At 70.0% G+C, this 52,069-nt stretch carries 51 protein-coding genes, 1 rRNA gene and 1 riboswitch (1 of these 53 only partly in view); of the genes, 34 read left to right on the top strand and 18 right to left on the bottom strand.

Annotation, left to right across the window (positions count from 1 at the left end; translation table 11 throughout):
- The 11 genes from rrf to ACGFML_RS32850 all read left to right on the top strand — a co-directional run.
- Nucleotides 1-93: ribosomal RNA gene (gene rrf / locus ACGFML_RS32900) — 5S ribosomal RNA — on the top strand; the annotation flags it as partial.
- 147 nt (nucleotides 94-240) lie between these two features.
- Nucleotides 241-849: a CDP-alcohol phosphatidyltransferase family protein gene (locus ACGFML_RS32895; protein WP_393549296.1), complete on the top strand. Its 609-nt coding sequence runs from the start codon at nucleotides 241-243 to the stop codon at nucleotides 847-849.
- A gap of 120 nt (nucleotides 850-969) precedes the next feature.
- Nucleotides 970-3,465, top strand: a complete 2,496-nt coding sequence (locus tag ACGFML_RS32890) for a sugar phosphate nucleotidyltransferase (RefSeq protein ID WP_393549295.1) — start codon at nucleotides 970-972, stop codon at nucleotides 3,463-3,465.
- Nucleotides 3,466-3,550: 85 nt separating this feature from the next.
- Nucleotides 3,551-4,474 (top strand): DUF881 domain-containing protein, encoded by a 924-nt coding sequence (locus tag ACGFML_RS32885; RefSeq protein WP_393549294.1) that lies wholly within the window; start codon nucleotides 3,551-3,553, stop codon nucleotides 4,472-4,474.
- The gene (locus ACGFML_RS32880) at nucleotides 4,471-4,803 is read left to right on the top strand and encodes a small basic family protein (protein WP_003984969.1); all 333 of its coding nucleotides are present in this window, start codon (nucleotides 4,471-4,473) and stop codon (nucleotides 4,801-4,803) included. Before ACGFML_RS32885 ends, ACGFML_RS32880 begins: the two co-directional genes overlap by 4 nt.
- A 5-nt stretch (nucleotides 4,804-4,808) precedes the next feature.
- Nucleotides 4,809-5,753 (top strand): DUF881 domain-containing protein, encoded by a 945-nt coding sequence (locus tag ACGFML_RS32875; protein WP_393549293.1) that lies wholly within the window; start codon nucleotides 4,809-4,811, stop codon nucleotides 5,751-5,753.
- 118 nt (nucleotides 5,754-5,871) lie between these two features.
- Complete coding sequence (locus ACGFML_RS32870; protein WP_393549303.1) at nucleotides 5,872-6,720, top strand: FHA domain-containing protein; 849 nt, start codon at nucleotides 5,872-5,874, stop codon at nucleotides 6,718-6,720.
- 17 nt (nucleotides 6,721-6,737) lie between these two features.
- Nucleotides 6,738-7,487, top strand: a complete 750-nt coding sequence (locus ACGFML_RS32865) for a MerR family transcriptional regulator (protein WP_393549292.1) — start codon at nucleotides 6,738-6,740, stop codon at nucleotides 7,485-7,487.
- 53 nt (nucleotides 7,488-7,540) lie between these two features.
- Entirely contained in the window at nucleotides 7,541-8,011 is a 471-nt protein-coding gene (locus tag ACGFML_RS32860; RefSeq protein ID WP_393549291.1) for a bifunctional nuclease family protein, read from the top strand.
- A gap of 188 nt (nucleotides 8,012-8,199) precedes the next feature.
- Nucleotides 8,200-8,805, top strand: a complete 606-nt coding sequence (locus tag ACGFML_RS32855; protein ID WP_393549290.1) for a MerR family transcriptional regulator — start codon at nucleotides 8,200-8,202, stop codon at nucleotides 8,803-8,805.
- 66 nt (nucleotides 8,806-8,871) lie between these two features.
- On the top strand, nucleotides 8,872-10,329 hold the full coding sequence (locus ACGFML_RS32850; protein WP_393549289.1) for a DNA polymerase IV: 1,458 nt from the start codon (nucleotides 8,872-8,874) through the stop codon (nucleotides 10,327-10,329).
- Here ACGFML_RS32850 and ACGFML_RS32845 read toward each other — a convergent pair.
- Nucleotides 10,239-10,622: a PRC-barrel domain-containing protein gene (locus ACGFML_RS32845; RefSeq protein ID WP_393549288.1), complete on the bottom strand. Its 384-nt coding sequence runs from the start codon at nucleotides 10,620-10,622 to the stop codon at nucleotides 10,239-10,241. The genes ACGFML_RS32850 and ACGFML_RS32845 overlap by 91 nt on opposite strands.
- A 114-nt stretch (nucleotides 10,623-10,736) precedes the next feature.
- Nucleotides 10,737-10,834, top strand: a riboswitch (glycine riboswitch).
- A 187-nt stretch (nucleotides 10,835-11,021) separates the two neighbouring features.
- On the opposite strand from ACGFML_RS32845, the gene gcvP reads away from it, so the two are divergent.
- On the top strand, nucleotides 11,022-13,907 hold the full coding sequence (gene gcvP, locus ACGFML_RS32840) for an aminomethyl-transferring glycine dehydrogenase (RefSeq protein ID WP_393549287.1): 2,886 nt from the start codon (nucleotides 11,022-11,024) through the stop codon (nucleotides 13,905-13,907).
- A gap of 93 nt (nucleotides 13,908-14,000) precedes the next feature.
- Here gcvP and ACGFML_RS32835 read toward each other — a convergent pair whose 3' ends face one another.
- The gene (locus ACGFML_RS32835) at nucleotides 14,001-14,204 is read right to left on the bottom strand and encodes a DUF5999 family protein (RefSeq protein ID WP_393549302.1); all 204 of its coding nucleotides are present in this window, start codon (nucleotides 14,202-14,204) and stop codon (nucleotides 14,001-14,003) included.
- Between the two features lie 300 nt (nucleotides 14,205-14,504).
- Nucleotides 14,505-15,098, bottom strand: coding sequence for a hypothetical protein (locus ACGFML_RS32830; RefSeq protein ID WP_393549286.1), 594 nt, complete (start codon nucleotides 15,096-15,098; stop codon nucleotides 14,505-14,507).
- Between the two features lie 592 nt (nucleotides 15,099-15,690).
- Here ACGFML_RS32830 and ACGFML_RS32825 point away from each other — a divergent pair.
- Entirely contained in the window at nucleotides 15,691-17,238 is a 1,548-nt protein-coding gene (locus ACGFML_RS32825) for a glutamate-cysteine ligase family protein (protein WP_393549285.1), read from the top strand.
- 241 nt (nucleotides 17,239-17,479) lie between these two features.
- The gene (locus tag ACGFML_RS32820; protein ID WP_393549284.1) at nucleotides 17,480-18,154 is read left to right on the top strand and encodes a hypothetical protein; all 675 of its coding nucleotides are present in this window, start codon (nucleotides 17,480-17,482) and stop codon (nucleotides 18,152-18,154) included.
- On the opposite strand, the gene ACGFML_RS32815 is transcribed toward ACGFML_RS32820, so the two are convergent.
- A complete protein-coding gene (locus ACGFML_RS32815) occupies nucleotides 18,099-19,913 on the bottom strand; it encodes a substrate-binding domain-containing protein (RefSeq protein WP_393549283.1) in 1,815 nt (604 codons plus the stop codon). The two genes, ACGFML_RS32820 and ACGFML_RS32815, sit on opposite strands and share 56 nt — an antisense overlap.
- A gap of 188 nt (nucleotides 19,914-20,101) precedes the next feature.
- Between ACGFML_RS32815 and ACGFML_RS32810 the strand changes: the two genes are divergently transcribed.
- Nucleotides 20,102-20,932 carry a CPBP family intramembrane glutamic endopeptidase gene (locus ACGFML_RS32810; protein ID WP_393549282.1) on the top strand — a complete coding sequence of 277 codons (831 nt, stop codon included), beginning with the start codon at nucleotides 20,102-20,104 and terminating at the stop codon, nucleotides 20,930-20,932.
- Nucleotides 20,933-20,986: 54 nt separating this feature from the next.
- On the opposite strand, the gene ACGFML_RS32805 is transcribed toward ACGFML_RS32810, so the two are convergent.
- Nucleotides 20,987-21,808, bottom strand: coding sequence for a PhzF family phenazine biosynthesis protein (locus tag ACGFML_RS32805; protein WP_393549281.1), 822 nt, complete (start codon nucleotides 21,806-21,808; stop codon nucleotides 20,987-20,989).
- A gap of 601 nt (nucleotides 21,809-22,409) precedes the next feature.
- Between ACGFML_RS32805 and ACGFML_RS32800 the strand changes: the two genes are divergently transcribed.
- Together ACGFML_RS32800 and ACGFML_RS32795 are read left to right on the top strand one after the other, a co-directional pair.
- On the top strand, nucleotides 22,410-23,354 hold the full coding sequence (locus ACGFML_RS32800; RefSeq protein WP_393549280.1) for a hypothetical protein: 945 nt from the start codon (nucleotides 22,410-22,412) through the stop codon (nucleotides 23,352-23,354).
- 369 nt (nucleotides 23,355-23,723) lie between these two features.
- Nucleotides 23,724-24,380 carry a PadR family transcriptional regulator gene (locus ACGFML_RS32795; protein WP_393549279.1) on the top strand — a complete coding sequence of 219 codons (657 nt, stop codon included), beginning with the start codon at nucleotides 23,724-23,726 and terminating at the stop codon, nucleotides 24,378-24,380.
- Nucleotides 24,381-24,446: 66 nt separating this feature from the next.
- On the opposite strand, the gene ACGFML_RS32790 is transcribed toward ACGFML_RS32795, so the two are convergent.
- Together ACGFML_RS32790 and ACGFML_RS32785 are read right to left on the bottom strand one after the other, a co-directional pair.
- Entirely contained in the window at nucleotides 24,447-24,875 is a 429-nt protein-coding gene (locus ACGFML_RS32790) for an SRPBCC family protein (protein ID WP_393549278.1), read from the bottom strand.
- 83 nt (nucleotides 24,876-24,958) lie between these two features.
- On the bottom strand, nucleotides 24,959-25,483 hold the full coding sequence (locus tag ACGFML_RS32785; protein ID WP_393549277.1) for an HAD domain-containing protein: 525 nt from the start codon (nucleotides 25,481-25,483) through the stop codon (nucleotides 24,959-24,961).
- 280 nt (nucleotides 25,484-25,763) lie between these two features.
- On the opposite strand from ACGFML_RS32785, the gene ACGFML_RS32780 reads away from it, so the two are divergent.
- On the top strand, nucleotides 25,764-26,294 hold the full coding sequence (locus ACGFML_RS32780) for a Clp protease N-terminal domain-containing protein (RefSeq protein ID WP_393549276.1): 531 nt from the start codon (nucleotides 25,764-25,766) through the stop codon (nucleotides 26,292-26,294).
- A gap of 49 nt (nucleotides 26,295-26,343) precedes the next feature.
- Nucleotides 26,344-27,405 (top strand): DMT family transporter, encoded by a 1,062-nt coding sequence (locus ACGFML_RS32775; RefSeq protein WP_393549275.1) that lies wholly within the window; start codon nucleotides 26,344-26,346, stop codon nucleotides 27,403-27,405.
- A gap of 81 nt (nucleotides 27,406-27,486) precedes the next feature.
- Here ACGFML_RS32775 and ACGFML_RS32770 read toward each other — a convergent pair whose 3' ends face one another.
- Nucleotides 27,487-28,137: an FMN-binding negative transcriptional regulator gene (locus ACGFML_RS32770; protein WP_393549274.1), complete on the bottom strand. Its 651-nt coding sequence runs from the start codon at nucleotides 28,135-28,137 to the stop codon at nucleotides 27,487-27,489.
- Nucleotides 28,138-28,146: 9 nt separating this feature from the next.
- Nucleotides 28,147-28,830, bottom strand: a complete 684-nt coding sequence (locus tag ACGFML_RS32765) for a pyridoxamine 5'-phosphate oxidase family protein (RefSeq protein WP_393549273.1) — start codon at nucleotides 28,828-28,830, stop codon at nucleotides 28,147-28,149.
- A 35-nt stretch (nucleotides 28,831-28,865) separates the two neighbouring features.
- Here ACGFML_RS32765 and ACGFML_RS32760 point away from each other — a divergent pair, with 35 nt between their 5' ends.
- Nucleotides 28,866-30,197: an aminotransferase class I/II-fold pyridoxal phosphate-dependent enzyme gene (locus tag ACGFML_RS32760; RefSeq protein WP_393549272.1), complete on the top strand. Its 1,332-nt coding sequence runs from the start codon at nucleotides 28,866-28,868 to the stop codon at nucleotides 30,195-30,197.
- 248 nt (nucleotides 30,198-30,445) lie between these two features.
- Here ACGFML_RS32760 and ACGFML_RS32755 read toward each other — a convergent pair whose 3' ends face one another.
- Both ACGFML_RS32755 and ACGFML_RS32750 read right to left on the bottom strand, forming a co-directional pair.
- Nucleotides 30,446-30,856 carry a RidA family protein gene (locus ACGFML_RS32755; RefSeq protein ID WP_393549301.1) on the bottom strand — a complete coding sequence of 137 codons (411 nt, stop codon included), beginning with the start codon at nucleotides 30,854-30,856 and terminating at the stop codon, nucleotides 30,446-30,448.
- Between the two features lie 363 nt (nucleotides 30,857-31,219).
- A complete protein-coding gene (locus ACGFML_RS32750) occupies nucleotides 31,220-32,218 on the bottom strand; it encodes a DMT family transporter (RefSeq protein WP_393549271.1) in 999 nt (332 codons plus the stop codon).
- A gap of 74 nt (nucleotides 32,219-32,292) precedes the next feature.
- Here ACGFML_RS32750 and ACGFML_RS32745 point away from each other — a divergent pair, with 74 nt between their 5' ends.
- A complete protein-coding gene (locus tag ACGFML_RS32745) occupies nucleotides 32,293-33,201 on the top strand; it encodes a LysR family transcriptional regulator (RefSeq protein ID WP_393549270.1) in 909 nt (302 codons plus the stop codon).
- A gap of 56 nt (nucleotides 33,202-33,257) precedes the next feature.
- Here the strand turns inward: ACGFML_RS32745 and ACGFML_RS32740 are convergent, their stop codons facing one another.
- The 3 genes from ACGFML_RS32740 to ACGFML_RS32730 all read right to left on the bottom strand — a co-directional run bounded on the left by ACGFML_RS32740 (nucleotide 33,258) and on the right by ACGFML_RS32730 (nucleotide 36,774).
- Nucleotides 33,258-34,625 carry a carboxyl transferase domain-containing protein gene (locus ACGFML_RS32740; RefSeq protein ID WP_393549269.1) on the bottom strand — a complete coding sequence of 456 codons (1,368 nt, stop codon included), beginning with the start codon at nucleotides 34,623-34,625 and terminating at the stop codon, nucleotides 33,258-33,260.
- Nucleotides 34,618-36,078 carry an acyl-CoA synthetase gene (locus ACGFML_RS32735; protein ID WP_393549268.1) on the bottom strand — a complete coding sequence of 487 codons (1,461 nt, stop codon included), beginning with the start codon at nucleotides 36,076-36,078 and terminating at the stop codon, nucleotides 34,618-34,620. Before ACGFML_RS32735 ends, ACGFML_RS32740 begins: the two co-directional genes overlap by 8 nt.
- A 231-nt stretch (nucleotides 36,079-36,309) precedes the next feature.
- Nucleotides 36,310-36,774: a pyridoxamine 5'-phosphate oxidase family protein gene (locus ACGFML_RS32730; RefSeq protein ID WP_393549267.1), complete on the bottom strand. Its 465-nt coding sequence runs from the start codon at nucleotides 36,772-36,774 to the stop codon at nucleotides 36,310-36,312.
- Between the two features lie 133 nt (nucleotides 36,775-36,907).
- Here ACGFML_RS32730 and ACGFML_RS32725 point away from each other — a divergent pair, with 133 nt between their 5' ends.
- The 3 genes from ACGFML_RS32725 (at nucleotide 36,908) to ACGFML_RS32715 (ending at nucleotide 39,235) form a co-directional block, all read left to right on the top strand.
- Nucleotides 36,908-37,552: a cysteine hydrolase gene (locus ACGFML_RS32725; RefSeq protein WP_393549266.1), complete on the top strand. Its 645-nt coding sequence runs from the start codon at nucleotides 36,908-36,910 to the stop codon at nucleotides 37,550-37,552.
- Between the two features lie 422 nt (nucleotides 37,553-37,974).
- A complete protein-coding gene (locus ACGFML_RS32720; protein ID WP_393549265.1) occupies nucleotides 37,975-38,820 on the top strand; it encodes a calcium-binding protein in 846 nt (281 codons plus the stop codon).
- 115 nt (nucleotides 38,821-38,935) lie between these two features.
- The gene (locus tag ACGFML_RS32715) at nucleotides 38,936-39,235 is read left to right on the top strand and encodes a hypothetical protein (protein ID WP_393549264.1); all 300 of its coding nucleotides are present in this window, start codon (nucleotides 38,936-38,938) and stop codon (nucleotides 39,233-39,235) included.
- 177 nt (nucleotides 39,236-39,412) lie between these two features.
- Here ACGFML_RS32715 and ACGFML_RS32710 read toward each other — a convergent pair whose 3' ends face one another.
- The gene (locus tag ACGFML_RS32710) at nucleotides 39,413-39,853 is read right to left on the bottom strand and encodes a hypothetical protein (protein WP_393549263.1); all 441 of its coding nucleotides are present in this window, start codon (nucleotides 39,851-39,853) and stop codon (nucleotides 39,413-39,415) included.
- 351 nt (nucleotides 39,854-40,204) lie between these two features.
- On the opposite strand from ACGFML_RS32710, the gene ACGFML_RS32705 reads away from it, so the two are divergent.
- From ACGFML_RS32705 to ACGFML_RS32680, 6 genes are all read left to right on the top strand, one after another.
- On the top strand, nucleotides 40,205-40,570 hold the full coding sequence (locus ACGFML_RS32705) for a DUF4440 domain-containing protein (protein WP_393549262.1): 366 nt from the start codon (nucleotides 40,205-40,207) through the stop codon (nucleotides 40,568-40,570).
- Between the two features lie 302 nt (nucleotides 40,571-40,872).
- Entirely contained in the window at nucleotides 40,873-41,238 is a 366-nt protein-coding gene (locus tag ACGFML_RS32700; protein WP_393549261.1) for a hypothetical protein, read from the top strand.
- A 643-nt stretch (nucleotides 41,239-41,881) separates the two neighbouring features.
- Nucleotides 41,882-44,512 (top strand): rifamycin-inactivating phosphotransferase, encoded by a 2,631-nt coding sequence (gene rph / locus ACGFML_RS32695; RefSeq protein ID WP_393549260.1) that lies wholly within the window; start codon nucleotides 41,882-41,884, stop codon nucleotides 44,510-44,512.
- Between the two features lie 405 nt (nucleotides 44,513-44,917).
- Entirely contained in the window at nucleotides 44,918-45,232 is a 315-nt protein-coding gene (locus tag ACGFML_RS32690; RefSeq protein ID WP_393549259.1) for an ESX-1 secretion-associated protein, read from the top strand.
- A gap of 1 nt (nucleotide 45,233) precedes the next feature.
- On the top strand, nucleotides 45,234-46,340 hold the full coding sequence (locus ACGFML_RS32685; RefSeq protein WP_393549258.1) for a WXG100 family type VII secretion target: 1,107 nt from the start codon (nucleotides 45,234-45,236) through the stop codon (nucleotides 46,338-46,340).
- Between the two features lie 2 nt (nucleotides 46,341-46,342).
- Nucleotides 46,343-46,954 (top strand): hypothetical protein, encoded by a 612-nt coding sequence (locus ACGFML_RS32680; protein WP_393549257.1) that lies wholly within the window; start codon nucleotides 46,343-46,345, stop codon nucleotides 46,952-46,954.
- A 63-nt stretch (nucleotides 46,955-47,017) separates the two neighbouring features.
- Here ACGFML_RS32680 and ACGFML_RS32675 read toward each other — a convergent pair whose 3' ends face one another.
- Together ACGFML_RS32675 and ACGFML_RS32670 are read right to left on the bottom strand one after the other, a co-directional pair.
- Nucleotides 47,018-47,668 (bottom strand): hypothetical protein, encoded by a 651-nt coding sequence (locus tag ACGFML_RS32675; protein WP_393549256.1) that lies wholly within the window; start codon nucleotides 47,666-47,668, stop codon nucleotides 47,018-47,020.
- 52 nt (nucleotides 47,669-47,720) lie between these two features.
- Nucleotides 47,721-48,050: a hypothetical protein gene (locus tag ACGFML_RS32670; RefSeq protein WP_393549255.1), complete on the bottom strand. Its 330-nt coding sequence runs from the start codon at nucleotides 48,048-48,050 to the stop codon at nucleotides 47,721-47,723.
- Between the two features lie 21 nt (nucleotides 48,051-48,071).
- On the opposite strand from ACGFML_RS32670, the gene ACGFML_RS32665 reads away from it, so the two are divergent.
- The 4 genes from ACGFML_RS32665 to ACGFML_RS32650 all read left to right on the top strand — a co-directional run bounded on the left by ACGFML_RS32665 (nucleotide 48,072) and on the right by ACGFML_RS32650 (nucleotide 51,110).
- Entirely contained in the window at nucleotides 48,072-48,728 is a 657-nt protein-coding gene (locus tag ACGFML_RS32665; protein WP_393549254.1) for a hypothetical protein, read from the top strand.
- Nucleotides 48,674-49,171 carry a hypothetical protein gene (locus ACGFML_RS32660; protein WP_393549253.1) on the top strand — a complete coding sequence of 166 codons (498 nt, stop codon included), beginning with the start codon at nucleotides 48,674-48,676 and terminating at the stop codon, nucleotides 49,169-49,171. The genes ACGFML_RS32665 and ACGFML_RS32660 overlap by 55 nt, the downstream gene beginning before the upstream one ends.
- 609 nt (nucleotides 49,172-49,780) lie before the next feature.
- Entirely contained in the window at nucleotides 49,781-50,635 is an 855-nt protein-coding gene (locus ACGFML_RS32655) for a hypothetical protein (RefSeq protein WP_393549252.1), read from the top strand.
- A gap of 217 nt (nucleotides 50,636-50,852) precedes the next feature.
- Entirely contained in the window at nucleotides 50,853-51,110 is a 258-nt protein-coding gene (locus tag ACGFML_RS32650; protein ID WP_393549251.1) for a hypothetical protein, read from the top strand.
- A 484-nt stretch (nucleotides 51,111-51,594) separates the two neighbouring features.
- Here ACGFML_RS32650 and ACGFML_RS32645 read toward each other — a convergent pair whose 3' ends face one another.
- Nucleotides 51,595-52,069, bottom strand: the 3' end of a protein-coding gene (locus ACGFML_RS32645; RefSeq protein WP_393549250.1) for a hypothetical protein. 524 nt of this gene lie beyond the right edge of the window; the window shows 475 of its 999 coding nt (coding positions 525-999); its start codon lies beyond the right edge, outside the window; its stop codon occupies nucleotides 51,595-51,597.

The following is a 52,069-nucleotide window of genomic DNA, read 5'->3' as shown; positions in this document are numbered from 1 at the left end:
ACGCCCGGTTACATTTCGAACCCGGAAGCTAAGCCTTTCAGCGCCGATGGTACTGCAGGGGGGACCCTGTGGGAGAGTAGGACGCCGCCGAACAAGTTTTAGAGAAAGCCCCGTTGGGAACCTGGTTCCCGGCGGGGCTTTTTCGCGTTCCCCGGGAGTGGGGACCCGCGGCGTGGCGTGGCCGGCGGGGCAGGTAAGGTCGGGGGCATTGTCGGCACATTTCCCACAGGAGGCTTCCGCGTGGAGGTCCAGGAGACGCAGGTCCAGACGGATCGCGTCCTCACCATCCCGAACATTCTGAGCATGGGGCGCCTGGTCGGCGTGCCGGTGTTCCTGTGGTTGATCCTTTGGCCGGAATTCGGTGGGCCCAAGGCCGATGAGTGGGCGCTGCTGATTCTGGCGCTGAGCGGGGTCAGCGATTACCTCGACGGCAAGCTCGCCCGACGCTGGAACCAGATCAGCAGCCTGGGCCGGATCCTGGACCCGGCCGCCGACCGGCTCTACATCCTCTCCACCCTCGTCGGTCTGACCTGGCGCGAGATCCTGCCGGTCTGGCTCACCGCCGCGCTGCTGGCACGCGAGCTGATGCTGCTGATTGCGGTCGGGGTCCTGGGGCGTCACGGGTACGGCCCTCCCCAGGTGAACTTTCTGGGGAAAGCGGCTACGTTCAACTTGATGTATGCCTTCCCGTTGCTCCTGCTGAGCGACGGAAGCAGCTGGCTTCACACACTGGCCGCGATTTTCGGATGGGCGTTCGCAGGATGGGGTACGGCGCTCTATTGGTGGGCAGGGATCCTCTACGTGGTCCAAGTCCGCCGGCTCATCAGGGCGGACGCCACCGCCGACTGAGCTCGCCGAAGCGGCAGATTGTGCCAAGGCCCGGCGCCCGGACGTGACACAAGAACAGTGGGCGATCTGGACAGGTGAAGTCGGCAAGACCGTCGTCTCTTAGAGGAGGACGCTTCCGACATGAAGGCCGTTGTGATGGCGGGCGGTGAAGGCACGCGCCTTCGCCCCATGACGTCAAGTATGCCGAAGCCGCTGCTGCCGGTGGCCAATAGGCCGATCATGGAGCATGTGCTGCGGCTGCTGAAGCGGCATGGCCTCAGCGAGACCGTCGTGACCGTGCAATTTCTTGCCTCGCTCGTCAAGAATTATTTCGGCGACGGCGAAGAGCTCGGTATGGAGCTCACGTATGCCAACGAGGAAAAGCCACTGGGCACGGCGGGCAGCGTCAAGAACGCGGAAGAGGCTCTCAAGGACGATGCCTTCCTCGTCATTTCGGGTGATGCCCTCACCGACTTCGACCTCACCGATCTGATCCGTTTCCACAAGGAAAAGGGTGCGTTGGTCACGGTCTGTCTCACGCGTGTGCCCAATCCGCTGGAATTCGGCATCACCATCGTCGACGAGGCGGGCCGAGTGGAGCGGTTCCTGGAAAAGCCCACCTGGGGCCAGGTGTTCTCGGACACGGTGAACACCGGCATCTACGTCATGGAGCCCGAGGTCTTCGACTACTTCGAGCCCGACGTCTCGGTCGACTGGTCCGGTGATGTCTTCCCGCGGCTCATGAAGGAGGGCAAGCCGATTTATGGCTATGTTGCCGAGGGCTACTGGGAGGACGTCGGCACCCATGAGAGCTACGTAAAGGCCCAGGCCGATGTGCTCGAGGGCAAGGTCGATGTCGAGATCGACGGCTTCGAGATCTCGCCGGGGGTGTGGGTGGCGGAGGGCGCCGAGGTACATCCGGACGCGGTGCTCCGCGGTCCGCTGTACATCGGTGACTACGCCAAGGTCGAGGCGGATGCGGAGATCCGCGAGCACACCATCGTCGGCTCCAATGTCGTGGTGAAGACCGGGGCCTTCCTGCACAAGGCCGTGGTGCACGACAACGTCTATATCGGTCAGCACAGCAATCTGCGCGGGTGCGTGATCGGGAAGAACACGGACATCATGCGGGCCGCCCGGATCGAGGACGGCGCGGTCATCGGCGACGAATGCCTGATCGGCGAGGAGTCGATCGTCCAGGGCAACGTGCGCGTCTATCCGTTCAAGACGATCGAGGCCGGCGCGTTCGTCAATACCTCGGTGATCTGGGAGTCCCGCAGTCAGGCGCATCTGTTCGGGGCACGCGGGGTGTCGGGGATCCTCAATGTCGAGATCACGCCGGAACTCGCCGTGCGGCTGGCGGGTGCGTATGCCACCACGCTGAAGAAGGGCTCCACGGTCACCACCGCCCGTGACCACTCGCGAGGCGCGCGGGCGCTCAAGCGGGCGGTGATCTCGGCGCTGCAGGCCAGTGCGATCGATGTCCGCGACCTCGAGAACGTCCCGCTGCCCGTGGCACGACAGCAGACCGCCCGGGGCAGTGCCGGCGGGATCATGGTGCGCACGACGCCGGGAGTACCGGACTCCGTCGACATCATGTTCTTCGACGAGCGCGGAGCCGACCTCTCCCAGGCAGGCCAGCGCAAGCTCGACCGGGTCTACGCCCGCCAGGAATACCGTCGCGCCTTCCCCGGGGAGATCGGCGATCTGCGCTTCCCGGCGAGCGTGTTCGACTCGTACACCGGATCCGTACACCGTGCCGTGGACACGACGGGTGTCGCCGAGTCCGGGCTGAAGGTCGTCGTGGACGCGTCGAACGGTAGCGCCGGTCTGGTCCTGCCCAGCCTGCTGGGGCGGCTCGGCGTCGATTCGCTGACGATCAACCCCGGTCTCGACGAGTCCCGTCCCACCGAGACCGCCGACGCACGGCGTGCCGGACTCGTCCGGCTGGGAGAGATTGTGGCGTCGGCGCGGGCCGCCTTCGGCGTGCGGTTCGACCCGGTGGGCGAGCGGCTTTCCCTGGTGGACGAGCGCGGCCGGATCATTGAGGACGACCGGGCGCTCCTGGTGATGCTCGATCTGGTGGCGGCCGAGCGGCGCAGCGGGCGGGTGGCGCTGCCGGTGACCACCACCCGGATCGCCGAGCAGGTGGCGGCGTACCACGGGACGCAGGTGGAGTGGACGACCACATCGCCCGACGACCTGACCCGGGTGGGCCGGATGGAGAACACGGTCTTCGGCGGGGACGGGCTCGGCGGCTTCATCATTCCCGAGTTCAGCAGCGTCTTCGACGGCGCGGCCGCGTTCGTTCGGCTGATCGGCCTGGTGGCTCGCACCCAGCTCACCGTCAGTCAGATCGACGCGCGGATTCCGCGGGCGCATGTGATGCGCCGTGACCTGGCCACCCCGTGGGCGGTCAAGGGCCTGGTCATGCGGCATGTGGTCGAGGCGGCCGGTGACCGCGAAGTGGACACCACCGACGGTGTGCGGGTCGTGGAGACCGACGGGCGCTGGGTGCTGGTGCTGCCGGACCCGGCCGAGGCGGTCACGCATCTGTGGGCGGAGGGGCCGGACGACGCCTCCGCTCAGCAGCTGCTGGACGAGTGGGCGGCTGTGGTGGACAGCGCCGGGCGCTGACCCGAAGACCACCGGCGTGCCCGCAAGCGGGCACGCCGGTGGGGCCATTGGGAGACTGCACGGCCGACGTGCGACGATGTGCGGCATGTCGCAGCAGCGCCCCGAGCGGAGCACTCCCCAGAAGTCGGCTGCGCGCCCCGACGCCTCCATGTCGCTGCTGACCAACGTGATGGATCACAGCCTGGACGACGGGTACGCGGAGGCCGCCGCGCGGAAGTCCGCTGCGGGCGTCCGCGGTCTGCCGCGTACCCTGCGGGCGAAGGTGGGACTCGCGGCCGGCCTGGTGTTGGCGGCGCTGGTGGTCACGGTCGGGGCCGCCCAGGCGCGGATATCGGCACCGACGCTGGCGAAGGAACGCGAAGAGCTCATTCATCGCATCCAGAAGGGCACGGGCGAGGCCGACCGGCAGCAGAAGCGGGTGGACGCGACCCGGGACGCGGTCAGCAGGATGCAGCGCGAGGCGCTCAAGAAGCACGGCGGTGACAAGGCTGAACTGCTGGCCCTGTTGTCCGGCTCGACGCAGGTCACCGGACCCGGCGTGAAACTCGTCGTGGACGACGCCAAGGCCGCGGAGTCCAGCGGGGGAGGGCCGCGCGAGAGCAGCGGTTTCTCCGACACGGGGCGGGTACGCGACCGGGATATGCAGCGCGTCGTCAACGGCCTGTGGGAGTCCGGCGCGGAGGCCATCTCCGTCAATGGGCAGCGGCTTACGTCACTCTCGGCGATCAGGGCGGCGGGAGACGCCATACTGGTCGACAACAAGCCGCTGGTGCCGCCCTATACGGTGCTGGCGGTGGGGGACGGGCAGCGGCTCAGCACCGCGTTCCAGGACAGCGCCGACGGCCAGTATCTGCATGTGCTGCAGGAGAACTACGGCGTGCGCACGAAGATTTCCGCCGAGAGCGAGGTCACGCTGCCGCCCGCGCCCAGTTTGACCGTACGTACCGCAAAGCCGCAGGCCGGTGCCGCCCAGGCGGACGGTGCCGACACAGGGAAGGGCACATCGTGATCGCCGTACTGGGCCTCATCGTGGGAGTCGTGGTCGGGCTTGTGGTCCGACCCGTGGTGCCGACGGTGGTCGAGCCCTACTTGCCGATTGCTGTCGTGGCGGCGCTGGATGCCGTGTTCGGCGGCCTGCGCGCGATGCTGGACGGCATCTTCGATGACAAGGTCTTCGTCGTCTCCTTCCTCTCCAACGTCGTGGTCGCGGCGCTGATCGTCTTCCTCGGGGACAAGCTGGGGGTGGGTGCGCAACTCTCCACGGGCGTCGTCGTGGTGCTGGGCATCCGGATCTTCTCGAACGCTGCCGCGATCCGCCGACACGTCTTCAGGGCGTGAGGCGGATGGCAACGGACGACACGCCGGAGCCGGAGAAGAAGCCGGAACCGCAGCAGGACCGCAGCCCCGCCGACCGGCAGCCGATGCCTCCCGAGAGCCGGCCTGTTCCCGAGGCGGCGGAGGAGGGGACCGAAGGGCCCAAACCGGACGACGCGCAGCAGAACGACGAAAAGCCGACAGGTGCCGACGCTCCGCCCGCGGACGGGAAGGATGGGGCTCCTGGAACGCCGGAGAACGGCCGGCAGCGGTTGGCCGCGAGCCTGTGGCCGCCGAGGCTGACCCGGGCTCAACTGATCGTTGCGCTGCTCCTGTTCATTCTCGGCCTCGGTCTGGCGATTCAGGTACGTTCCACAAGTGACAGCAGTGCGCTGCGTGGTGCACGCCAGGAGGACCTGGTGCGCATTCTGGACGAACTCGACAATCGCTCCCAGCGGTTGACGGACGAACAGCGGCGTCTGGAAGGGCAGAAGACCGAGCTGGAGAACAGCTCGGACCAGGCCGAGGAGGCCCGTAAGCAGACCGTGGAGAAGGAGCAGCAACTGGGTGTGCTGGCCGGGACCGTCGCGGCGCAAGGGCCCGGCATCAACCTGACCATCGACGACCCCACGCACTCCGTCGAAGCGGACAAGCTGCTGGACACCATCCAGGAGCTGCGAGCGGCAGGCGCCGAGGCCATTCAGGTCAATGACGTAAGGGTCGTCGCGAACACCTATCTGTCGGATGTCAGTGGTGGTGTGGAGATCGACGGCAAGCGGGTCACCCAGCCTTACCGCTTCAAGGTCATCGGCAAGCCGGAGGACCTGGAGCCGGCGCTGAACATCCCCGGTGGGGTGGTTCAGACATTGGAGAAGGAGCAGGCCAAGGTGTCTGTGACCCGGCAAGGGAAGATCGTTGTGGACGCCTTGCGAGAGGCGAAGCGGCCTGACTACGCTCGGTCGTCATCGCAGTGAGGTGTCCACATATGGCCATGGCCCGGGGAGGGCATGAGGTAGCGGGGGGTCGGCGCACCGTGATTGTGGTGTGTGGTGGAAACTGTCTGCAGGCCACGGACGTTCACAGGATGTCCGGATCGGCCGGTGTGTGCATCGAGGGTTCGTCCTGCCCCACGGGCGGGTCTGTTTCGTTCAAGGGGAATCGCCCGTGAAGTTGTTTGGAAAGCTGTTCGGCAAGAGCGCCCGCCAGGAGGGCGGCAGTGGCTCGGCGCGGCATCGTGCTGCGGGCCGGGCCGATGAGAGCGGAACGGGCGAGGACCGTCCGCTCTTCCGTGATGAGGTCAGCGGTCCGTCTGGGGGGCACGGCGCGGGTTCTGTTGACCCCTCCGGGGCCGGCCGCATAAGTTCCCAGGGACCATCAGCCTCATCCACGGGTGGAGGGTTGGCCTTGCCGGTTTGTACGAGGTGCGGGCATCGGAACGCCGAGGCGAGCCGGTTCTGCTCCAACTGTGGTGCGCCGCTGCGCCCGGGCGCACAGCCCGAGCGCGCCTCCGAGACGACCTCGACCATCTCCATCTCGGGGATCGAGGCCTACGACGCGGAGGCGACGGGCCAGACCCAGATGCCGTCGCTGTCGCCCGAGGCCCAGGCCGCGGTCGATGCCCTTCCGCTGGGTTCGGCGCTGCTGGTCGTCCGCCGGGGTCCGAACTCCGGCAGCCGCTTCCTGCTGGACGGTGAGCTGACGACGGCGGGCCGGCATCCGCAGGGCGACATCTTCCTCGACGATGTGACGGTCTCGCGCCGGCACGTGGAGTTCCGCCGTGGCGCCGACGGCCGCTTCAGCGTCGCCGACGTCGGCAGCCTGAACGGCACGTACGTCAACCGTGAGCGGATCGATTCGGTCGCCCTCGCCAACGGCGACGAGGTCCAGATCGGCAAGTTCCGGCTGGTCTTCTATGCGAGCCAGCGAGGTGCCGGTATCTGACCGGCCAGGGAAGGCATATGCGCCACTCACCGACGGGCGGTGCCGGGTCCTCCGGCGCCGCCTCCTCGGACGGCAAGCCGGTGAGCATCGGTACGGTGCTCACCTTGCTGCGCGAGGAATTTCCCGAGGTCACCATCTCCAAGATCCGCTTCCTGGAGGCCGAGGGACTGGTCGAGCCGACGCGCACGCCTTCCGGGTACCGCAAATTCACCGCTGCCGACGTCGAGCGACTTGCCGGCGTCCTGCGGATGCAGCGGGACCACTATCTTCCCCTGAAGGTGATCCGGGAGCATCTGGACGCCCTGGAGCGCGGTGAGCAGGTGCAGCTGCCCGCCCAGGCCACTTCGTCCCGCGACCTGGTTCCCGGTATGCGTGAGTCGGGCGAGGACCGCCCGGCGGCGGCCCGGATCGGCCGGGCCGAGCTGCTGGCGGCCGTCGAGGCGGACGAGACGGCGCTCGTCGACTGGGAGTCGTACGGGCTCGTGGTCCCCGGTGCCGACGGCGGCTACGACAGCGAGGCCGTCACGGTCGCGAAACTCGTCGCCGAGCTGGGACGTTTCGGTCTCGAGCCGAGGCATCTGCGGGCCGTGAAGGCGGCGGCCGAGCGTGAGGCGGGCCTGGTCGAACAGGTCGTGGCACCCCTTCGGCGGCACCGTAATCCGCAGACCAGGGCGCATGCGGAGGCCACCGCCAGGGAGCTGGCGACGCTGTCCGTGCGCCTCCACGCGGCGTTGATCCAGACCGCTCTGCGGGACCTGCTCCCGTGAGCAAATGACGGCCCGACTACCCAAACCTGCCGGGCACGTCCTAGGGTTGCTGTGTGAACGAGCTCGACGTCGTGGGTGTCCGGGTGGAAATGCCTTCCAGCCAACCGATCGTGCTCCTGCGGGAGGTGGGAGGCGATCGTTACTTGCCCATTTGGATCGGGCCAGGAGAGGCCACCGCCATCGCCTTTGCCCAGCAGGGCATGGTCCCTGCCAGGCCGCTGACACACGACCTCTTCAAGGACGTGCTGGAAGCGGTGGGCCAGGAGCTGACGCAGGTCCGCATCACGGATCTGCGTGAAGGAGTGTTCTACGCCGAACTGGTCTTCGCCAGCGGCGTCGAGGTCAGCGCGCGTCCGTCCGACGCCATAGCGCTGGCGCTGCGCACCGGGACGCCGATCTTCGGTACCGACGGTGTGCTCGACGACGCGGGCATCGCGATCCCGGACGAGCAGGAGGACGAGGTGGAGAAGTTCCGCGAGTTCCTCGACCAGATCTCGCCCGAGGATTTCGGCAGCAGCCAATGACTCCGGTCGGCCGAAGCGTCTGATTCCGGCCAAACTATTTAGCCATTCCCCGTGCGAGGTCACGAGAAACCACTCGTAGGGTGATTATCACTCGGCGTGGCGAGCGCGGCGATCGTTGACGCACCCCAGGTGACTGCATACCGTCGATAAGGCAGGTCCCGTCCGGGACGTGGAGGACGGAGGGTGGCGTGGCAATCACCGGCGACGGTACGGCAGCGGAAGGGGCGTTGCCGCTCCACCCGAATGCCGCAGCGAATCGGGCACCTGCGCGGCCCACGGCGGTGTCGGGGGACTGCGCGACGGGGACCATCGGCTACCGCGGCCCGACGGCGTGTGCCGCGGCGGGCATCACCTACCGCCAGCTCGACTACTGGGCGCGTACGGGCCTGGTCGAGCCGAGCGTGCGCCCCGCCTACGGATCCGGCACCCAGAGGCTCTACAACTTCCGGGACGTCGTCGTCCTGAAGATCGTCAAGCGGCTGCTGGACACCGGGGTGTCGCTGCAGAACATCCGCACCGCCGTCCAGCACCTGCGCTCCCGTGGGCTGGACGATCTGACGCGGATGACGCTGATGAGCGACGGCGCCACGGTCTACGAGTGCACCTCGCCCGACCAGGTCGTCGACCTGCTCCAGGGAGGCCAGGGCGTCTTCGGGATCGCCGTCGGCGTGGTGCTGCGGGACGTGGAGGGTGCGCTCTCCGAGCTGCACGGCGAGCGTCTGGACACCGGCGAGACCCTCGTCGGGAAGAACCCGCGCGACGAGCTGGCGCGGCGGCGCAACCGGGCCGGCTGAGCGGCGTAGGCGGCTCCCGGCACGGCACGAGGCCGAATGTCAGTGGCATGCGGCAGCATCGGACGCGTGAGAGCCGCGCCGACGATTCTGCATCTGGACATGGATGCGTTCTACGCGGCCGCCGAGCAGGCGGCCAAGCCCAGTCTGCGCGGGAAGCCGGTGGTCGTCGGCGGGATCGGGCCGCGCGGCGTGGTCGCCACCGCCTCGTACGAAGCGCGGGTCTTCGGGGTCCGCTCCGCGATGCCGACCGCGCAGGCGCGGCGGCTGTGTCCCAACGCCGCCTATCTCAGTCCGCGGTTCACTCTCTACCGCCAGGTCAGTGACCGGGTGATGGAGCTGCTGCACGCGCTGTCGCCGCTGGTCGAGCCGCTCAGCCTGGACGAGGCGTTCGTGGACCTGGAAGCGGGCGGCGTGGCGGCCGAGGTGGGCGCCGTGCGGGCGGTGGGGGAGCGACTGCGGCGGGACATCCGGGAGGCGACGGGGCTGACCGGCTCCGTGGGGCTGGCGGGGGCCAAGATGCTGGCGAAGATCGGGTCGGAGGCGGCGAAGCCGGACGGCCTGGTGGTGATCGAACCGGGCACGGAGCGGGAGCTGCTGGGGCCGATGCCGGTGCGGGCGCTGCCGGGGGTGGGGCCGGCGACGGCCGAGGCCCTGCGGCGGGCCGGAATCCATACCGTCGCCGAGACCGCGGAGGCGGGGCAGGACGAGCTGGTGCGGCTGTTGGGCAAGGCGCACGGGGCCGGGCTGTACGCGATGGCGATGGGGCGGGACGACCGCCCTGTGGTGGCCGAGCGGGACGCCAAGTCGATCTCGGTGGAGGACACCTTCGCGGTGGATCTGACCGACCGCACGCGGGTGCGGGCCGAGCTGGTCCGGCTGGCCGAGCGCTGTGTGCAGCGGCTGCGCGCGGCCGGGCGGTCGGGGCGCACGGTGGTGATCAAGGTCCGTAACTACGACTTCTCGACGCTGACCAGGTCCGAGACGCTGCGCGGGCCCACGGACGACCCCGCGGTCGTCCGGGAGGCGGTGGGCCGGCTGCTGGACACCGTGGACACCACGGGCGGGGTGCGACTGCTGGGGGTCGGCGTGAGTGGGCTGGCCGACTTCACGCAGGAAGACCTGTTCGCTCAGCTGGCGACCGAGCAGGAGGCGGCGGAGGCGGTGGCCAGGGCGGCGGTGGCGGAGCAGGCGGCCGAGGCGGCGGGGGAGCAGGAGCCGACGGAGGAGCGGCCGCGGTGCTGGCATCCGGGGCTCGATGTGATCCACGACGACTACGGCGCCGGGTGGGTGCAGGGCAGCGGGGTGGGCAGAGTGACCGTGCGTTTCGAGCAGCCGTGGTCCGCACCGGGGAGAGTGCGGACCTTTGCCGTCGACGACCCGGCGCTGCGGCCGGGGGATCCCCTGCCGCTGGGGGGCGGTCCGCCCGAGGGCGGTCAGTCCTCCGAGCCGGCGACCCGGCCGAAGTCCTGGTCGCCGGAGGACGGGTCGGAATCGGGGGCGGGGGAGGAGATATCCAGTCGGTAATGGTGGTAGAGCTGAAGTTCCTGCTCAGGGGAGAGATGGCGGCCCACCCCGAAGTCCGGGGCGTCCTTGATCAACTTGCGGTCGTAGGGGATTTGCAGCCCCTCGTCGGCCAGCTCGCTCGGCTCCAGCGGGACGAATGCGTCCCGGCTGAAGAGGCCGGTACGCACCGCAGCCCACTCGGGCTCGCCGGTCGCGTCATCGAGATATACCTCGTCAATGGTCCCGATCTTGGTGCCGTTCCGGTCGAACGCTTTGCGGCCGATCAGGCTCCGGGGATCGATATCGGTGTGCACAGCCCCTCCTTGTGGTCGCAACTGCCCTGTGACAACTACCAAACGTCACATTTAATGCCCTGGCCACTCGAAGGTTCCCCCGACAGGTGCGCTGGTAGGCTGACGGATGGCCGCTGACCCCATGCGGGAGAGTCCCTTGCCGTTCACGGCGGGGGCGCCGAAGGAGCAAATCCTCCCCGGAATCTCTCAGGCATCCGTACCGCATGGACGAGGTCACTCTGGAAAGCAGGTCGGGCCGCGGGACGCATGAATCCGGGCCCCTCCTCACCGACGGTGAAAGCCGGGCCGCAGCCTGCGGACCGGTGAAGCTCTCAGGTTGAGATGACAGAGGGGGAGGCCGTCCGGGCACCAGCGCCTTGGTGCCCCTCGTAGGTCGCACTGACCAGGAGGCCCCCGCAGATGACCATGAATCGCATCTCCTTGACCGAGCTGGAGCGCGGTACGCCCTTCGAGCGCCGGCACGTCGGTCCCGACCACGAGGCGCAGGCGAAGATGCTCGCGCAGGTCGGCTTCGGCTCGCTGGACGAGCTGACCGCCACCGCCGTTCCCGACGTGATCAAGAGCGCCGAGGCCCTCGGCCTGCCGCAGGCCCGTACCGAGGCCGAGGTCCTGAAGGAGCTGCACGGTCTCGCGGACCGCAACCAGGTCCTGGCGTCCATGATCGGGCTCGGCTACTACGGCACGTTCACCCCGCCGGTGATCCTGCGCAATGTCATGGAGAACCCGGCCTGGTACACGGCGTACACGCCCTACCAGCCGGAGATCTCGCAGGGCCGCCTCGAGGCGCTGCTGAACTTCCAGACCATGGTCGCCGAGCTGACCGGACTGCCGACGTCCGGAGCCTCCCTGCTGGACGAGGGCACCGCCGCCGCCGAGGCGATGGCCCTCTCCCGCCGCGTCGGCAAGGTCAAGCAGGGCGTCTTCCTGGTCGACGCCGACTGCCTGCCGCAGACCATCGCGGTGATCCAGACCCGTGCCGAGCCGACCGGTGTCGAGGTGGTCGTCGCGGACCTCACCGACGGCATTCCGGCCGAGATCGCCGAGCGCGGCGTCTTCGGCGTCCTGCTGCAGTACCCGGGCGCCTCCGGCGCGGTGCGTGACCCGCAGGCCGTCATAGCGCAGGCCCAGGAGCTGGGCGCGGTCGTCACCGTCGCCGCCGACCTGCTCGCCCTGACCCTGCTGACCTCGCCCGGCGAGCTCGGCGCGGACATCGCTGTCGGCACCACCCAGCGCTTCGGCGTCCCGATGGGCTTCGGCGGTCCGCACGCCGGCTTCATGGCGGTGCGCGAGAAGTTCGCCCGCAGCCTGCCCGGCCGCCTGGTGGGCGTCTCCGTCGACGCCGACGGCAACAAGGCCTACCGCCTCGCCCTGCAGACCCGCGAGCAGCACATCCGCCGCGAGAAGGCCACCAGCAACATCTGTACCGCTCAGGTGCTGCTCGCCGTGATGGCCGGGATGTACGCCGTCTACCACGGTCCCGAGGGCCTGCGGACCATCGCCCGGCGCACCCACCGCTACGCCACCGTCCTGGCCGAGGGGCTGCGGGCCGGCGGGGTGGAGATCGTGCACGGCACGTACTTCGACACGCTCACCGCGCGGGTGCCCGGCCGGGCCGCCGAGGTCGTCGCCGCGGCCCGTGAGGCCGGGGTCAACCTCCGGCTGGTCGACGCGGACCTGGTGGGGATCGCCTGCGACGAGACCACCGGGCGCGCGCAGCTGTCCGGTGTCTGGGGCGCCTTCGGGGTGCAGGGCGACGTCGAGCAGCTGGACGCCGCCGTCGCCGAGTCGCTGCCGCCCGAGCTGCTGCGCGGCGACGACTACCTCGCGCACCCGGTCTTCCACCAGTACCGTTCCGAGACCGCGATGCTGCGCTACCTGCGCACGCTGGCCGACAAGGACTACGCGCTGGACCGCGGCATGATCCCGCTCGGCTCCTGCACGATGAAGCTGAACGCCACCACGGAGATGGAGCCGGTCACCTGGCCCGCCTTCGGCCAGCTGCATCCCTTCGCGCCCGCCGACCAGGCGCAGGGCTACCTCACGCTGATCCAGGAGCTGGAGGAGCGCCTCGCCACGGTCACCGGCTACGACAAGGTGTCCATCCAGCCGAACGCCGGCTCGCAGGGGGAGCTCGCGGGTCTGCTGGCCGTCCGCGCCTACCACCGCGCCAACGGTGACGAGCAGCGCACCATCTGCCTGATCCCCTCTTCGGCGCACGGCACCAACGCCGCCAGCGCCGTCATGGCCGGGATGAAGGTCGTCGTCGTCAAGACCGGCGAGGACGGCGAGGTCGACGCCGACGATCTGCACGCCAAGATCGAGAAGCACCGGGACGAGCTCGCGGTGCTGATGGTGACCTACCCCTCCACGCACGGTGTGTTCGAGGAGCACATCACCCAGATCTGCGCGGCGGTGCACGACGCCGGCGGTCAGGTCTACGTCGACGGTGCCAACCTCAACGCGCTGGTGGGTCTGGCCGAGCCCGGCAAGTTCGGCGGCGATGTCTCGCACCTGAACCTGCACAAGACGTTCTGCATCCCGCACGGCGGCGGTGGCCCCGGCGTCGGCCCGGTCGGCGTGCGCGCCCACCTGGCGCCGTACCTGCCCAACCACCCGCTGCAGCCGACAGCGGGTCCCGAGACGGGCGTCGGTCCGATCTCCGCCGCCCCCTGGGGCTCGGCCGGCATCCTGCCGATCTCCTGGGCGTATGTGCGTCTGATGGGCGGCGAGGGCCTCAAGCGCGCCACCCAGGTCGCGGTTCTCAGCGCCAACTACATCGCCAAGCGGCTGGAGGCGCACTACCCGGTGCTCTACACCGGCCCCGGCGGCCTCGTGGCCCACGAGTGCATCATCGACGTCCGGCAGCTGACCAAGGCGACCGGCGTGAGCATCGACGATGTCGCCAAGCGGCTCATCGACTACGGCTTCCACGCGCCGACGATGTCCTTCCCGGTGGCCGGCACCCTGATGATCGAGCCGACCGAGAGCGAGGACCTGGACGAGCTGGACCGGTTCTGCGACGCGATGATCGCCATCCGGGCGGAGATCGAGAAGGTCGGCTCGGGCGAGTGGGACAAGGACGACAACCCGCTGCGCAACGCCCCGCACACCGCGGGCGTGCTGGTCGGCGACTGGTCGCATCCGTACAGCCGCGACGAGGCCGTCTTCCCGGCCGGCGTGGTGGCCGCGGAGAAGTACTGGCCGCCGGTGCGCCGGATCGACGGTGCTTTCGGCGACCGTAACCTCGTCTGCTCCTGCCCGCCTCTGGACGAGTACGACGCCTGATCCGTCCGGGCCACGTCGCCTGATCCGTCCGGACAACATCAAGGGCCCTCGGCAGCTGCCGGGGGCCCTGTTGTTCTGCCGGGTGCGAGCCTGTCAGGCCACGCTGGCGACCCGTTCGGTCTGCGACCGGTGCGGAGCGATGACCTGCCCGTCCGGCAGCAGCTCGCCGGTGTCCTCGAAGAGCAGGACGCCGTTGCACAGCAGGCTCCAGCCCTGTTCGGGGTGGTGTGCCACGGGGTGCGCGGCTTCCCGGTCGCTGGAGTCGGCGGACGGGCAAGGAGGTTGGTGCTGGCACATGGAAGTTGTCTTTCGCTGCGGTGTGAACGTCGTCGTGCGGCTCGATGAGATGGTCATGGCCGCTCCCCCGTTTCCATCGGTTGGTCCCAGTGTTGCCCCACGGACGGGTTTCCGCAGGGATTTCGCGGCAGTGGTAGTCACTGAAGAGGGACGCATCACCCGTGCGGGCGGTTCAATTGCATGCCTCACCAAGGAGGTTGGGACTCCTGGTGACCCAATGGACCGCCTGGGTGAGCGCAGCCCGGCGCCCCGCGGCCCGAGCGGGTCGCGGGGCGCCCGGCGGGGCGGGCGAGTGCGCCGTCAGGCGGCCGGGGAATCGAGCAGGGGGCCGGGTGGCGTGAGGCGCAGGGTGAGCCGGGGGAGCAGATCGGCGACCCGCTGCGGGCGGTGCGGGGCGATCCCCGGTGGCGCGGGCGCCAGGGGCACCAGCAGATCACCGGGGTCGGGCAGTCCGTCCGCGCCGTCCGAGGTGATGTCGTGGTGCAGCCACAGCGTGAGCATGTACAGCTCCGGGACGGACAGCAGCCGCGGCTGGTACGGCGTGGCCAGCGCGTCGGCCTGCTGAAGTGCCTGCTCGGTCGCGGCGACATACGGGCCGCCGCAGAAGTGCGAGAACGTCCAGCCGTCGGCGGTGAGCATCGCCTCGGCGGCCGCCACGGCGCGCTCGCCGCTGCGGACCAGGAAGCGCCAGCCGGCCAGGCGGGTCTGTGGCGAGCCGCCCGCGCGGCTGACGTCGTCCCAGACATGGACGGGCAAGGGGCGGTCGGGGCTGAGCGGACCCTGATGGGCGCGCAGCGCGGAGGAGGGGGCCTCGCGGACGGCGGTGGGAGAGCTGAGGGCGGCTAGGACGCTACGCAGGGCGGGCGCAGGGGCAGGCGGGAGGTGCAGCGGCATGGTGGGTCGCCTCTCACTTCGGAGACACGGTGAAGCCGGGCAGGTGCGGACGGCGCTGTCAGCGGGCGGGGCCAGAGCATGGCCGACCGGCGCGGCCGCCCGGTGGGTCAGCCACATGCCCGGTGCCGGTGAAAACGCCACGGCACCGGGCGCCAACTCTCTGCCTCGTGTGCGGAGTTTATACGACGTATGTTCTGAAAATGTTTCGGCTACTGGTCTTGTGGATTTCCGGCAAGGCGGAATCCGGACCCTTCCTGAGGGGGGTTTCCTCCGCTTTGCGTGGGCCTTTGTGGGCGTCACCTCGGAAATCCCGGAACGCGCGGTAGGCCGGATCTCGTCGGCGTTTCTCACAAGAGAAATGCGTATGGGATCTGCCGTGGAGATATGCCATTGGAGTACGCCGACGAGAGTGCCCTCGCACGTTCCGAACCATCCGTCACTTCGAGCCTATCGGCACGGGTGCACCCCCGATGCGTTATCGATCAGAATGCTGGGGCATCATCGACCGTAGCGCGTGCCCCAGTGGTGTCGGGGACGGCCCCAAACAGCCCGTGGACGCGGGCCGTTCACTCGATCGAGGAGGGACCCTTCGATGGGGGAGAAGGCCGCCGTGGACGGGATCGACCTGGCCGACCGGGAGCGTTATCGAAGAAAGCTGCACGAGTGTCTCGCGGGTCTGCGCGGGCTGCTGACAGAGAAGCGGTTCGACCGACCCAGGAATCTCATCGGCCTGGAGATCGAGCTCAATCTCGCGGGCGCGGACGGACTGCCCCGCATGCTGAACTCCCAAGTTCTGGAACGCATCGCGAGTCATGATTTCCAGACCGAACTCGCCCAGTGCAATCTCGAGGCCAACATCACGCCGCATCCATTGTCCGGACGCGTCCTCGACCAGCTTGCCGAGGAACTCCGTACGGGCCTCGCCTACGCGGACCGAAAGGCGCGTGAGGTCGCCGCCCGGATCGTGATGATCGGGATTCTGCCGACCCTGACGGCCGCCGACCTGACGGCCACCAACCTCTCCGCCGTCGACCGCTACATGCTCCTCAACGACCAGATGCGGGCGGCCCGCGGGGAGGACTTCGCCATCGACATACAGGGCGTCGAGCGGCTGGTCTCCCGGTCGGCCTCGATCGCTCCGGAGGCCGCCTGTACCTCCGTCCAACTGCATCTCCAGGTCACCCCGGGACGCTTCGCCGCCGTCTGGAACGCCGCCCAGGCCATCGCCGCCGTGCAGGTGGCCGTCGGGGCCAACTCGCCCTTCCTCTTCGGCCGGGAGCTGTGGCGCGAGTCGCGGCCGCCGGTCTTCCAGCAGTCCACCGACACCCGGGCGCCCGAACTCCAGGCCCAAGGGGTGCGCCCCCGCACGTGGTTCGGCGAGCGCTGGGTCGACTCCGCCTATGACCTCTTCGAGGAGAATCTGCGCTACTTCCCGCCGCTGCTGCCGATCTGCGGACCGCAGGAGCCGCTGCGGATGCTCGATGAGGGCGAGGTGCCCGACCTGTCGGAACTGGTACTGCACAACGGCACGGTCTACCGCTGGAATCGCCCCGTCTACGCCGTCGTCGACGGCGTCCCGCATCTACGGGTCGAGAACCGGGTGCTGCCGGCCGGCCCCACCGTTGCCGACGTCATCGCGAACACCGCCTTCTACTACGGCCTGGTGCGGGCGCTGGCCGAGGAGCCCCGCCCCCTCTGGACGCGCCTGCCGTTTGCCGCCGCGTCCGCCAACTTCGACACCGCCTGCCGCTACGGCATCGACGCCTCCCTCCAGTGGCCGCGGTCCGGCCGCGCCGGCGGCATCGCCGAGATCCCCGCGGTACGGCTCGTCCGGCAGGAACTGCTGCCCTTGGCGGCCGCCGGACTGGATGCCTGGGGCGTCGAACCGGCCGACCGGGATCTGTATCTGGGCATCATCGAGGAGCGCTGCGCCCGCCGGGTGAACGGCGCCTCCTGGCAGGCCGCCGCCTACCACCACGCACTGCGGCAGGGCCTGGACCGGGATGCCGCACTGACCGCGATGACCTGCCGCTACAGCGAGCTGATGCATACCGGGGAGCCGGTGCACACCTGGCCGGTCGGCTGGGCGGTGGGGGCGCCGCCGGCCGTACCCGGGGCTCGGCACACGGTGGAGACCTAGGGGCTGTCGTGTGGACAGGTCGGTCCCGCGGCCCCTTGCAGGCGGACGGGGTCAGTCGCCCCCCGGGCGCCAGCGGGCACATGCGGAGCCCGGGAACCTGTCCGATACTTGAGGGTGCATCGTTCCTCCGGGCGTGCACGGTCGGTGCGCGAGAGCGCGCCGCGAGGTGCCCGGTGCCCTGAGGGTGCCCATGCGGCGGGTGCCGATCTGCCGCGACCGCCGACAGTGCAGCGGAGGTGGCGTGTTGGCCTCAGCATCGCAGCACCGCCCGGTGCGGGACGAGCGGCCGGAGTCCGCGGGACGCGCCGCTCCCGTCCGGCAGACGGGCGGCGTGCTCTTCTCGTTCGCCCCGTGGATCATCTTCGGTGTCGTGAGTTCCCCCAGCACCTGGAAGTACGCCGTGCTGGCAGCTCTGTTGGCGTCGGTCGTGCTGTGCCTGCCGGACCTCAAGCGCGGCGCCCCGAAGATGCTCAACCTGACGGGACTCGTCTTCTTCGTCGTGCTGGGTGTGCTGGCGTTCTTCCTCGACCGGGGGGACCTCTACGACCTGGAGAAATACAGCCAGGTCATCGCGAACACGGTCATCGCAGTGGTGGCGCTCGGCTCGCTGGCGTTCGTCCCCTTCACCGAACAGTACGCGCGGGAACAGACGCCACCCGAGGTGTGGCGGTCGCCGCTGTTCCGGAAGGTGAACGTGCGGCTGACGGCTCTGTGGGGAGGCGCCTTCGCCCTCAGCGCGGTGAGTTACGCGATCGGGCTGCAGACGAGCGCCGGCTCCGACTGGTTCAATTGGATCATCCCCATCGGGCTCCTCGTCGTCGCCATCAAGGTGACGGCCTGGTACCCGGATCACGTCCGGGCTACCGCGCTTCGGACGGACTCGTCCGGCGCGGCTCCTTCGTCCCCGCCGCCATGATGGCCTTGAGGACCACCTGGTGGATCTGCGACGGGTCGTTGACCCGGTGCGCCGAGCCGCCGGTCGGGGCCACGATGCGGTCCAGGGCCGATTTGTCGGCCTCCGGGCCGATCGCGATGGCGATCAGCGGCACCGGCCGCTTCGGGTCGGCGAGTTTTCTGAGCCTGCCGGCCAGCGCGTCCAGCCCGATGCTGCTGGAGTCGTCGTCGGCGCCGTCGGTGACGACGACGAGGGAGTTGAACTTGCCGCTCGCATACGTCCGGCGGGCCTTTTCATAGGCGGCGAGTGTGGTGTCGTACAGGCCGGTGGCGCCGTTGGGCACCGGAGCCAGCGCGCCGAAGGCGGTGACGAGTTCCTCGCGGTGGGTGCCGCCGTGTTCGCCGCCGTCGCCGAGCCGACGGGTGGGGGACAGCTCCACATAGTCCTTGTCGCCGTCCAGGCGGGTGGCGAACTTCCACAGTCCGATCTCGTCCTCGGGCGTGAAGGTGGCCAGCGCCTGGAGCAGCGAATTCCTGGCGAGGCCCATCCGGGACTGGCCGCCCCCGCCGGGGACCGCGTTGCCCATGGACGCCGAGGCGTCCACGACCGTCGTGATGCGGGCGCTCTGCACGGTGATCGTCCACATGCCCAGCAGCGCCCGGAGGTCCTTCGGCGACGGCGGATCGGCCGTGGCGGCGGAGTACGGCTGCGGTGTCCGTCCGCCGGCGGTACAGGTCACCGCGGCGTCGGCCGCGCCGTTGGCTCCGCGAAAGCCTCGCCGGCGCAGCTCCTGCTGTCCCGGGGCGCCACCCAGCAGGGTCATGAAGCGGCTGGCGGCCCGCGTCTGGTCGGCGTTCAGTGTGCGGTCGTCCACCAGTGTGTACGGGTAGTCGAGCCGGGCGCTGCCGTCGCGGGGATAGAACAGGTCGAGGTCGGGGCCGCCGGCCGGGCCGGAGTTGTGGGCATGGGCGGCCTGCTCGGAGAGCAGCAGCGCCTGGTTGCGGCGCGGGTTGCCGCGTTCGGCGCCGGAGCCGTCGTGCGGCAGGGTGGCCACCACCTGACTGTCGCCGTCCGCGACCCGCTCGTAGAGCAGCTTGGCCGCGGCGGCGGTACGGGCTCCGGCATCGCCGCCCGAGCCGGAGCCCCGGGAATCCTTGGCGTAGCCGGCGTCGATGCGGGACAGCGCGAGCAGTCCGGTGGCGCTGCGGGCGGGGTCGGCGACGCCCAGGCGGAGCTCGTCGTCCGTGGTCGCGGTCCGGGTCAGCTCGGACCAGGTGTAGGTCTTCTTCGGCCAGCCCAGTGAGGCGGCGGCCGAGGGGACGGCACCCAGCGTGATCGGGGAGGAGGCGATCGGGCCGACGGGGGTGAGCGAGGTGCCGCTCTCCGATCCGACGCGGTCGACCCACAGGCCGGAGTCCGGTATCCAGACCTGGAAGCCGGGGGCGGCCGGCCGCCGTCCGAGGGTGTCGGCGACCTCGTAGGAGGCCCGCGCGGCGACCTTGACGTCCAGGCACTTGCCGTCGCTACGGACCTCGTCGACGCGGGCCCTGGCGGCCACGGTCTTGATCGCCGGGGCGATGTCGGGGGAGGCGAGCACCCGCAGGCGGACCGATGCGCCGCCGCACGGCTTGCCGAAGGGGAGCAGATCGGTGCGCAGCGCGACGACGGTGCCGGCCGCGACGGCGAGGACCAGAGCGGTGGCGACGGTGCGGCGGCGGTTGCCGGAGCGGGCCCCCGTGCTCTCCGGTGCGGGCGGGTCGGGCAAGCTGTGACGTCCCATTGCGGAAGCACCTCTCCTGATGCTCGGAGCCCGACGTCGCGGACTCGATCGGGATGGGGCGGGGAGAGAATTCGCGCCACGTGGCTGGCGCCCGTCCCCGGCCTGTCGCGCGCGATCTTCGTACCTGCTTTCGAGACCCTAGCGGGGCGATGGTGGTGAAGAGGCGGTATTGCGGAAGTGGAGGAAGCGTGGAATCGGAGGCAAGTTCCGTGGCCGGTGCGGACATTCCAGGTCAGGGGCGAGGTGCGGGGGCCCTGGAAGGGCCGTGCCGGAGTGTCCTGAGGAGCGAGGCGCTGCTCGTGCTGGCGCTTTCGCTCGGGGCCAGCGCACTGTCGGCGCTCATCAGTTTCATCGGTTCGGTGACCCGGTCCGGTGCCCTCAAGCATCAGGCGGCGACGCTCAACGGCTCTCATGCGCCGGGCCGGCCGTGGCTGGATCTCGCCTGGCAGCTGTTCGGTATCGCGACCGCCCTGGTGCCCGTTGCCCTGGTGGCGCACTTCCTGCTCCGCGAACGGGCCGGCGGGCTGCGGGCGATCGGCTTCGACCGCCGGCGGCCCGCCTTCGACCTGAGCCGCGGCGCCGGGGTGGCCGCGATCATCGGCGGCAGCGGGCTGCTGCTCTATCTGGGCGCGCGGGCGGCCGGATTCAATCTCACGGTGGTCCCCGAGGCGCTCCCCGAGGTGTGGTGGAAGATCCCGGTGCTGATCGCCTCCGCGGTGCAGAACGCGGTCCTGGAGGAGGTCGTCGTCGTCGGCTATCTGCTGCGCAGGCTGGGGCAGTTGGGCTGGACCCCGATGGCCGCGCTGGCCGCCAGCGCGGTCCTGCGCGGCTCCTACCACCTCTACCAGGGCATCGGCGGCTTCGTCGGCAACACGGTGATGGGCGTGATCTTCGTTTTGCTCTACCGGCGCTGGGGCCGGGTCGGCCCGCTGGTCGCCGCCCATGCCCTCATCGACATCGTGGCGTTCCTCGGCTACGCGCTGCTCGCGGGCCGGGTGGGATGGCTGCCCACGGCGTGAGGCGGCCGTGGCGCGGGACGCGGCCGGCCGGTCCCGCGCCGCCTCGGAGCAGTCTCAGCCGGTGGCCAGCAGCTCGCCGTCGATGACGGTGACGGCCCGGCCGCTCAGCAGCGTGCGGTCGCCGCGCAGTTCCGTGCGGACGACGCCGGTGCGGGCGCCGCCCTGCAGTCCCACCAGCGCGTCGCGACCCAGGCGCGCCGACCAGAACGGGGCGAGCGCGGTATGCGCGCTGCCCGTCACCGGGTCCTCGTCGATGCCCACGTTCGGGAAGAAGCAGCGCGAGACGAAGTCGTGGCCGCCCTCGGGGTCTTCGGCGCGTGCGGTGGCGATCACGCCTCGACCGCCGTGCCCCGCCAGCGCCCTGAAGTCGGGTGCCAGCGTCCGTACCGCCTTCTCGTCGGGCAGCTCGACCAGCAGATCGCCGACCTGGGGGCCGGTGTCGTGTGCGGACCGGATCTCGGTGCCCAGCGCTCCGGCGACGACGGGAGGCACCGCCACCGGCGTCAGTGGCGCCGTGGGGAAGTCCATGGTGATCGATCCGTCGTCGTCGGCGGTGGTGAACAGCACGCCGCTGCGGGTGCGGAAGCGGACCGTGCCGGTCGCCGTCCCGGTGGAGTGCAGCACATGGGCCGTGGCCAGAGTGGCGTGCCCGCAGAGGTTCACCTCGGCGGCGGGGGTGAGCCAGCGCAGCGCCCAGTCGGCGTCGCCGCCCGCCGGCAGCGGATGGGCGAACGCAGTCTCGGAGAGGTTGACCTCGGCGGCGACCTGCTGGAGCCAGGTGTCGTCGGGGAACGTGTCCGCGTCGAGGAGCACCACTCCCGCGGGGTTGCCGGCGAACGGACGCGCACTGAAGGCGTCGACGATACGAATCCTCATGGCCGCGAGCGTAGAGGTGCCGGGGAACCGCAGGCCAAGGCCAATCCCGGGAAAGTGGCAGGGCGGGCAGGGGGCGCGGTGGGGATCCGCCCGGCCGGGGTGGGCATGGCGCGGGTGGGCATCGCGGAGCGGGCAGGGACGGCGCAGGTGTCCTGTCTCGACAAAGTCAGTCGTCCGTATCTCCGCTGACCCGCGGGGATCGGATCGGATGAGACGCGCGGGCTCGGTCACGTGGCTGAGACGAATCCGTACGCACGGCCCGCCACCCGTCCGCACAGGGGCACTGCCTGGGCGATCACGAACATGTCGCCTGCGTGGTCGGCAGCCGCGTCGTGCCGCGGCCCTGGGCATGGGCATGGGCCGAACGGGTGCATCCTGATCCGGTCTGCGGGGGTGGGCCGCTGTGATCGCGATCTTGCCTCGTCCGCGGGTTATGGTCCCGCGTGGAGACGCTCCCCTGGGCAGTTCCTGCTGCTCCCGCTGGTGTGCTTGGAGGCTCGCGGGTATGCCCCGTTCGTATGGCGGGTCAGCGGACGGCCGACGCGGCTTCCTGGCCGGGCTCCGGTCGGGAGCGGGCGCCCTGCTCGCGGCGGCCGCTGCGGTGCTGAGCACGCTGATCATCGCCACGCCCGCCGCTGCGGCCGTGCCCAGTTGCAGCGTCGGGGCTTACGTCACCGACCTCTACGCGGTGGATCCGGTCAGGCGCACCGTGAATGCGGACCTGTGGCTGTGGAGCGTATGCCCACGCAAGGATCTTGCCGCTGTCCCGCGTCTCGAGTTCACCAACGCGACGAGGACGATGCTGAGCGCGCCTTCCAGCGAGAAGGTGGACAACGAGTACTGGACGCAGGTCAAAGTGTCCGGGACCTTCCGGCAGACCTTGGACCTGACGGACTTTCCGTTCGACAAACAGGCCGTCCGGATCCAGGTCGAGGAGAACGAGCTGGACGAGTCGCGGTTCGTCTACCGGGCGGATGTGAAGAACTCCACGTACAACCCCAGGATCCATCCCGACGACTTCAAGATCACGAAATTCCGGATCGGTGTCGAGAGCGCGCCCTACAGGACGAACTTCGGCGATCCCCGGCTCGAGCAGGGCGGCAGCAGTCGCTACTCCCAGCTGGTGATCGAGTTCCAGCTCACCCGAGAGGACATCACGAATTTCGGCAAGCAGATCCTGCCGGTATATGTGGCTTTCCTGGTCGCCCTGATCTCGTTTCTGATCTGGTCGAAGGACACCGAGGTCGCCATGGTCGCGCGGCTCGGGATTCTCGGTGCCGCGCTCTTCACGATCATGCTCAACCTGCGGGCAGTCGACGAGGCGATGGGCACCTTCCTGAACGTGACGCTGGTCGAAGAGATCCACTTCATGAGCCTGCTCTACGTACTGATCGGTGTCGCCAACACCACCTACATCATGAAGCTGTTGACCGATCCCATGGCCCGACCGGCGGCGCGGCGCTTCAACAACCGCATATTCGCCATTGCGACGGGCTTGTACGTCATCGTCAACATCGTCGCCATCGCCCTCACCGTGTCGTTCTGAGTTCGTGCACCGCTCGGCGCCGAGGCGGCCGCCGGCCCTGCAGCTGTCGCGCTCCTGACGCGAGCGATCACCCTGCGACCTCAGGTTCCGGAATCCGTCGAGTGTGCGGGCGGGACCCCCTCGGGTAGCGGTGAACCTCCGCCGGCCGAGGTGGGGACCGCGACCGCACGGACGACGACCTCGCCGCGGCCACCGCACACGTCGGCAATGCCAGGTCCGGGAGGCGGTGGCAGCTCGCCGGCGCCGTCAGGGGGCTATCGAGGGGGTTGCTCGGCGAACAGTTCCGATATATCGTTGAGGCATCGCGATCGGTCAACGACCGTAATGCGGCGACAACGGTTCAGGGTCAACCATCGGAAGGATGCCCTCATGCGTTCCCAGGGACATCAGCACGGACATGAGCACGGCAACGACTACGGACATGAGCGGCGTCACGAGCGTGGCGGGCCCGGCGGCGGCCGCCCCGGCGGCTGGGGTGAGTTCGCGGGCGGCTTCGAGCGCCGGCGCGCCGCGTTCGGCGGCTTCGGTCCGCCCTTCGGCGGCCCGCCCTTCGGGGGTGGCCGGGGGCGCGGGGGGCCCCGCGGTCGGGCGCGGCGCGGCGATGTGCGCGCTTCGATACTGGCGCTGCTCAAGGACCGCCCGATGCACGGCTACGAAATGATCCAGGAGATCGCCGAGCGCAGCGGCGGGGCCTGGAAGCCCAGCCCCGGCTCGGTCTATCCCACCTTGCAGCTCCTCGAGGACGAGGGGCTGATCACCAACGCCAGCGACGGCGGCAAGAAGCTCTTCTCGCTGACCGACGCCGGCCGCGCCGAGGCCGACGGCGGATCGGACGCCCCTTGGGAGGACGCCGGACGTGGCGTCGACTGGGAGGCGATGAACGAGATCCGTAAGGCGGGCGGCGGTCTGGTCGAGGCGTTCCGGCAGGTATGGGCCACCGGCAGCCCCGAGCAGCGGGAGAAGGCCATGGCGGTGGTGAACAAGGCGCGCAAGGAGTTGTACCTGATCCTTGCCGAGGAGGACTGAGGGGTGGCTCCCGGGGGTCGTGGCCGGTGCATCGGGCCGCGGCCCCGTGACACCGTGCGCCGGCCCTCAGCCCACCAGTCCGGCCAGCTTGCGCAGCGACTCGTGGAGGGCGGCGCCCGCCGAGTCCTTGAGCTTGCCGGCCATCAGGGAGACCGCGGCCCCGGTGAAGGCGCCGTCGATGCGCAGCGTGGTCGCCCCGCCGTCCGGCGTCAGCTCGTAGCGCATCCCCAGGCTGACGCCCATCGGGCCCTTGCCCTGGATGTCCAGGAGGCGGCCGGGCTCCAGCTCCCGCACGGTCCAGTTCACCTCGGCCGGGAAGCCCATCAGCTTCATGTTCTCCTCGTACCCCGCGCCCACTTCGAGCCTTTCGGGTCCGCCCCGGGGGAAGGCGGTGTGGGTGGCGTTCCACTGCGCGTACGAATCGAAGTCGGTCAGCCGGTCCCAGACCTGCTCGGCCGGTGCCTCGATGCGGGCCTGAGCGGTGACTTCGGCCATGCGGACCACCCCTTCGGTGACTGTGCCCGGCTGTTGCCGCGGAACGTAGCCGCACGGGGGTGAAGGTTCAATACCGGCGACCATCAATCCTGATGGCTCGTCAGATCGGTTTGGGGGCCCCGCCGCGGCGGGGTGGTGAGCAACCGGTCGACGTGCCGGCGGTGCAGGCCGTGTGCCGGGTCCACCGGGACCAGCAGCCGGTCCGGCCGCCGGCGGCCGCGCCGCACCAGGCTGTCGGGCATCACGTCGTCGACCCAGGCGAACGGCCGCCCGGCCGCGTAACGCAGTATCGGGGCCCACTTGCGCGCCAGCAGACTCTCCGGTCCCTCGAACCGCGGGTCGTCGGGACGGCTGAGATAGCCGGTGAACTCGACGACCGGCAGCTCGGGCAGCTCCAGCAGCGGGGCGATGTGGGTGTTCGCGTGGTGCTCCCAGGTGGTGGCCCACACGAGGTCGTACACCGCGGCCAGTTCGCGCAGCCAGTTCGCGTGGTCGACGGAGAGCAGCACGGTGTGGTCGAGCAGGTCGTGCGCGGTGAAGCCGGGCGTGGGGAGTACGGGGTTCAGTACACCGTCGATGTCGAGGAAGAGCAGGGGGCGGGTGACCATCGGAATCCTTCGCCGCGGAGGAGTGCGGATGAGCGGGGCGGGAGTGTCCGGTGGGGGCGGACGTGGAGCCTGTGAGGGGAAGACGTGCGAGGGGCGGTCACCGGTTGCCTGCCGCGGACCTTCCCGGGAGTACCCGGAGGCGGGATGTCCGGCTTCCACATTTTCCCCGCATCTCCTCCGTAAGGATGAGATGTCATGGCGGTGTCCCCAACCACGGTGGGATGCGCAAATGCTTCTCGCCGGGGACGCTGGGGCCCGCAGGGACTGGTGGGGTGGGTCTGTGCAAAACCGTACTGTGTACAGCGGCGGCGCCGGCGCCGCCCAGGTGGACCTCGACACCCAGCTCACCGTGGAGCTGGCGTCCGTCGTCTCCGCTGCCCGCAGGCGGGCCACCCGCGACGGCGACCGCCAGGTGGACACCGCCCATCTGCTGCACGGTCTGCTGGAGTCGGACCCCGCGGTCCGCGACGCGTTCGACGGTGGCCCCCAGATCGCCCGGCTGCTCGGCTACCTCGTCCAGCGCAGCATCGGCTACGGGCTCCGCTGGCACGGCACCGTCGAGGACTCCGGCGCCGTCCCCGTGGTCACCGACGGCGTCGTCCCCGGCTGGTCGCCCGCCGCGGCAGCCGCTCTGGACGGCGCCCTCGACCGCGCGCACGCCCGCTACGCCACCCGGGCCGACTGCCTCGACCTGCTCGCCGCCCTGGTGGACGACCCCGAGTCCCGGGCCGTGGAGGTGCTGCGCCGCGCCTCGGTCGACACGGCCCTGCTCGCCTCCCGCTTGGACGGTGAGGGCTCCGGCCAGGAGTGACAGGGGTCTTCTCGGTGGGGCTGCTGTCGGCGGCTGTCATGATGACCGGATGCACACGACGTCCGGGAGCCCCGCCGGTCCACCCACCGGTATAGGCCCAGCAGTATCAGGGTCCTGGGGGACCTCATCCGTATCGCAGGCTCCCGGGGGGCGTCGCGCGGGCATCGGTATCGCGCTGCTGTCCGCCCTCGCGTTCGGCGGCTCCGGCGTCGCCGCCAAGCCCCTGATCGAGGCCGGACTGGACCCCTTGCACGTCACGTGGCTGCGGGTGGCCGGAGCGGCGCTGGTGATGTTGCCCGTCGCCTGGCGCCACCGCGCACTGCCCCGCCGCCGACCGGCCCTGCTCGTCGGCTTCGGGCTGCTCGCCGTGGCAGGTGTCCAGGCCTGTTACTTCGCCGCGCTGTCGCGGATCCCGGTGGGCGTCGCGCTGCTCATCGAATACCTCGCGCCCGCCCTCGTCCTGGGCTGGGTGCGCTTCGTCCAGAAACGGCCGGTCACCCGCGCCGCGGCGGTCGGCGTCGTCCTGGCCGTCGGCGGTCTGGCCTGTGTCGTCGAGGTGTGGTCCGGGCTGAGCTTCGACGTCGTCGGACTGGCGCTCGCGCTCGGCGCGGCCTGCTGCCAGGTCGGCTACTTCGTGCTGTCCGACCACGGCGGCGACGGCGACGACGCCGCAGACCCGCTCGGAGTGATCGCCTACGGCCTGCTGATCGGCGCCGGCGTGCTCACCCTGATCGCCCGCCCCTGGAACATGCACTGGCAGGTGCTCGGCGGCAGCGCCGCCATGAACGGCGCCCAGGTGCCCGCCGTGCTTCTCCTCGGCTGGATCGTACTGATCGCGACGGTGGCCGCCTACCTCACGGGAGTCGTCTCCATCCGGCTGCTCTCGCCCCAGGTGGCCGGTGTGGTGGCCTGCCTGGAGGCGGTGATCGCGACCGTCCTGGCCTGGGTGCTGCTGGGCGAGCACCTCTCCGCGCCGCAGATCGTGGGCGGTGTGGTGGTGCTGGTGGGCGCCTTCATCGCGCAGTCGGCCAAGCCGAAGGACCGGGCCGCGGGCGCCGCCGACCCGGAGCCCGTCGCGGCTGACCTGTCGGCCGGATCGTGCGCGCCCTAGGGTTTCGGTCCTGCGGGTGACCGCGCTGCCCCCGCCCGCCGCGTAAGGCGGGCGGCGGCCTGTGAGGAAGCGCGGCCCGCCTCAGCGTGCCGTGCCGGGCAGGGTGCTCCCGCGGCGCTCCTGGTGGCCGCGGGCCGCCGCGTCACCGGGGCCGTTCCGCTGGGCGAGGCGCTCTGCCATCCGCTGCCGGACGCCGTCGCTCCGCTTGCCCGCGTACTTGAACTTGGCGCGTACCTCGCGCACTTCGAGCCGCAGTCCACGAATGCCCGAGAGCTGCCGGCCGTACGGGGCCTGCCCGGCGGCGACCGGCGCCGAGCCGCCCTCGGGCTGGAAGTGGCCCAGCTGGCGCTGCAGCAGCGCGGCCTTGGCCTCGGGGTCGTCCACGACGTGCGCGGTGCAGGTCAGCTGGACCGCGGCGTAGAAGCTGGTGGGGACGCCGTGCTCGGGCGGATCGTCCTCCTCCGCCTGCCAGGGGCCGGGGATGAAGACGTAGTCGTCCACCACGCTCAGCAGGACCGTGGGCCGCTCCTCCAGCGCGCGCCAGAGGGGGTTCGGGCGAGCCAGGTGGGTGATCGCCTCACGGCGGGCCGGGTCGTACACGAAGTGGGTCGGCTGCACCATCGGCGGCGCCCCGGCCGGTCCGTTGACGGCCAGCTGGCCGAAGTCGTGTGCGGCGAGCCACTCCTGCCACTCGGTGTCATCGGTGGCGGCGTCCCAGGGGTGGATGAGCATCGTGCCTCCTCAGCGGCCGGTCAGATACGCGGGCTGCGGGGTCCCGGGCGCGAGGTCGTCGGAGGGTATGGGAGCGCCGTATGCGGGGGCCACCGGAAGGACGCCGCTCCAGTGCGGCAGCGCGAGGTCCTCGGGCTCGTCGTTGGGGCCGCCGGCGCGGATCTTGGCGGAGACCTCGCGCAGGTCGAGGCGGATGACGGCGGTGGCGGCGAGCTCCCTGGCGTTGCCCGGCCGGGAGTCGGCCGCGCGGCCCGGCAGGACGTGGTCGACGAGTGCGTCGAGGGCGGCCGTCTTCTCGTCCTCGTCGAGGACCTGATGGGCGGTGCCGTGGACCACGACGGAGCGGTAGTTGATGGAGTGGTGGAAGGCGGACTTCGCCAGGACCAGGCCGTCGACATGCGTGACGGTGACGCAGACCGGCAGGCCGGGGTCGGCCGTGGCACCGGTCATCCGCAGCGGGCGGGATCCGGTCGAGCCGTGCAGATAGAGGCAGTCGCCGACGCGACCGTACAGGGTGGGCAGCACGACCGGTGCGCCGTCGCGCACAAAGCCGAGATGGCAGAGATACCCCGCGTCGAGGATGGCGTGCACCGTCTCCCGGTCGTACGCGGCGCGCTCGCGGGCGCGGGTCGGGACGGTGCGGTCGGTCGGCGCGTATGACGTGTCCGGCGCCGTGTCCTGCTGCTGTGCCATTGCCTTCTCCATTGCACTAGTGCATAATGTCGTTTGTGCTAGGAGAGTATCGGATCGAAGGGCGGCGCGCATCGGAGATTGCCGCCAGTGTGGAGCGGGCCATCGGTGCGGGCGAGCTCCAGCCAGGCGAAGTCCTGCCGCCGCTGCGGGAGTTGGCCGTCGAGCTGGCGGTGAATCCCAATACGGTCGCGTCCGCGTATCGGACGCTGCGCGACCGCGGTGTGATCGAGACCGCGGGCCGCCGGGGCAGCCGGGTGCGCCCGAGACCTGCGACCACCCCGCGGGAGGCGCTGCGGGTGGAGGCGCCGCCGGGCGTACGGGAAGTCTCGGACGGCAATCCCGATCCGGCCCTGCTGCCTCCGTTGGAGGGCGCGCTGGCCGAGGCCGCGGCGCGCGGCGCCCGACGGCCCGTGCTCTACGGCTCACCCGCCGTCGACGACGACCTCGAGGCACTGGCCCGCGCGGCCTTCCTGCGCGACCGCGTGCCCGAAGCGCCCATCGCCGTCACCAGCGGCTCGCTCGACGCCATCGAGCGGGTGCTCGCCGCGCATCTGCGGCCCGGGGACACGGTGGCGGTGGAGGACCCGGGGTGGGGAAGTCTGCTCGACCTGATCCCGGCACTCGGTCTGCGTCCGGTGCCGGTCGCGGTGGACGACGACGGCCCGCTGCCCGGCCGGCTGGCGCGCGCGCTCCAGGAGGGCGTCCGCGCCGTGGTCGTCACCGACCGGGCCCAGAACCCCACCGGAGCCGCCGTCACCCGTGCCCGCGCCACCGAACTGCGCATCCTGCTGGCCGAGCACCCGGGCGTGCTCCTCATCGAGGACGACCACGGCCACGGCATCGTCGACCTGCCGCTCCACCCGCTCTCCGCCGTCACCGACCACTGGGTGCTGGTCCGCTCCACGGCCAAGGCGTACGGACCGGATCTGCGCCTGGCGGTGCTCACCGGTGACGCGGTGACCGTGGACCGGGTGCGCGGCAGGCAGCGACTGGGCCCGGGCTGGGTCAGTCATCTGCTCCAGGACACGGTCACCCACCTGTGGCGCACGTCCGCCATCGACCCGCACCACATCGCCGCCGCGTACGGCCGCCGCCGCGATGCCCTGATACGGGCCCTGGCCGAGCGGGGCGTGAGGGCGCGTGGGCGCAGCGGGATGAATGTCTGGGTCCCGGTCCCCGACGAGACGGGCGCCGTGGCCCGGCTTCTGCACGCCGGGTGGGCGGTGGCGCCCGGGGCGCGCTTTCGGATGCAGTCCCCGCCGGGCGTGCGGATCACCGTCTCCGGTCTGTCCGAGGCGGACATCGCACCGGTGGCGGACGCGGTTGCCGCGGCCATCGGGGTGGCGGAGGGGCGGCGGTATGAGTGAGGTCCGCCCCGCTGACTCTCCCGAGGCCGGGCCGAGTGGCCCGGGCCGGTCGGCTTCCCGGGGCCGGGGGACACTGCGCGCGCTTTCCGGTGGGACGGAGCGGCCGCGTTGGTTCGTGAGCACGTGAGTGGGCCCGGCTGAGCGGTCGAGTCGACGGACTGGCACTCGGTGCGGTGCGGTGGGAGGTGGTGCGGAGGGAGGTGGTGCGATGCGGTGTGGCGGTGCGGACGGGTCGTGCTGTCGAATGGCTAGGAATCGAGGAGCGCGGCGATGGCTTCGATCTCGACGAGCTGGTCGGCGTAGCCGAGCACGGTGACGCCCATCAGGGTGCTGGGGACATCGTGATCACCGAAGGAGTCTCGCACCACCTGCCATGCGGTCACCAGATCTTCCCGCCGGCTGGATGCGACGAGGACTCGCGTGCTGATCACGTCCTGCAACGACGCGCCGGCGGCATCGAGCGCCGCTCGCATGTTCGCGACGGCTTTCGCGGCTTGGCCGGCATAGTCCCCGACCGCTGCGGTGGAACCGTCCTCGTGGAGCGGACACGCACCGGCGAGGAAGACGAGTCGGGACCCGGCGGGCGCCGTGGCGGCGTAGGCATACTCGGCGGCGTCGGACAGAGAATCGGAACGAATCAAGGTGACGGTACGGCCCACGGTCATCTCGGCCCCTTCTCGTCGTCATGCAGTCTGGTCATGCAGCCTGGTCATGTCGCCACGTCATGCCTCCACGTCATGTCTCCATGTCGTGAGGCTCAGCCATCCTGCCAGGGGCGCTTCGGCTCCCGCCTCCCCTTTTTCGCGCGCTGCTCGGAGCCTCGGGCCGGCCCCAACACTCAGCCGGGTGGGGGCGGCCTGGCCGTACGGTCACATCCGGGGCTCGACCGCACGGGCGGGGCACGCCACCTCGACGGCCCGGTCGTCTCCGCCCAGGTCGGCGCGGCGGAGAGCCCCCGAACTCGCGTGCAGCCGGGGGCTCTTCGGGGGAGTGGTTCCGGGCGCCTGGGCGCCGCCGGTTTGTCAGGACGTGGCTGCGGGGCGCCGTGGCCTGCTCTGGGTGAGGGCGGCTCCGGCCAGGACGATCAGGGCGCCGACCGGCGTGTTCCAGCTCAGCCGTTCGTCCAGGATGACCACGCCGGCGGCGGTGGCGAGCACCGGGATGAAGTAGGTGCACATCTGGGCGGTGGTGGGGCCGATCTCGGCGACCAGCCCGTACTGGAGGACGAAGGCGAAGCCGGTTCCCAGGGTGCCGAGCGCGATGAGGCAGAGAAGCGGGGCGAGCGGGAAGGACGTCGGAAGGGGGGTGAACAGGGGCGTCACGACGGCCAGTTGGAGGGTGGCCAGCAGGAGCTGGGTGCCGGTCATGGCGAGCGAGGAGTCCTTGACGTGGGCCAGCGTGCGGCGGACGTATATCCAGCCGATGGCGTAGCAGAGCGAGGCGCCCAGTGCCATCGCGGTGCCGGCCGGGTCCGTGCCGGAGAAGCCCTGCCAGGCGCCGAGGACGGTGAGCACGCCCAGGAATCCGACCCCGAGGCCCGCGACGCGTCGCCGGCTGGGGCGGTCCTCGGAGAGCGCGACCAGCGAGAGGACCATGCCCCACAGCGGGGAGGTGGCGTTGCAGATGCCGGCCAGGGTGGAGGGGATGGTCGTCTCGGCGTAGGCGTAGAGGGTGAAGGGGAGGACGTTGAGGATGAACGCGGCAACCGCCAGGTGGCCCCAGACGCGGGGGGAGCGCGGCAGTCGCTGACGCCTGACCACGAGGACCGCCAGCAGGACGAGCGCGCCGCAGGCCAGTCGGCCCAGCGTGAACTGCATCGGATTGAAGCCCTCGGTGCCCACCTTGATGAACAGAAAGCTGAAACCCCAGACCGCGCAGAGGGCGGCGAAACGCACCGGCCAGCCGATCGCGCGGCGGCGGGCGGGGCCCTCCGGGGGCGTGCCGGAGTCCTGGGCATCGGGGGTCGCGGGGGTGGAGGGCGTGGTGCTGATGCCCGTGGTGGGGCCGGTGGCGGTGCTCATGACCACTACGATGCTGAGCCCGACCTCGTAGCACAAGCGAGAATTAGTGGGGGGTATCGCGTAGCATTGCTTATGTGTTGAACCTTGATCGTCTACGCACCCTGAGCGCCATCGCCCGGCACGGTTCGGTGAGCGCCGCCGCCGACGGACTGCATGTGACGACCTCGGCGGTCTCCCAGCAGATCGCCAAACTGGAGCGGGAGACCGGCCAGCAGCTGCTGGCGAAGAACGGTCGCGGTGTGCGGCTGACGGATGCGGGACGGCTGCTGGCCGACCACGCGGGGCGCATCCTCTCGCAGGTCGAGCTGGCACAGGCCGAGCTGGAGGCACACCGCGGTCGGGCCGTGGGCGAACTCCGGCTGAGCGCCTTCCCCACCGCAGCGCGGGGGCTCTTCCCGGCCGCGCTCACCGCGCTCCGCGCCGAGTACCCCCAGCTCCGCGCCCGGCTGACGGAGATGGAACCGGACGAATCGGTGCGGGGGGTGGTGCGCGGTGACATCGATCTGGCGGTCGTACTGGACTGGTACAACCGGCCGTTGCCGCTGCCCGAGGGGCTGGCGAAGGCGCCGCTCCTCGACGATCCGGCGGATGTCGCGATGCCGTCGGACCATCCGCTGGCCCAGCGGCGCTCCGTTGACCTGGAGGAATTCGCCGACGACGAGTGGATCTCCTGGCCGCAGGGGGAGTTCTGTCACGACTGGCTGATGTTCACCCTGCGGAGCAACGGGGTCGAGCCGAACATCTCGCACCTGGCCGAGGAACACCACACCCAACTCGCCCTGATCGCCGCCGGCCTGGGCATCGCCGTCGCGCCGCGGCTCGGCCGGGGGCCGGTTCCGGCGGGTGTGAGCGTGGTGCCCGTACGGCATACGATGCGCCGCCATGTCTACGCCATCTGGCGCGCGGACGCCGACCGCAGGCCCGCGATCCGGGCCGCCGTCGGCGCGCTCCGCGAGGCGGGCAAGGCCGTAGCGGGCTGCTGAGCCGTACGGGCGGCTTCTCCCCTGTGTTGAGCTCTACGGCCCTTCCCGTGCTCGGGTCAGCGTGCTGGGACGATCCCGCGGATGACGCCCAGCTCCAGCAAGTCCTGTGGGCGGATACGGAGTTCGTCGGCCGTGTGGTGCACCTCCTGCGGGCCGCGTTTGAGGATCGCCGCGGCCGGCTCCGGGGCGATCACGGAGAAGTAGCTGTCCGGCGTCGCCCAGAGGCGGCCGGGGGCGGCGAGTGCCAGCGCGCCTCCCGAGCCTCCCTCGCCGATGAGCAGGGAGGTGACCGGTACCCGGGCCGAGGCCAGCGCGGCAAAGGCGTCGGCGATGGCAGCGCCGGCTCCCGCCCGCTCGGCCGCCGCGTCATTGGCGGCACCCGGTGTGTCCACCAGGGTGAGCAGGGGGATACCGAGCCGGTCGGCGAGGTGGACCAGGCGGGCCGCGGTACGGAATCCGGCCGGGCGGGTGGCCGTGCCGCACTGGGCCACGAAGGCGATCGTCCGACCGTCGTGATGACCGAACCCGCAGCGTATGCCGTTGTCGACGCCGCCGCACCGGTCGCCGCCGATCTCCTCCCGGTCGTCGAAGTACGCGCGCAGATACGCCTCGGCACGCGGTCGCCGGGGGGCACGGGCGCGGACCACCGCGTCCCATCCCGTAGCCGGCAGGTCGCCCGCGCCGAGCGCGGACGGCGCCGGCGCCGGTGCGGCCGCCGCCCCCGACGTCCTTTTCGCTCCCAGAAGCTTGACCCAGCGTCGCAGGGTGGCGCGCATCTCGTCGGCCGGGACGACGGCGTCGACGTGCCCGGCCGCGAGCTGGCCCTCGGCGGAGTAGGCGTACGGATCGGCGTCCGCGGGGCGGACCCGGGAGCCCGCGAAGCCGACCTGGGCACCGGGCAGGGCGAGGATCACATCGGCCCCCGCGCCGAGCGTCGCCCAGCCGCCGCCGGTTGTCGGGTCGCGCAGCACGGCGATCTGCGCCAGCCCCGCGGCGCGGTTGCGGGCCGACTCACCGGCCACCCGCTGGAGCTGGGTCAGCGCGCGCATGCCCTCCTGCATCCGGCTGCCGCCGGTGGCGATCAAGGACACCAGCGGCAGCCTGCGCTCGCGGGCCAGGGCGTAGGCGGCCACCAGGCGGTCGCCGGTGCGTTCGCCGAGCGATCCGCCCAGATAGCCGAACTCGAAGGAGACCAGGACGACTTCGGTGCCGCCCAGGGTGGCGACGGCGGTGACCACCGACTCGTCCTCGCCGGTCCGGGCGCGGGCCCGGGCCCGGGAGTCGTCGTAACCGTGCCAGCCGAGCGGCCCGTCGGGACTGCCGCCCCCGGGGTCCGTGGGAGGCGGCGCCTCGGTGTATGCGTCCGACACCGCCGCCATGGCCTGGCGGGCCGTCAGCCGCATGCTCGGCATCGGGTCATGCATGGAGCTCTCGCTTCAGGATCTTGCCCATGTCGTTGCGCGGCAGCGCCTGGAGGAAGTGCACGACACGGGGCCGTTTGTGCGGAGCCAGTTGGCGGGCGACGTGGTCGGCGAGCTCCTGGCCGGAGGGTGGCGGTCCGGCGTCCGGGCCCGTTTCGGCCACGATCCAGGCGACGATCCGCTCACCGAGGTCCTCGTCCGGCTCGCCGGTCACCGCCGCCTCGGCGACGGCGGGGTGGGCCAGAAGGGCGTTCTCGATCTCGCCCGCGCCGATTTTGTAGCCTCCGCTCTTGATCAGATCGGTGGCCCTGCGGCCGACGATGCGGTAGTTCCCCGAACCGTCGCGGATCGCCATGTCGCCCGTACGGAACCAACCGCCGTCGAACGCCGCGGCCGTGGCGTCGGGGCGGTTGAGGTACTCCGTGAACAGATTCGGGCCGCGGACCTGGATCTCGCCCACCGTCTCGCCGTCGCTCGCCTCGATGGCCGCTCCCGCGTCGTCCACCAGCCGGACGTAGACCCCCGGCAGCGGCACCCCGACCGTGCCGGCGGCATCCGGGCCGTCCGCCCGCACGCTGGTGTTCATGAGCGTCTCCGTCATGCCGTACCGCTCGATCACCCGGCGCCCGGAGGCCGCCGCGATCCGTTCGTGATCGGTCAGCGGCAGGGCGGCCGACCCCGAGACCAGCAGCCGCGCACGGGAGAGCGCCTTGGCGAGGGCCGGATTCTCCCCGGCCTCCATCGCCAGCCGGTGGTACATCGTCGGGACGCCGAAGAGCATGGTGCCGGGCCCGGACAGCTCCCGGGCGACCTCGTCGGTGCTGAACCGCCCCAGGTGATGGACGCTGCCGCCGCGGCGCAGCGGCCCCAGGATGCCGAGGATCAGGCCGTGGACGTGGAACAGCGGCAGGGCGTGCACGAGGACGTCGTCGGCCGTCCACTGCCAGGCGTCCTCCAACGCGTCGAGGGTGTGGGCGATGGCGCGCCGAGGGAGGACGACCCCCTTGGGCGGCCCCGTGGTGCCGGAGGTGTAGACGATCAGAGCCGGGGCCTCGTCCACCGGCTCGATCGGCAGCGTGGCCGGTCCGGTTCCGTCCTCCGGCGGGGTCGTCCCGACGTCGATCCGGGGGAGCGCGGCGAGCGCCGCCGGAAGTTCGTCGCCCGCTGCGGCCAGGACGAGCGAGGGGGCGCTGTCCGCCAGGATGTGCGCCAGCTCGCTCTCGCCGATCCGGGGGTTCACCGGCACCGCGGCCACCCCGGCGAGCAGTGCGGCGACCACGCCGACCGCGGTGGCCGGTGTCGGCGTCGCCCACACCGCCACCCGTGTCTCGCCGCCGATCCGGGCCGCGAGCGGCGCCGCCACCGCGGCCAGTTGGCCGTAGCTGAGCGCGCGGTCGCCGAACCGCAGCGCGGGGGCGGGCGACGCGTCGTGCAGCGCGGGGAAGAGCACGTTCACCGGGTCTCCTTCGTCCTCATCGGCGCCCGGCCCGTCGGGGCCGAGCCACCCCGCTCCCTCCCCGTGACGGCGGAGAGCGGGCTGACCACCCCACTCTCGCAGAGACCACTGACAAAGCGATCTCTGACGGTGCGGTCCTCGCCGGGCGCGCCCGCACGGCCGGCCGTCCGGCGGCGCCCGGCCGCCACGACGGGCCCGCACCACCGCGCGCACCACTGCCCGCTCCGCCGCTCACCCCGGAATCTTGCGGAAGTCCCAGGAGGTGACGGAATCCGGCGTCAGACGCAGCCACGCGTGCCGGCCGTCGTGCGGCATGGTGTCGATTCCGAAGTACTTCGCCGCGAACAGCCGCTCCGGGGCGTCCAGTTCGGGGCAGGGTTCGCCGGTGCGCGGCGCCTCACCGACGAACACCGCCTCGCCCGCCAGCTCGACGCCGCGCAGCTCGCCGTACTCGTGCCCGTCGTCGACGACCACCGCGAGGCGCGGGTCCTTCCGCAGCTGCGCCCACCGCTTGCTGCGAGTGATGGAGTAGAGCCACAGCGCCGTACCGTCCCAGACGAACCACAGCGCCCCGACGTGCGGCGCGCCGTCCCCGCCGACCGTCGCGGCCCGGCAGGTCCGCTGCGCCACCAGGAACGCGTCGAGCTCGCCCCGCGTCATCATGATCCGGCGCCCGCGCCGCTGAGTGTCCGTCATCCGCCATCGCCTCCGCTGCCGTCCATCGCCACCACCCACCCTGAGCTGACTGGACGTCAGAAATCATGAAGGCTCTTCCTGATGGACGCAATGGCGGCTACCCTCGCGCCTCTGCCAGAGGAGGCGATCGACGGTGCCGCCCGACACCCGGCTCGACGAGCAACTGGACCCGGCCACCACGGTGCTGCTCACCGTCGAATGCCAGCGCGGCGTGGTCGGCACGGACAGCGCGCTGCCCGAACTCGCCACCGTGGCGCGCACCTCGGGGGCACTGGCGAACATCGCCCGCCTGGTGACGGCCGCCCACGCGGCCGGGGTCCAGGTCCTGCACGCGGTCGCCGAACGCCGACCCGACGGACGTGGTGCCGGCCGCAACGCCCGCCTCTTCCGGGCGGCCGAGCGGCTGCCCGTCCAGCAGACGACCGGTTCCACCGCCGTACGCATCGCCGATCCGATCCCGGTCTCGGACGACGACCTGGTGGTGCGCCGGCTGCACGGACTCTCCCCGATCGCCGGCACCGAGGTGGACGCCCTGCTGCGCAATGTCGGATGCCGGACAGTGATTGTCACCGGGGTCTCGGCCAACGTGGCGATCCCCAACGCCGTGTTCGACGCGGTCAATCTGGGCTACACGGCCGTCGTGCCGGCCGACGCCATTGCGGGAGTGCCCGCCGAATACACCCCAGCGATGGTCCGCAACACCCTCGCCCTGGTGGCCACCATCGCCACCACCGACGACGTCCTGACCTGCTGGCGACGGCCGCGCCGGGCCCGCTGACCGGGGCCGGGCGACGGCCCGGGGCGGCCGAGCGTGACGGAGCCGCCCTTTGCTGCGTCTACGCAGGTCGAGGGTGCCCGAACAGCTTCGCGACCGAGGTGACGGAGCCGTCCGGGAGGGGCAGCAGGTCGCGCGCGAGCTGTATCTGTTCCTCCGTCATCGCCGGCGGGCGCCCGACGCGCCGAGGGAGAGGGGAAGAGGGGGAGCGCGTGGACGCTCGGGGGCGGGTGTCTCGTCGTAAGGATTGTCGGCTCTGCCGAGTCGCCTCTGCGGAGTCGTCCATGCGGAGTTGTCCATGCCCCGGCAACTGGCTGGCCCGCTGTTGTTCATGACCGACGGCACAACTCCGTTCTCGGCCCCCTGGTCTCACCCGGTGACCACAAGCACCACGGCGCACTGACATCCCGAAGGGCCACTTCCGCATGCACATTTACCGCCCCATCGCTGCTACCGCCACCCTTGCCCTCGCCCTCGGCACAACCGCCCTCGCGGCGCCGGTTGCCCAGGCAGCCCCGAGGGCCACGGCCATCGTCGTCCACGAAGACAGCGAGCTCTGGTACAAGGCCGCCCCCGGCCAGCAGAACAATCTGACGGTCGACGAAAACATCGAGCACCGCGGTGAGTTCGCGTCGTACTACGTCCTCACCTTCCACGACCGTTACGACATCGCCATCGACGCGAGTGCGGCGAGCTCGGACGAGTGCACGTACCCCACGCGGGGCGACCGCACCGTCGTGCGCTGCGCCGTCGAGATCCCGGAGAACTCGGATGACTCGGACAGCTACGACATCGACCTCGGCGACAGGGACGACACCGCAACGCTCGAAGCGGACAGCGACGCATGGGCCGGGATCTACGGCGGCAAGGGCAACGACGTGCTGAAGGGGTCCGCGTCCGCCATGCTCCACGGCGACGACGGCGACGACCGCCTCGACGGTGGCGGCGGCCCGTTCGGCTTCGGCTCCTTCGGCGGGGCGGGGAACGACACCCTCACCCACTGCGGACAGGACTGTTCCGGCGGAGCCGGGAACGATTCCCTGACCGGTACCGGCGAGGACAACACCCTGCACGGCGACGACGGCAACGATGCCCTGCACGGCAGGGGCGGCGCGGACGTCCTCTACGGTGGCAGGGGCAACGACAAGCTGTACGGCGAGACGGGTAGCGACACGCTGTGGGGCAACAGCGGTGACGACGTCCTGTGGGGCGGCCCGGACACCGACAGGCTCTCCGGCGGCCCCGGCCGCAACGAGCTGCACCAGGACTGAGTTCGGCTTGCCGTGACCCTTCGCGCGGAACAAGCCCGTCCGACCGGCCGCCCGGTCCGGCGGCGTCCCCCCGGCCGCCAGGTGGGATGTCAGTGCTGGGCAGTACCTTGGGCGGATGTCTATATCTGTTGGCCTCAGTCTCACCGTCTCCGGTTTGCAGCCGGGGGAGGAGACGGCGCGTATCGCCGGGGCACTGACCGCGTTCCTCACCACCCATGATCTTGAGAGAGACGTGGCGGTGAGCGAGGACATGGCGGCGGGTCAGGTCTTCGCGGAGAGCGACTACCCGATCATCGTGTCTGGCTTCGGCGGCTGGTCCGACCAGATCGAGCAGGGGTCTCACGACACCGTGCGTGCGCTTGCTCCCGCCGCACACATCGACCTCCGATGGAGTTTCGAGGACGAGGACGACTAAAGCGCGTTCCAGAAGGCTGCGATCGGGCAGGACTCGGGCAGGTCACTGCCCGGTCTGGCGGTCTTCGTCAGGCGGCCAGGGCGAGGTTGTGCCAGTGGGTGACGGCCTGGACCGCGTGGTGGAGGCCGTTCCCGGCGGTTGGCGATCACCAGCCTCGTGTCCGCGTGGCGCCGAGGGTCAGCAGGCGTCGTAGCGCCAGTGCCCACCCTCGCGGGTCCACGGCTGGCCGTGCTGGTCGTACCGCGGCAGGCCGACGCCGTAGGAGACGCGGGCCATATCCCCTGAGAGCTTGTCGACGGCGAACCGCGTGACGGTGCGGTCGCCGTGCATCTGGTTCGCGCGTTCCAACAGGGCGTTGAGCGCCGGCTTGGTGATCTGCTCTTTGCACCGGCTGGAGATCATGCCGTAGGCGGCCGTGACATCCGGTGTGAAGTAGGCGGCCGTGTACTGCCTTACGGCCTTCTCGAGGTCGGCGCGGGATGCGGCGGGCGTCGGTGCCGGCGTCGTGGCCGCGGTCTGCGTGGGCTTGTGCGCGGGCTTGTCGACGGCGCTGCCGCTGCATCCGGTGATGGTGGTCAGCAATACGGCAGCGAGGGCTGCGGCGTTGGTGCGGTGCATGGTCCCCCCTTGGACATGTGAGGGGAATCGTGGCACAGGTTTGATGAATGGCTGAAGCCCGACCGCGACGGGGGGGGGGACGCGGTGGGGCCTCGGCAAGTGCGGCAGGTAGTGAGGTGTTCCGGCGAGTTCCTCAGCTCCGTTCAGTGGCACCGGCACCCGCACCGGCACCCGCACCGGCGCCGGCGCCGGCATCCGTCCCACGGCAGCACTTGGGCAGGGGTTTCAACGGCGGTTGCTGAGCACCTTGTTCAGGAATGGTGAGGAGAAGAAGGAGCGGCGCCGTCGGTCGCTGCCCGAGCAGGCGACTATTCGCTGTGACACGACGGCGGGTGTCCATAGGGTCCAGGCATGGCAGAGGAGAGCGAGCGGGCCGTCGAGGCGGCCGTTGCGGCGGAGATGCGGCTTCTCGATCCCGAGGTGCGTGCTTCATCGGCCCTGGTTTCGGAGCTCCTGGACCCGGAGTTCATCGAGATCGGAGCGTCTGGCAGGTGCTGGGACGCGACGTCGATTCTCACGGTGACGAGTGCCGGTTCGGTGGACCCGAAGTTCCCGGTGGTGGTCGGCGAGATGACAGGGGTTGAACTGGCTCCCGGCATCGTTCATCTGACGTACTTCGCCAACAACGGAGGACGGCGCGCATGGAGGAGTTCTCTGTGGCGTCTGACGGAAACGGGCCGGCGGATGTACTTCCACCAGGGCACTTTGGCGAGCTGAATGACTGCCCTGCCGCCAGTCGGGGCGGCAGCGCCGGCCGCAACGCTCAGAGCCCTTCCGTGAACCTGCGCCTCGGGGAGCCTCGGAAGCGGTGACCAGGACGCCAAGGGTCCCAGGAGCCAGGAGCCAGGAGCCAGGAGCCAGGAGCCAAGGCCGAGAGCCAAGAGCCAAGAGCCAGGCCAAGGGCCAAGGGGCAAGGCCAAGAGTCAAGGGTCAGTGCCTGCCCTGGCCGCCAGCACGGCCCTTCTCAACTCGTGGGCAGCGTCGCCCTCTTGAGCGCAGGTTTGTTAGATTTGCGCCTCATGCTCCGCAAACTCTTCTGGCTGCTCTGCGGCATCGTGATTCTCCTCCAAACCGTGGCCGCACTGCTCGCGCACTACCGCATCGTGGACGGCGACACGTCCAGCACACTGGTCGTCATCGCCCTGATAGCCGAGGGCCCCATGATCCTTCTCTCCTGGATCCTCTCCCGCAGGAAGACACGCGAGCGCCGCGCGCGATACAAGCGGGCGTATCCGACCCCCGAGGCGGTGCTGCAAGTCCTGGACGGTGCGTTTCTCCGCGATGCCCGGAACAACAAGGGGAGCGCGCACGCCGTACGCATGTTGCGCAAGCAGTTCCCCGAGATCCCACTCGACGAGGCTGCGAAGCTGGTCAGCAGCCGCTAGGGGCGAGGGTCGCGTCCGGCGGTCCAAGCCGGCCGCCGCGCGCGTGCGCCGGGTGCGGGAGGTGCGGCGCCATGCCGGCCTCGGACTGTGTTCAGCATGCTGGCAGAAACACCCCGACCGGCCGTTCACGCCGGGGCGAGGAGGACTGGGGCCTGGCAGACAGACGTCCACGACGCAGTCAGACGTCCACGACCTCGAAGCGTTTCTGGTGGGCTGGCTGCTACCTGGGACAGCCCGCCTGGCTCTCACGGTGCGAAGTGCTGACGGCACCCGTGCGGTACAGCGACCTTCTGGCGGCCGACACGCTCCGGGGCTATGACGACAGGGACTCTCTCCTCGCCACTCCTAACATATAGCGCACTGGGGGGCTTGCGGCAAGGCCCGGGTGGTGGCGCAAAATCGTCGGCCGAGGCCACAACCTGCGGAAATGGGGGCACGACGTGCGTGTGTTGTCGACGTATGGGGGAGGCGGTGACGTCGAACCAGTGGGGGAACCGGCAGTGCGGTCGTCGGCCGACTCGTCAGAGGGAGGGCAGTCGGAGACGAGGACGTGTCTGGCAAGAGGTTCGACAGAGCTGGAGGCGCCGGTGATGGGATCGGCCACCGCAGTGCAACGGGACACGACTGCCTCGGAGGTATCGCGATGATCGAGCAGTACGTGTGGGATCTTCAAGAGGTTGACGAGACGCAGGTCGCGGTCGTCGGTGGCAAGGGCGCGCACCTGGGCGGGCTGTCGCGCATCGAAGGCATCCGCGTGCCGGACGGCTTCTGCGTGACGACGGACGCCTTCCGGCGGATCATGGCGGAAGCGCCGTCGATCGACGATCGGCTCGATGAGCTGTCGCGCTTGAACCCGGACGACCGGGAGACGATCCGCACCCTCAGCGCGCAGATTCGTCGGACCATCGAAGGGATTGCCATCCCGGGCGATCTCGCAGCGGCGATCACCGGCGCCCTCGGCCGGCTCGGCGAGCACACCGCCTACGCCGTCCGATCCAGCGCGACGGCAGAGGACCTGCCGACCGCTTCCTTCGCCGGCCAGCAGGACACGTACCTGAACGTCGTGGGGCCGGCGGCGATTCTCCAACACGTCAGCCGGTGCTGGGCCTCGCTGTTCACCGAGCGGGCTGTGACCTACCGTCAGCGGAACGGCATCGACCACCGTACGGTCAACATGGCCGTGGTCGTGCAGCAGATGGTCCTCCCGCATGCGGCCGGCATCCTGTTCACGGCCGACCCCGTCACGGGCAACCGGAAGGACGCCACCGTGGACGCCGGCTTCGGCCTCGGCGAGGCCCTGGTCTCCGGCCTGGTGAACCCCGACGTCTACAAGGTGCGCGACGGCGAGGTCGTCGCGAAGACGATCGCCGCCAAACAGCGTGCCGTTCAGGCCCTGCCGGCCGGCGGTACGCAGGAAGTGGCGATCGACTCGCAGCGGCAGGAGCAGCCGGCGCTGACGGATGCGCAGGTCGTGCGGCTCGTACAGCTCGGGCGGCGGATCGAGGCGCACTTCGGCCGCCCGCAGGACATCGAATGGTGCCTGGTCGACGATGGCTTCCAGATCGTTCAGAGCCGGCCGATCACGACGCTGTTCCCCATCCCCACCCCCGAGACGGGCGACCAGGAGAATCACGTCTACGTCTCCGTCGGTCATCAGCAGATGATGACCGACCCGATGAAGCCTCTCGGGTTCTCCATGTGGCAGCTGACGGCCATGGTGCCGATGCACGAGGCCGGCGGCAGGCTGTTCGTCGACGTCACCCGGCGCCTGGCCACGCCCGCGAGCCGGGCCGGCCTCCTGGACCTCATGGGGAAGGGCGACCCGCTGGTCAGGGACGCTCTGGAGACCGTCCTCGACCGCGAGGGCTTCGTCCCGTCGCTCCCGGACACGGGTCCCGGCGGGCCGCCGCCCGGCGGTACGTCCGCCCCGGCCGAAGCCGACCCGGCCATTGTCGCCCAGCTGATCGAGCGCAGCCAGGCGTCCGTCGCGGCCCTGGAGCGCGGCATCCGGACGAAGACCGGACCGGCGCTGTTCGACTTCCTGTTGGAGGCCTTCGAGGAGCACAAACGCGTCCTCGGTGATCCGCTCAACCTTCAGGCGATCATGGCGGGGATGGAGGCAACGTGGTGGCTCAACGACAAGCTGCAGGAGTGGCTGGGCGAGAAGAACGCGGCTGACACGCTGACGCTGTCCGCCCCCGACAACGTCACGTCGGAGATGGGACTGGCGCTGCTCGACGTCGCGGACGTGATCCGCCCGCTGTCGGAGGTCGTGGAGTTCCTGCAAGATGTCGAGTCCGTCGAGGACGAGGCCTTCCTGGACGAGCTGGCGAAGCGTGCGGGCGGGGCCGAAGCGCGCGACGCAATCGAGGCCTACCTCGACCGGTACGGCATGCGCTGCGTCGGCGAGATCGACATCACGAGGCCGCGTTGGCGCGAACGCCCCACCACGCTCGTGCCCGTGATCCTCGACAACGTCAGGAACTTCGAACCGGGCGCCGCCGAGCGACGCTTCGAGCAAGGGCTGCAGAAGGCGCAGAAGAAGGAACAGGACGTACTGTCACGCTTGCGGGCCCTGCCCGACGGGGACCGGAGAGCCGACGCGGCCAAGCGGATGATCGACCAGGTCAGAACCTTCATCGGGTACCGGGAGTACCCGAAGTACGGCATCATCAGCCGCTCCTTCGTCTACAAGCAGGCCCTGCTGGAGGAGGCCGAGCGCCTCGTGCAGGCAGGCGTGGTGCCTGAGAAGGAGGACATCTTCTACCTCACGTTCCAGGAACTCCACGACGTCGTGCGCGCAAACCAGGTGGATGACTCGAACCGGGTGGATGCCCGGCTCATCCAGCAGCGCAAGGACGCGTTCCGGTCGTACCAGGCGCTCACACCGCCCCGGGTGCTCACATCGGATGGTGAGGCCGTCACCGGGGCCTACCGGCGCGATGACGTGCCGGCCGGCGCCCTGGTCGGCCTGCCGGTTTCCGCCGGGACCGTCGAGGGACGGGCCCGCGTCATCCTCGACATAGGGGAGGCCGATCTCGAAGCGGGCGACATCCTGGTCACGACCTTCACGGACCCCAGCTGGTCGCCGCTGTTCGTCGGCATCGCGGGCCTGGTGACGGAGGTGGGCGGCCTGATGACCCATGGCGCAGTGATCGCCCGGGAGTACGGCTTGCCGGCCGTCGTGGGCGTGGAGCAGGCCACCCGACAGATCCGGGACGGGCAGCGGATCCGGGTGCACGGAACCGACGGGTACATCGAGATCCTGCCTTGACCGACCGCACCGAGGCGCTGCTCGTCCGGTGAGGTCGTCACGGCCTTAGGTCCCGTACCGCGCGCTGCGCGCTCCGGCTCGTGCATGACCACACCGCGGATTCGTCCGGAGGGTGTTCATGGGCGCGCTTGAGGCGGAGTGGATGGTGACGAGGTCGTCGCAGGAGGCCCAGAAGTCTTGGCATACGTCGGGTCATGCGTCGCCCCGGCCAAGGTTCTACCTGAAGTCAGGGGCGTGATCGCTCTGGTCTGTCTGTACTGGCCTGCACCATGAACTCGTCTTTGGGGTCTCTGGATCGCGTCAAGGTTCCATGAAAACGATGTCTGGTGAACGCAATCTGCGGTGCTTGTCTGCCTACGCTGGTTGGCCGATTGAGCAGACATGATTCCTCCGCGGGGGATTGCGATGGCGCATGAGCACTTTTCGATACATCCCGAGCCGGTCACGGCTCTGGCCAAGGACTTCACGTCGTCTTCGGGTCACTTAGACGGCCGTATCGACGCCTTTGCCGCACGGGCGGAGAACGTGAACGACGCTTTCGGCGTGATGTCCGAGTCCACCGAGGTCCTATCGCAGTACGTGGAGATGACCCGTAACACGGTGACTTCCCTGCGGCGGCTGAGTGCTGGGCTGCGGCACTACGCCGCAGGTCTGCAGCACACCGTTGCCTCCTATCACGGAGCCGACTTCGTGCAGGCCCAGCAGTTCGGGGGAAAGTGACATGTCCGGTCAGCAGCAGGAGCAGCAGGAGCAGCAGTCGAAGATCGAGAAGAGCTTCAACCTGTTCAACCCTGGCGGAGACCCCTCCGTCCTGCGGGCCTGTGCCGAGGCTTGGCGGCACATGGCCCACGACCTGAAGAGTACGGTCGAGACCCAGGATCACGAGGTCACCCGGCTTGGCGACAGCTGGACCGGGGCCGCAGCCGATGCCTTCCACGGCCACTGGAAACACACCAGGAACCAGGCGGAGAAGGCCCTGCCTCAGTTCGAAACCGTGGCCCGTCAGCTGGACACCACCGCTGACGCCATCCAGAAGGCCAACGACGAGGTCCATCGCGTGGTCGAGGAGGTCCTGGCGACGGTGGCGATCGGCATTGGTCTGTCGGTACTGACGGCGGGCTTCTCCGACGCCATCGCAGCGGGCGCTGCCGAGGCAGAGATCGCCGAGGCGACGGCGGAGGTCACCCGGCTCGGACAGCTCCTGATCAGGATTGCCAAGACGTTGGAGACGGTGAAGGAGGCGATGGCTGACAGCAAACTGCTCAAGTTCGTCATCGAGTTCGGCAAGAACACCGGCGCCAACTTCATCGGCAACGTCGGCGGACAGGCGGTCACGGGGCAGAAGATCACCTGGGGCCAGGACTTCCAGGATGCCGCCGTGGCCGGGCTGGCGGGCGCGGGGATCGCGGAAGGCGCGGGCAGGCTTGGGGAGAAGGTCGGCGAGTGGGCGACCAATACTGGACAGCACGCTGCCGAAGAGGCATGGGCGCCCGGCAGGGCCATCGCGGCGGGACTGGAGGGCAAAAACCTGCTGGGCAGGATGGCCACGGAGGGCGTGGCCAGCGCGGGAGGCCAGGCTGCGGCGGACGGCGCGGAGATGTTCTTCGAGGGGGAGGACAAGGACATCCTCCGGGACGTGGTGTTCAGTGGCGGCGCCGGCGCCGCTGGCGGTGCCGCGAACCATGCAGGGGGAGAGGCCAACGACGGCGGCGGGGCGCACCGTGCGACCGAACGTGAGGGGTTCCCCGGATGGCAGCAGATTCCCGTCGACGGCATCATCTACGGCGCCGGCAACGCCGCCAACACTGAACTGAGCAGCTCTGACTGATCGTGTTCGAGATTCGCAAAAGCATCAAACGTTTCCGGGACGACCCGGCCTGGACGTACCGCAAGCACGCCCGGGACTACCTCGACACCTTCGACAGCGGCGGTTACCCGTTCAGCCTCGGTCGCGATGGCCTGGCTATTCGCAACCTGCTTCAGGGCAATTTCCGCGGTCGGGAGGTGAGCCTGTTCCACCTCCTCGCGTGGCAGCGCGGCGCCAAGGCAAATGTCGCATGGACCTATTCCGTGACTGTGCTGCGCCTTCCACGCGCGCTCCCGGCCACTGCCGTGACGAGCCGTCGATTGGCAGCATCCCATCGGGTGGAAAAGCGTCCCGCGCTCAATCGCCTCACGGGACACGCAGAGGAATTGCCCGACCTCGGCACCCACCTGGTCTGTTACTGCGCGTCCGACCCCGACTTTGCGGCTCTCATCAGCACATACGCCATGGAACGCCGCATGCATGACACCAAATTGGGATGGCGTATCGAGGGAGACCGCATGATCGGATGGACTCATGGTCGCAAGACCTACGAGAACCTTCTGTCTCTCAACGAAACCGTGGCGGTCATCATCGACGACTTTCCCGAACAGGCGTGGCGCTGGCCGGCAGGGTGACGGAGCTGGACCGGCCCTGACCTGCGTGAGGGTGTGTCCTTCTGGCTCAACTTCCGTGGTCGGTCACAGTACGTGTTGGTCGTCGGCACCCGGTAGTGGTGCACTGATGGCCAATCCTTCGTCGAGTCTCGCTGTCAGGTCCACGGCGAGAGTCGGAATGTGGGCAGTGGCCCACTGCGTGATGAGAGAGAGAAAGCCGTTCAGCCCTTCTTGCACGGTATGCAGGATCCGCGGCAGGTCACCTACCACGATCTCGATGGGCGGCCCGGCAGAAGCTCCTTGGGTGTCTCCGCCGTCGGGCCACAGCCGCACGACATCGTCGGCCTGCTCAAGCCTTGGTGAGGGGTCATGACCGAGCCACGGGGACTCTCCGTCTGCGATGTCGAGCCACTCGCGCCAGTCCTCCAGTCCGCAGCAGCACCCCGGGTTGATGGCGACGTTGGTTCTGGTGTCGTGGACGCGCAGACCTCCTGGTGCGATGACTGTCTCTGTCTCCAGCAGGCGGCGAATCATGTCGCCGGCGTCCATCATGGGGCGATCGTCGTCACTTGTCCGTGAGTTGTAGTCCGCCAGCATCGCCAGCGCGGTGCCGACTTGGAGTGGGGACATACGGCCCGACAGAGCCATGAACCGGTATGGGGGAAGCTCAGCGACAGGCCAAAAGGGAAAGTCAGCGGTGTCCGGGGTTTCGAGTACGGCATTCACGATCAACACCGCATCATTCTCGCCCCGGGCGGTCCGGCCTGTCTGGCCACTTCTCCCAGGCTCATCTCGCCACGAGGACGGGTTTGCGGAGGCGGTCGAGGTCAGCGCGGCCGAACATCTCGCGCTTGAACATCTTGATCCAGTTGACGTGGCCTCCGACGACTCCGGACTTCCAGGGCAGGGTGAGGCCGGCGATGACGGCGTCGCGGTCTCGGTCGGTGCCTGTGGCGAGGGTGTACAGGCTGGGCACGTTGTCCTGTCGGGCGGCGTCGAGCCAGTCCCGCAGGCGCTCGCCCTGGTGCTCGGCGGTGACCCTGCAGACCGCGCCAAGCCCGATGTTCGGCCTCGGGGACGACGCGGCGCGGGCACTGGCGGCTCTGCACCAGGTCATGCCCCCTGCGCTGGGGCATCCATGGAATCCCTGAGCCTGACTCGGCTGCAGAACTATTGGGAGTTCCCCGCGCCCCCCATCGCCCCGGCCGCCCTCACCGCCGTCGGAACCGCGGTACGCCACCGCCACCTCCTCGTCACCGAGACACTGCGTCCCGACGGCACACGCCCCGAACCCAGTGACCCCGACTACCTGCCCGCCCACCGCATCGAGCCACACCACCTGGTCGTCCGGGCCGCCCGGCTCAACCTGCCCGCTCACATCGTGGCCCGCTGGGTACCAGGCGGCTCCGTCGTGGAACACGTCGACACCGAGTGCTGCCGGCTCACTCTCGGCGCCTGGTCCTGGGCCGGCGTCGCCGGCATCCTCGCCACCTTCGACACCGAACTCACCGACCTCCACCCACCCGAACTCGTCCACGCATGCCGCCGCCTCACACGCCGATGGGCCACTATTGCCGACACCGAGAACCTCGGGTTCTGCGACATGCCAGAGCCCGCCGAACCGGTCGCCACCGTCGCACAGTTCGACCGCCCCACCTGTGAAGTGCCCGCCGGAAGCGCCTGCCGCACTCGCGGCGGCAAGGTCGCCCCGAAGTACCACATCCCGCGCATCATGCCCGCATGGACTTCGACCTCGCCCCACCGATCGGTGTCGGCCCGATGCGGATCGGCATGACTCGGCACGCGGCCAACACGGCACTCGACTCGCTTCGTGATCTCTCTGCGATTTCGGAGTCCGACCGACCCGGGCAGCATGTCTTTCGTCCCAGCGGGCTGATGATCAGCATCCACTGCATGCGTGACATGCTCGAAGCGGTCGAGCTGGGGAGGCCGTTGACTCAGACGGACCGAGCGCTGTTCCAGGGTGTGGACGTGTTCGCGCTTCCGGCCCGCGAGGTTGTCCGGCGCGTGGGCGAGTGGTGCTCCATCGAGGAAGACCCCGACGACTCTGGCTCGTTCATCGTCCCAGACCTGCTGCTGAGCTTCTGGCGCCCGTTTGCAGCCGACGACGAGCCAGGGGAGGAGCAGGGTTACTACTTCAGCTCAGTCCTCATGGCGCAGCCCGGTTACTACGACACCCCCGCCCAGGCCGCGGAGCGACTCCACCAGAGGTCGTGACAGCAAGACTGGCCTCCATAGCAGGACAGAACCGGCTCGGCCCTACATCTGCGTTTGACCATTTTCGATGTCTTCGGCACTGGCCCGCGTTCGGACAAGGCGGTGGACGTCCTTCAGGATCACGGGCCCGGCGCCAATCAGACCAGCGTTTTTCGAGGTCACGTCGCTCGCCGGCGCACGCGATCAGTCGCACAACGTCGCTGGAGCGCGCCCCCAAGCCTTCTTCCTCCTTCTTCTTCTTCTCCTCCTCGTCGGCGCCGCCTGCCGAGATGAGCAAGTCGCTCCGCCACGGGGGAAGGGGTGTCACGGCCGTGCTTCCCCAGGGGCAGGTGCCAGGCAGCTTGCTTCACCGGTGACACCTGCGGTGCCTCAGTCATGGGAGATTGCAGGTCGATACCGCCAGATGTGACAGCTACCGTGCCTCGGCACAGGACGAACCCCGCGAGCTGCCCATTGCATCATCGACCCCACGGAGACATCACCATGGCCAATACACCCCACCCCCAGGAAGCGTCGAGCACCGGGTACCAGCCGGATCAGCCACCCCGATCGGCGCCACCCCACACGCGGCACTTCAGCTACTGGAGCCAGGTTCCGCCCGGCCGGTACATGACCCAGACGCAGCTCGGGAGCCTCGACCTGCCCCGCGAACCGGGCGGCCCGGTGCGTGCCACGGTCGAGGGCCGCGACGGCACCGGCCGCCGTGCGGTGTTCGACCTGTACTCGATCAGTGAATCGCGCCCCACCCGCGCCGGCGCCCGTCAGCTCGCCGCGGCCGCCGACCGGTGCGCCACCGGCACCCGTGTGTGCGAGCAGTGCGGCGCCCGCCCCGACCTGCCCTGCACTCAGGTCGATGCCTGGCTGCTCTGTCAGGTCTGCGCGCATATCGAGAAGCTGCGGGCCCGGCAGAGGCAGGCCGCCGAGGCCCGCGCACGGGCCACCGAACAGGCGGCCGAGCTGCTCGCCGACGGACGCCTCGCCGTCGTCCACCTCGACTACACCGACCGCGGCACCACCCCCGCCGGCGACCGGCGCGCGCCCTCCGCCGCCCACATCACCGCCCTCGACGCCGGCGGCCGCGCTCTCCTCGACGTCCACATGCGGCTGCTCTCTCCGTGCTCGCAGGGCATACCCGCGGGCGCCACCGCCCCGGAAGCGGCCGTCGAGCAGATCCGGCGAGTGCTGGCCGACCGCGTCATCGTCGTATGGAGCGCGGACGGGCTGAGCGACCTCAGCAAGGCTCTGCGGGCCCTCGATCTCGACTGGCCCTTCCCCGCCGGCTACGGCCGCCGACACGACCTGTGGCACCTCGCCATGGACTGGCGTGGCGAACTGGACCCGACGACCGGCCAGCCCCGGCCGACCATTCCGCCCGACCGCGTCGACCGAACGCTGTACCTCCTGCAGCAAATCGCCGGCCCCGCCGGCCACTTCCTCGGCGCACCGTCCAAGGAAGGTTCTTAAGGCACCTGAGGCACCTGAGGCACCTGAGGCGGTTCGTTCGGATCAACGGGCAGCGCGGACTGCTCACGTTGTGCGCGGGAACGGCCCCGCTCTGTACAGGCCGCTTCAGAGCTGGGAGCCTCCTCGTCACGACAAGCCGGGGCGGAAGGAGACGACAGGGTGGACATCAAGCAGCAATTCAGCAGGCGGCTGACCCGGTGCTGAGGGGTGAGCAACGATGAACGGCCCGAAGGCGAAGGCGAAGGTGAAGACGACGGCGCTGGCCGGGCTGGCGGGCTTGGCTGCACTCGTAGGGCTGGCGGCGGTGCTGACGAAGTGGGGTGTGGTGAAGACCCTGCCTGACAGGAAGGCAGTGAAGCAGCAGAAGGAAGACGAAGCGCGGCGCCAGCGTGAGGCCATCAAGCGAAAGCATGAGTCGTTCAGGAAGAAGCGGGAGGAGTCGGCACGCCAGGCCCGCAGTAACAACCACGACTAACGCTGGAGTTGGCTACCGAGCCTTCCAGGCAGCCGCTCCGGTGTTGAGCGTCGATCTGGGGCGACTGGTCCGTCCGCAGATTGGGCACCTGGCACGAGGGGATCGGTGGATCGGTGTGTCTGCCCGGAGTCGCGGACGAGCAGCGCGCTCTGCACCCGGTTGGACGGCCCACCCGAGCTTGGCGAGCGTGCGGCTCACGTGGACCTTGACGGTGGTCTCGTCGTGCCGAGCTCCCGGCCGATTTGTCGGCATGGGCGAGTCCGCGGGCGACTGTACGTACGACTATTCGTTCGCGGTCGGTGAGGACGGACAGCCGTTCCCTGGCTGCGCGGAAGTCCGGGGCCTGTTGCTCAGCGAATGTGTCGATCAGCCGCCTGGTGACCGTCGGCGAGAGCATGGCGCTGCCGTCGGCCACCGCGCGGACGGCGGCGATCAGGTCACGTGGCGCGGTAGTGACTCGACGCCGTCCTGCGCCGCCGAGCGGTCAGGTGGTGTGGTGGTCGCTGTAGCGTCTGGTTTCCTGGCTCCAGGCGTTGTTGCCGCTGATCCAGGACCTGAGGTTGGAGAGGTATCCGGTGAGGTGGGCTGTCTGTTCGGGCAGCGCGTACCTGCGGGGAAGTGGGAGGGCTTGGCCTTCGAGGTCGAGGTATTCGTCGATGAGCCGGTCGTGGACGCCTTCCAGGTGGCGGATGGCTTCGGGTTCGGCCATGCCCTGCTCGCGCATCAGCAGGACGGCCTGATTGCTGCTCTCGCCCTGGTGCAGGTCCTTGTGCAGGGAGTAGGCGTCGTTCTGGACGACGACCGTGTCCGCGCAGACCCTGCGCAGCCGATGGAGAGTCTCGCTCAACGCCAGCGGGAAGCCCAGTTCCCGGCCCTCCGCGGTTTCACCGAACGCCAGGGAGGGACGGATCCCGATCGCGTTCCTGCGCACCTCCACCACATGCTCCAGGCTGCCCTCC

It is taken from the genome of Streptomyces sp. NPDC048650 (assembly GCF_043199095.1).
Classification (GTDB): domain Bacteria; phylum Actinomycetota; class Actinomycetes; order Streptomycetales; family Streptomycetaceae; genus Streptomyces.
This window is presented reverse-complemented; position numbering and strand designations above follow the sequence as displayed.

Coding starts and splice junctions, on each gene's coding strand:
- ACGFML_RS32875 (WP_393549293.1), top strand. CDS start 4,809: ATGGCAACGGACGACACGCCGGAGCCGGAGAAGAAGCCGGAACCGCAG.
- ACGFML_RS32770 (WP_393549274.1), bottom strand. CDS start 28,137: ATGCTCATCCACCCCTGGGACGCCGCCACCGATGACACCGAGTGGCAG.
- rph (WP_393549260.1), top strand. CDS start 41,882: ATGATCGAGCAGTACGTGTGGGATCTTCAAGAGGTTGACGAGACGCAG.
- ACGFML_RS32885 (WP_393549294.1), top strand. CDS start 3,551: ATGTCGCAGCAGCGCCCCGAGCGGAGCACTCCCCAGAAGTCGGCTGCG.
- ACGFML_RS32835 (WP_393549302.1), bottom strand. CDS start 14,204: ATGTGCCAGCACCAACCTCCTTGCCCGTCCGCCGACTCCAGCGACCGG.
- ACGFML_RS32715 (WP_393549264.1), top strand. CDS start 38,936: ATGTCTATATCTGTTGGCCTCAGTCTCACCGTCTCCGGTTTGCAGCCG.
- ACGFML_RS32765 (WP_393549273.1), bottom strand. CDS start 28,830: ATGGCACAGCAGCAGGACACGGCGCCGGACACGTCATACGCGCCGACC.
- ACGFML_RS32700 (WP_393549261.1), top strand. CDS start 40,873: ATGCTCCGCAAACTCTTCTGGCTGCTCTGCGGCATCGTGATTCTCCTC.
- ACGFML_RS32660 (WP_393549253.1), top strand. CDS start 48,674: ATGGACTTCGACCTCGCCCCACCGATCGGTGTCGGCCCGATGCGGATC.
- ACGFML_RS32865 (WP_393549292.1), top strand. CDS start 6,738: ATGCGCCACTCACCGACGGGCGGTGCCGGGTCCTCCGGCGCCGCCTCC.
- ACGFML_RS32890 (WP_393549295.1), top strand. CDS start 970: ATGAAGGCCGTTGTGATGGCGGGCGGTGAAGGCACGCGCCTTCGCCCC.
- ACGFML_RS32795 (WP_393549279.1), top strand. CDS start 23,724: ATGCGTTCCCAGGGACATCAGCACGGACATGAGCACGGCAACGACTAC.
- ACGFML_RS32740 (WP_393549269.1), bottom strand. CDS start 34,625: ATGCATGACCCGATGCCGAGCATGCGGCTGACGGCCCGCCAGGCCATG.
- ACGFML_RS32805 (WP_393549281.1), bottom strand. CDS start 21,808: ATGAGGATTCGTATCGTCGACGCCTTCAGTGCGCGTCCGTTCGCCGGC.
- ACGFML_RS32685 (WP_393549258.1), top strand. CDS start 45,234: ATGTCCGGTCAGCAGCAGGAGCAGCAGGAGCAGCAGTCGAAGATCGAG.
- ACGFML_RS32790 (WP_393549278.1), bottom strand. CDS start 24,875: ATGGCCGAAGTCACCGCTCAGGCCCGCATCGAGGCACCGGCCGAGCAG.
- ACGFML_RS32750 (WP_393549271.1), bottom strand. CDS start 32,218: ATGAGCACCGCCACCGGCCCCACCACGGGCATCAGCACCACGCCCTCC.
- ACGFML_RS32670 (WP_393549255.1), bottom strand. CDS start 48,050: ATGACCTGGTGCAGAGCCGCCAGTGCCCGCGCCGCGTCGTCCCCGAGG.
- ACGFML_RS32830 (WP_393549286.1), bottom strand. CDS start 15,098: ATGCCGCTGCACCTCCCGCCTGCCCCTGCGCCCGCCCTGCGTAGCGTC.
- ACGFML_RS32650 (WP_393549251.1), top strand. CDS start 50,853: ATGAACGGCCCGAAGGCGAAGGCGAAGGTGAAGACGACGGCGCTGGCC.
- ACGFML_RS32775 (WP_393549275.1), top strand. CDS start 26,344: ATGCACACGACGTCCGGGAGCCCCGCCGGTCCACCCACCGGTATAGGC.
- ACGFML_RS32665 (WP_393549254.1), top strand. CDS start 48,072: ATGGAATCCCTGAGCCTGACTCGGCTGCAGAACTATTGGGAGTTCCCC.
- ACGFML_RS32710 (WP_393549263.1), bottom strand. CDS start 39,853: ATGCACCGCACCAACGCCGCAGCCCTCGCTGCCGTATTGCTGACCACC.
- gcvP (WP_393549287.1), top strand. CDS start 11,022: ATGACCATGAATCGCATCTCCTTGACCGAGCTGGAGCGCGGTACGCCC.
- ACGFML_RS32785 (WP_393549277.1), bottom strand. CDS start 25,483: ATGGTCACCCGCCCCCTGCTCTTCCTCGACATCGACGGTGTACTGAAC.
- ACGFML_RS32825 (WP_393549285.1), top strand. CDS start 15,691: ATGGGGGAGAAGGCCGCCGTGGACGGGATCGACCTGGCCGACCGGGAG.
- ACGFML_RS32690 (WP_393549259.1), top strand. CDS start 44,918: ATGGCGCATGAGCACTTTTCGATACATCCCGAGCCGGTCACGGCTCTG.
- ACGFML_RS32815 (WP_393549283.1), bottom strand. CDS start 19,913: ATGGGACGTCACAGCTTGCCCGACCCGCCCGCACCGGAGAGCACGGGG.
- ACGFML_RS32655 (WP_393549252.1), top strand. CDS start 49,781: ATGACCCAGACGCAGCTCGGGAGCCTCGACCTGCCCCGCGAACCGGGC.
- ACGFML_RS32705 (WP_393549262.1), top strand. CDS start 40,205: ATGGCAGAGGAGAGCGAGCGGGCCGTCGAGGCGGCCGTTGCGGCGGAG.
- ACGFML_RS32730 (WP_393549267.1), bottom strand. CDS start 36,774: ATGACGGACACTCAGCGGCGCGGGCGCCGGATCATGATGACGCGGGGC.
- ACGFML_RS32720 (WP_393549265.1), top strand. CDS start 37,975: ATGCACATTTACCGCCCCATCGCTGCTACCGCCACCCTTGCCCTCGCC.